At 59.7% G+C, this 57,671-nt stretch carries 47 protein-coding genes, 1 tRNA gene and 1 pseudogene (1 of these 49 running past the window's edge); 24 read left to right on the forward strand and 25 right to left on the reverse strand.

Annotated features, from left to right (window positions below):
• Nucleotides 1-143: 143 nt before the first annotated feature.
• The 7 genes from OU26_RS03960 to purT form a co-directional block, all read right to left on the reverse strand.
• Nucleotides 144-404, reverse strand: coding sequence for a Txe/YoeB family addiction module toxin (locus OU26_RS03960; protein WP_026646364.1), 261 nt, complete (start codon nucleotides 402-404; stop codon nucleotides 144-146).
• Between the two features lie 3 nt (nucleotides 405-407).
• On the reverse strand, nucleotides 408-668 hold the full coding sequence (locus OU26_RS03965; protein WP_026646365.1) for a type II toxin-antitoxin system Phd/YefM family antitoxin: 261 nt from the start codon (nucleotides 666-668) through the stop codon (nucleotides 408-410).
• Between the two features lie 316 nt (nucleotides 669-984).
• On the reverse strand, nucleotides 985-2,406 hold the full coding sequence (locus OU26_RS03970; RefSeq protein WP_026646366.1) for an ATP-binding protein: 1,422 nt from the start codon (nucleotides 2,404-2,406) through the stop codon (nucleotides 985-987).
• A 156-nt stretch (nucleotides 2,407-2,562) separates the two neighbouring features.
• Entirely contained in the window at nucleotides 2,563-4,206 is a 1,644-nt protein-coding gene (locus OU26_RS09650; RefSeq protein ID WP_051916205.1) for an AIPR family protein, read from the reverse strand.
• A gap of 190 nt (nucleotides 4,207-4,396) precedes the next feature.
• A complete protein-coding gene (locus OU26_RS03980) occupies nucleotides 4,397-8,131 on the reverse strand; it encodes a phosphoribosylformylglycinamidine synthase (protein WP_026646367.1) in 3,735 nt (1,244 codons plus the stop codon).
• A 146-nt stretch (nucleotides 8,132-8,277) separates the two neighbouring features.
• A complete protein-coding gene (gene purC / locus OU26_RS03985; protein WP_026646368.1) occupies nucleotides 8,278-9,030 on the reverse strand; it encodes a phosphoribosylaminoimidazolesuccinocarboxamide synthase in 753 nt (250 codons plus the stop codon).
• Nucleotides 9,031-9,165: 135 nt separating this feature from the next.
• Nucleotides 9,166-10,419 carry a formate-dependent phosphoribosylglycinamide formyltransferase gene (gene purT, locus OU26_RS03990; protein ID WP_026646369.1) on the reverse strand — a complete coding sequence of 418 codons (1,254 nt, stop codon included), beginning with the start codon at nucleotides 10,417-10,419 and terminating at the stop codon, nucleotides 9,166-9,168.
• A gap of 26 nt (nucleotides 10,420-10,445) precedes the next feature.
• Between purT and OU26_RS03995 the strand changes: the two genes are divergently transcribed.
• Nucleotides 10,446-11,621: a glycosyltransferase gene (locus OU26_RS03995; protein WP_026646370.1), complete on the forward strand. Its 1,176-nt coding sequence runs from the start codon at nucleotides 10,446-10,448 to the stop codon at nucleotides 11,619-11,621.
• A 78-nt stretch (nucleotides 11,622-11,699) separates the two neighbouring features.
• Here the strand turns inward: OU26_RS03995 and OU26_RS04000 are convergent, their stop codons facing one another.
• Nucleotides 11,700-12,725 (reverse strand): threonine aldolase family protein, encoded by a 1,026-nt coding sequence (locus OU26_RS04000; RefSeq protein ID WP_026646371.1) that lies wholly within the window; start codon nucleotides 12,723-12,725, stop codon nucleotides 11,700-11,702.
• A gap of 102 nt (nucleotides 12,726-12,827) precedes the next feature.
• Nucleotides 12,828-12,900, reverse strand: a tRNA-His gene (locus tag OU26_RS04005).
• A 264-nt stretch (nucleotides 12,901-13,164) separates the two neighbouring features.
• Between OU26_RS04005 and OU26_RS04010 the strand changes: the two genes are divergently transcribed.
• The 12 genes from OU26_RS04010 to gmk all read left to right on the forward strand — a co-directional run bounded on the left by OU26_RS04010 (nucleotide 13,165) and on the right by gmk (nucleotide 28,227).
• The gene (locus OU26_RS04010; RefSeq protein ID WP_026646372.1) at nucleotides 13,165-14,226 is read left to right on the forward strand and encodes a bile acid:sodium symporter family protein; all 1,062 of its coding nucleotides are present in this window, start codon (nucleotides 13,165-13,167) and stop codon (nucleotides 14,224-14,226) included.
• Nucleotides 14,227-14,961: 735 nt separating this feature from the next.
• Complete coding sequence (rpsL, locus tag OU26_RS04015) at nucleotides 14,962-15,333, forward strand: 30S ribosomal protein S12 (protein WP_003808601.1); 372 nt, start codon at nucleotides 14,962-14,964, stop codon at nucleotides 15,331-15,333.
• Between the two features lie 5 nt (nucleotides 15,334-15,338).
• Entirely contained in the window at nucleotides 15,339-15,809 is a 471-nt protein-coding gene (gene rpsG, locus OU26_RS04020) for a 30S ribosomal protein S7 (protein ID WP_003836460.1), read from the forward strand.
• A gap of 30 nt (nucleotides 15,810-15,839) precedes the next feature.
• Nucleotides 15,840-17,969: an elongation factor G gene (fusA, locus tag OU26_RS04025; protein WP_026646373.1), complete on the forward strand. Its 2,130-nt coding sequence runs from the start codon at nucleotides 15,840-15,842 to the stop codon at nucleotides 17,967-17,969.
• A gap of 168 nt (nucleotides 17,970-18,137) precedes the next feature.
• Nucleotides 18,138-19,337, forward strand: coding sequence for an elongation factor Tu (gene tuf, locus OU26_RS04030; protein ID WP_026646374.1), 1,200 nt, complete (start codon nucleotides 18,138-18,140; stop codon nucleotides 19,335-19,337).
• A 362-nt stretch (nucleotides 19,338-19,699) separates the two neighbouring features.
• A complete protein-coding gene (locus OU26_RS04035) occupies nucleotides 19,700-20,767 on the forward strand; it encodes an alpha-hydroxy acid oxidase (RefSeq protein ID WP_051592923.1) in 1,068 nt (355 codons plus the stop codon).
• Between the two features lie 188 nt (nucleotides 20,768-20,955).
• Entirely contained in the window at nucleotides 20,956-21,519 is a 564-nt protein-coding gene (gene efp, locus OU26_RS04040) for an elongation factor P (RefSeq protein WP_026646375.1), read from the forward strand.
• A 21-nt stretch (nucleotides 21,520-21,540) separates the two neighbouring features.
• The gene (nusB, locus tag OU26_RS04045) at nucleotides 21,541-21,984 is read left to right on the forward strand and encodes a transcription antitermination factor NusB (protein ID WP_026646376.1); all 444 of its coding nucleotides are present in this window, start codon (nucleotides 21,541-21,543) and stop codon (nucleotides 21,982-21,984) included.
• Nucleotides 21,985-22,098: 114 nt separating this feature from the next.
• Nucleotides 22,099-23,289: a glutamine-hydrolyzing carbamoyl-phosphate synthase small subunit gene (gene carA / locus OU26_RS04050; RefSeq protein ID WP_033498905.1), complete on the forward strand. Its 1,191-nt coding sequence runs from the start codon at nucleotides 22,099-22,101 to the stop codon at nucleotides 23,287-23,289.
• Entirely contained in the window at nucleotides 23,282-26,662 is a 3,381-nt protein-coding gene (gene carB / locus OU26_RS04055; RefSeq protein WP_026646378.1) for a carbamoyl-phosphate synthase large subunit, read from the forward strand. The genes carA and carB overlap by 8 nt, the downstream gene beginning before the upstream one ends.
• 2 nt (nucleotides 26,663-26,664) lie before the next feature.
• Nucleotides 26,665-27,603: an orotidine-5'-phosphate decarboxylase gene (gene pyrF, locus OU26_RS04060; RefSeq protein WP_026646379.1), complete on the forward strand. Its 939-nt coding sequence runs from the start codon at nucleotides 26,665-26,667 to the stop codon at nucleotides 27,601-27,603.
• 36 nt (nucleotides 27,604-27,639) lie between these two features.
• Nucleotides 27,640-28,227 carry a guanylate kinase gene (gmk, locus tag OU26_RS04065; protein WP_026646380.1) on the forward strand — a complete coding sequence of 196 codons (588 nt, stop codon included), beginning with the start codon at nucleotides 27,640-27,642 and terminating at the stop codon, nucleotides 28,225-28,227.
• Nucleotides 28,228-28,460: 233 nt separating this feature from the next.
• On the opposite strand, the gene ilvD is transcribed toward gmk, so the two are convergent.
• Nucleotides 28,461-30,320, reverse strand: a complete 1,860-nt coding sequence (gene ilvD / locus OU26_RS04070; RefSeq protein ID WP_026646381.1) for a dihydroxy-acid dehydratase — start codon at nucleotides 30,318-30,320, stop codon at nucleotides 28,461-28,463.
• A 216-nt stretch (nucleotides 30,321-30,536) separates the two neighbouring features.
• On the opposite strand from ilvD, the gene rpoZ reads away from it, so the two are divergent.
• From rpoZ to fmt, 6 genes and pseudogenes are all read left to right on the forward strand, one after another.
• Entirely contained in the window at nucleotides 30,537-30,821 is a 285-nt protein-coding gene (gene rpoZ, locus OU26_RS04075) for a DNA-directed RNA polymerase subunit omega (RefSeq protein ID WP_026646382.1), read from the forward strand.
• A 174-nt stretch (nucleotides 30,822-30,995) separates the two neighbouring features.
• Nucleotides 30,996-32,210 (forward strand): methionine adenosyltransferase, encoded by a 1,215-nt coding sequence (gene metK / locus OU26_RS04080; RefSeq protein WP_026646383.1) that lies wholly within the window; start codon nucleotides 30,996-30,998, stop codon nucleotides 32,208-32,210.
• 234 nt (nucleotides 32,211-32,444) lie between these two features.
• Nucleotides 32,445-33,227: pseudogene (locus OU26_RS09430) on the forward strand (class I SAM-dependent methyltransferase); the annotation flags it as partial.
• Between the two features lie 41 nt (nucleotides 33,228-33,268).
• Entirely contained in the window at nucleotides 33,269-35,494 is a 2,226-nt protein-coding gene (locus tag OU26_RS04090) for a primosomal protein N' (RefSeq protein WP_026646385.1), read from the forward strand.
• Nucleotides 35,495-35,559: 65 nt separating this feature from the next.
• Complete coding sequence (locus OU26_RS04095; protein ID WP_026646386.1) at nucleotides 35,560-36,270, forward strand: HAD family hydrolase; 711 nt, start codon at nucleotides 35,560-35,562, stop codon at nucleotides 36,268-36,270.
• A 35-nt stretch (nucleotides 36,271-36,305) separates the two neighbouring features.
• Nucleotides 36,306-37,268 (forward strand): methionyl-tRNA formyltransferase, encoded by a 963-nt coding sequence (fmt, locus tag OU26_RS04100; protein ID WP_026646387.1) that lies wholly within the window; start codon nucleotides 36,306-36,308, stop codon nucleotides 37,266-37,268.
• Nucleotides 37,269-37,337: 69 nt separating this feature from the next.
• Here fmt and serB read toward each other — a convergent pair whose 3' ends face one another.
• Nucleotides 37,338-38,012, reverse strand: coding sequence for a phosphoserine phosphatase SerB (gene serB, locus OU26_RS04105; protein ID WP_026646388.1), 675 nt, complete (start codon nucleotides 38,010-38,012; stop codon nucleotides 37,338-37,340).
• Between the two features lie 73 nt (nucleotides 38,013-38,085).
• Here serB and arc point away from each other — a divergent pair, with 73 nt between their 5' ends.
• The 5 genes from arc (at nucleotide 38,086) to pafA (ending at nucleotide 43,995) form a co-directional block, all read left to right on the forward strand.
• Nucleotides 38,086-39,633 (forward strand): proteasome ATPase, encoded by a 1,548-nt coding sequence (arc, locus tag OU26_RS04110; protein WP_051592926.1) that lies wholly within the window; start codon nucleotides 38,086-38,088, stop codon nucleotides 39,631-39,633.
• 56 nt (nucleotides 39,634-39,689) lie between these two features.
• Entirely contained in the window at nucleotides 39,690-41,273 is a 1,584-nt protein-coding gene (gene dop, locus OU26_RS04115; RefSeq protein WP_026646390.1) for a depupylase/deamidase Dop, read from the forward strand.
• Between the two features lie 138 nt (nucleotides 41,274-41,411).
• Nucleotides 41,412-42,242, forward strand: coding sequence for an inositol monophosphatase family protein (locus OU26_RS04120; protein WP_026646391.1), 831 nt, complete (start codon nucleotides 41,412-41,414; stop codon nucleotides 42,240-42,242).
• A gap of 95 nt (nucleotides 42,243-42,337) precedes the next feature.
• Entirely contained in the window at nucleotides 42,338-42,529 is a 192-nt protein-coding gene (locus OU26_RS04125; protein WP_026646392.1) for a ubiquitin-like protein Pup, read from the forward strand.
• Complete coding sequence (gene pafA, locus OU26_RS04130; protein ID WP_026646393.1) at nucleotides 42,529-43,995, forward strand: Pup--protein ligase; 1,467 nt, start codon at nucleotides 42,529-42,531, stop codon at nucleotides 43,993-43,995. The genes OU26_RS04125 and pafA overlap by 1 nt, the downstream gene beginning before the upstream one ends.
• Before the next feature lie 27 nt (nucleotides 43,996-44,022).
• On the opposite strand, the gene OU26_RS04135 is transcribed toward pafA, so the two are convergent.
• From OU26_RS04135 to OU26_RS04200, 14 genes are all read right to left on the reverse strand, one after another.
• On the reverse strand, nucleotides 44,023-44,823 hold the full coding sequence (locus OU26_RS04135; RefSeq protein ID WP_026646394.1) for a beta/alpha barrel domain-containing protein: 801 nt from the start codon (nucleotides 44,821-44,823) through the stop codon (nucleotides 44,023-44,025).
• Nucleotides 44,820-45,176: a hypothetical protein gene (locus OU26_RS04140; RefSeq protein WP_026646395.1), complete on the reverse strand. Its 357-nt coding sequence runs from the start codon at nucleotides 45,174-45,176 to the stop codon at nucleotides 44,820-44,822. Before OU26_RS04140 ends, OU26_RS04135 begins: the two co-directional genes overlap by 4 nt.
• 147 nt (nucleotides 45,177-45,323) lie before the next feature.
• The gene (locus OU26_RS04145) at nucleotides 45,324-45,605 is read right to left on the reverse strand and encodes an HU family DNA-binding protein (RefSeq protein WP_003808664.1); all 282 of its coding nucleotides are present in this window, start codon (nucleotides 45,603-45,605) and stop codon (nucleotides 45,324-45,326) included.
• A 155-nt stretch (nucleotides 45,606-45,760) separates the two neighbouring features.
• Nucleotides 45,761-48,253, reverse strand: coding sequence for a lysylphosphatidylglycerol synthase transmembrane domain-containing protein (locus tag OU26_RS04150; RefSeq protein WP_152571312.1), 2,493 nt, complete (start codon nucleotides 48,251-48,253; stop codon nucleotides 45,761-45,763).
• 67 nt (nucleotides 48,254-48,320) lie between these two features.
• Nucleotides 48,321-49,763: an adenylosuccinate lyase gene (purB, locus tag OU26_RS04155; RefSeq protein WP_026646397.1), complete on the reverse strand. Its 1,443-nt coding sequence runs from the start codon at nucleotides 49,761-49,763 to the stop codon at nucleotides 48,321-48,323.
• 39 nt (nucleotides 49,764-49,802) lie between these two features.
• Nucleotides 49,803-51,362: an alpha/beta hydrolase gene (locus OU26_RS04160; RefSeq protein ID WP_026646398.1), complete on the reverse strand. Its 1,560-nt coding sequence runs from the start codon at nucleotides 51,360-51,362 to the stop codon at nucleotides 49,803-49,805.
• A complete protein-coding gene (locus OU26_RS04165) occupies nucleotides 51,359-51,574 on the reverse strand; it encodes a hypothetical protein (protein WP_237743786.1) in 216 nt (71 codons plus the stop codon). The genes OU26_RS04160 and OU26_RS04165 overlap by 4 nt, the downstream gene beginning before the upstream one ends.
• Nucleotides 51,575-51,837: 263 nt before the next feature.
• Entirely contained in the window at nucleotides 51,838-52,407 is a 570-nt protein-coding gene (locus OU26_RS04170; RefSeq protein WP_033498902.1) for a DUF6466 family protein, read from the reverse strand.
• On the reverse strand, nucleotides 52,404-53,423 hold the full coding sequence (locus OU26_RS04175) for a VWA domain-containing protein (protein ID WP_026646401.1): 1,020 nt from the start codon (nucleotides 53,421-53,423) through the stop codon (nucleotides 52,404-52,406). The genes OU26_RS04170 and OU26_RS04175 overlap by 4 nt, the downstream gene beginning before the upstream one ends.
• Nucleotides 53,420-54,484 carry a vWA domain-containing protein gene (locus OU26_RS04180; protein WP_026646402.1) on the reverse strand — a complete coding sequence of 355 codons (1,065 nt, stop codon included), beginning with the start codon at nucleotides 54,482-54,484 and terminating at the stop codon, nucleotides 53,420-53,422. Before OU26_RS04180 ends, OU26_RS04175 begins: the two co-directional genes overlap by 4 nt.
• Nucleotides 54,484-55,005: a hypothetical protein gene (locus tag OU26_RS04185; RefSeq protein WP_026646403.1), complete on the reverse strand. Its 522-nt coding sequence runs from the start codon at nucleotides 55,003-55,005 to the stop codon at nucleotides 54,484-54,486. Before OU26_RS04185 ends, OU26_RS04180 begins: the two co-directional genes overlap by 1 nt.
• Entirely contained in the window at nucleotides 55,002-55,955 is a 954-nt protein-coding gene (locus OU26_RS04190; RefSeq protein WP_026646404.1) for a DUF58 domain-containing protein, read from the reverse strand. Before OU26_RS04190 ends, OU26_RS04185 begins: the two co-directional genes overlap by 4 nt.
• The gene (locus OU26_RS04195) at nucleotides 55,952-57,019 is read right to left on the reverse strand and encodes an AAA family ATPase (RefSeq protein ID WP_026646405.1); all 1,068 of its coding nucleotides are present in this window, start codon (nucleotides 57,017-57,019) and stop codon (nucleotides 55,952-55,954) included. Before OU26_RS04195 ends, OU26_RS04190 begins: the two co-directional genes overlap by 4 nt.
• Nucleotides 57,020-57,029: 10 nt before the next feature.
• Nucleotides 57,030-57,671, reverse strand: partial view of a uracil-DNA glycosylase gene (locus OU26_RS04200; protein WP_026646406.1) — the 3' portion only. The gene runs 72 nt beyond the window's last position; 642 of the gene's 714 nt are visible here — the last part of the coding sequence; its start codon lies beyond the right edge, outside the window; it ends in the stop codon at nucleotides 57,030-57,032.

Consider the following 57,671-nt stretch of genomic DNA (forward strand, 5'->3'; position numbering starts at 1 on the left):
TTTGCTTGTTCTCTTGTTTGTGGCACCTTTTCCGCGTTGTCTCGAGTATGAGCGTTGCAATTCCGCGGCTCATACTCGGACTAGCGCGTTCTGCATGCCACAAACAGGCCACTTAGCAATTTTTGGAGGGGTCGACTTCGCGCTCAGCGATCTCCGTAATGGTCTTTGACCGAGAGAATGCACAGATCGTCGCCATCGAGCATATAGATGAGTCTGTTTGCGGAATCGATTCGCCGACTCCATGCGCCCTGCAGCCCCCATTTCAGTGGTTCGGGTTTGCCGATTCCCTCGAATGGGGACCGCAGTGTGTCGCGAATGAGTGTATTGATTCGTTTGAGTGTCCGTCTATCCTGTGATTGCCAGTACAGGTAGTCGTCCCATGCGTCATCCGTCCAACGCAACATGGCTTAGTCCTCCATAAGGGAGTGCGGGGTTGTGCTGCCGCTACGGATCTGGTCCATGCCGCGTTGGACCTTGTCGCGGAGATATGAATTCTGATAGACGCGCAGCGTCTCCATGAGCGAGTCGTAATCCGAGGCGCTCATCACCACCACATTATCCCGCTCGTCCTTGTTGGTGACCAATAGCATATCCGCATCATCATTGACCTGGCGTAAATAGGATTTAAGATCCTTGCGGAAATTCGTATATGCGACGGCAGTGACCATGACAACTCCTTTCTGTACAGAATATTGTACAGCATGATGGCTGTGAGTAGAACGTTTCCATGTTGCATATTGCGGGTAACGCTCATATTGGTTTCCAAAGGGCGGTTGCTAAGGCAAGACGCACGCTATCTCGCTTGTTTGTGGCAGATTTCGGGGGTTGGAATTTGCTTGTTCTCTTGTTTGTGGCACCTTTTTCGCGGTACCTCGAGTATGAGCGTTGTAATTCCGCGGCTCATACTCGGTTCAGTGCGTTTTAGGTGCCACAAACAAGCCACTTAGCAATTTTCGGAGGCTGTCGGCTTACCCAGAGATCCGATTACCGCATGCCCTCGAACATGTCGTTCGCGGAGACGACGGTCAGGTTCGATTCATGGCGCTCTCGTGCGGCGGATGCCAACTCGTCCGTCTTGACGAACAAGGCGTAGTGCCGTTCGGAATATCCGGGTATGAGATCGGCGCGGGAACGCAGCGTGGCGATGGTGTCCGCAATGTTCAGGTCGTTCTTCCACTTGCATTCGCCAAGCAGAATGCGCTTTTCGGATTCGTTCGCCGCGATCACATCGATATCGGTCTGCTGCTTGGTGTTGGGGTTCCCACCCCACCATTTTCCGAACTTCAAAGCGACGAAAGGAAGCCGGTCGCTGCCGTTGGCTCGCCAGAGCCATTGCATGCAGACGCTTTCGAACTGTTGTCCAACGTACGTGTCGAGTGCCGGGCCGAATACCATGTGCCGGGCGGTCAACTCACCTTGGCCGTTTTCCACGTTCACGATATTAGGGCTGACGAAACGGTACCAGAATGCGAAGAACGGGTCGGCGGGTTTCCGCAGTCCTTTTCGTGAACGGGAGGGGTCCTCTCCGAAGGGAACCTCGCGCTCAACCAATCCCAGATCTTCAAGCACGCGAAGGTACTTACTGAGGTTCGTGACAGGTTGTATGCCGGCCTGGTCGGCGATCTTGTTCTGTCTTGTCGTGCCGCTGCCGATCGCATCCATCACCGAGTTGTAGACCGTCGGGTCGCGCAGCTCCTGCCGAAGCAGCATAAGCGGCTCCTCATAGAGCAGGCCATTGGAAGAGAATAGCAGATTGGTCACGTTCTGCTCATAAGACAGGTCTGGCCGTATCTGCTGCAAGTAGTATGGGGTGCCGCCGAACGTGGCGTAATATCTGATGGCATCCTCCACCCCTGCGAAGTCGAGCATTTTTGCGGTGTCGAACACGTCGAAGGGCTTGAGCCGCAGCTGTCCGGTTCTGCGCCCGTACAGGGGACTTTTGTATCCCAGTACTTCGCTTTCCATGAATCCTTCGTTGCTGCCGCACAGCACCATCATGGTGTTCGTATTTGCGAAGCCGTGGTCTATGGCAACTTGCAACACCGATGGAAGAGAGGAATCGGCCATGGCCGCGTAGGGGAATTCGTCGAACACCAGAAGAAAACGTTCCGCCCGATCCCTGGCCTGTTCGATGATGAAATCGAACGCGTCCTGCCATGTGTCAAAGGAGAACATGCCTTCGGGCAGATGGAAGAAGCGTTGAACGGCGTGTGAGAAATCGCGCAGGTTGTTCCGTGTGGTTTGTTGGCGCGCGGTGAAGTACAGCGTGTTCTTGTCTTTGGAGAACTCGTCTAGCAATGCGGTCTTGCCCACGCGCCTGCGGCCGAGCAGCACCATCATCTGAAACGTGGTCTGCTCCCACATGGTGTTGAGTGCTTCAAGTTCCTTGAGTCGTCCGACGAACATGGTCACCTCGTCACTGTTTTATGCTTATGAGTATTATACTCATAAGCATAAAACAGCAGAAATCTGCTCTTGGATCAGTGATTTGTTGGTGCTGGAGCAAACTGTGACTTCGGGAAACCAGCAAGCAACATCTGAGATCGGAAATTTCAAAGCAGATCAGTCTGGTCGTCGGCCAGCCGATTGGTTTTTTTCGCTGAGTTTTGCCATGCAGCCGAGTATCTCAGTATTCATCTGATCGTGCCTCTCAGCCCATTGGAGAATGGTCTGCCATGTCTGGTCGGGTATGTTTTCGAGGAATACGCGATGTTCTTCCGTTTCGGAACTTACGTTGCTTTCCTTAGTTTTTAGCGATGCTTCAGGATCGGCTGATTCAATTTGAAATCCTTTGGATACAGCTCGTTCGAGCAGATAATTCAGCGCATCAATATTGACTTGTTCGTCATCTTTCTGATTGATCAAAACATGCAACGATTCTTGGCTCTCACTGCTGAGTAGTCTGTTTTTAGCGGCAAAGGCTAGTAGGCTGCGGCATACGCTAATCGGGAATGATTGCCATTCCGTTGTGCTGAGATTGCAAGTATCTGCTTGAGCGCTGGCACGCTTGTGGCGTGGTCCGGAGCTATAGGCAGGTTTATGTCCGCCGGTGTTTGGAGGTACCGTTCCATTTGTCGTATGTGATAGAGATGAAACCGTCTCGATGGAGGTTGGCATAACGGTTGTCGTTAAGCTAAAAGAGGTATCGTCAGCATCATCATATGCATCATTGAGTAAGCAAGAAGGTAAATGCTTGAGCTGATTCCAACAGTCCTCTTTTTTGGCCCATTCGCTTACATTTTGCGTTGGGCGTTCTTCCTCATTGAGGATGCTGCTGGCTTGCTTTCCTGCGCGAAGAAGAGACGCGGTCATGCTTTCATTGATACTTTGGTTATGCCATATAGAGGTAAAATCGCATTTTTTGCCAGCTTTTGACAGATCATAGGAATATTTGGCGATGGCATATTCGGTGATATTGGCTTGATATGCTCCGCGATACCAATCAGCTTGTTTTATGCGCTTATATAGCGTATCGAAAATAATGCGTTTGCAAACTAATTGTTCGAAGTATTCCTGATCGAGTTCTTCGTCAATATGCTCATTCTTGGATTGCTCTTTTGCGAAGATTGCGAAGCATTTCTGAGCGCCAAGGCTGGCGACATATGGCTTCTGATCCCAACAAACCAAATATTTCGGGGCGTCTACCATTTTGATACGCAGTTTGCGTGGATTCAGCTTTTCGAACCTTTTTCTCTCCGTTGCAGATGCGAAGCGGTTTTTCTCATTGTCGTATTGCCCTCGGGTTCGCTCATAATACCAATGAGTTCGTTCGGCTCCGTTAATCATAGGCGTGAATATCTGTTGAGAGAGCTGTTGCAGCTTGACCTGGTAATCGCTATTAGAAGAGAAGTCTGCTTCTGCCACCTTGTTCTGACTGTTCGTATACCGAGAAATATCGGGAATTAAATCCTCTTTAGCCTCGTTGCCAACTACGACCAATTTCATCGGAACAAATACTTTGCTCAAGTCGGTCTTATCTTTTTTCCGAGTGTAGAAAAGAGATGCTGTAGTTTGTCCGCCATTGACGATTTGCAAATCATCTAGTCTCGAGATGCAGCCAAAGTTATCTGTGATGACAGAGGAGGCTGTGGCGGTAAGTCCATTGTTGTAGGCAACGAAATATTCAGCCCGCAAACAAATCAATAATAGGTATCCTTTTACGCATGTTCCGCCTTTCCTGGTGTTTTCCAGGATAGCGATGTGCATGGAGAATTTTGTGGATCGACTTAGCTGACTAATCTTGGGAAGGGGTTAGATTCGGCGTATTTGAAGTGGAAAATAGGCGTTTTAAATAAGCGAAGAACGCAAAGAGAAAGAGGGTGTGTCCGGAATCATCAGATTCCGGACACACCCTCTTCGTTTACGAGCGGTCTATATCAAACCCGGTCCTGGAGCATCAGGCGGCGAAATACTCCACGCCAGCTGCGAACAGCGGCTGGTCCTTCTCGCCGGGCACGTTCACGAACGTACCGTTGCTGTAGCGCTCGGAGTGGCCCATCTTGCCGAACACGCGGCCGTCCGGGCTGGTGATGCCTTCGATGGCCAACAGCGAACCGTTCGGGTTCACGTCCAGGTCCATGCCCGGCACGCCGGCCTCGTCCACGTACTGCGTGGCGATCTGGCCGTTGGCCTTGAGCTGGGCGAGCACATCGTCGGAGGCCACGAAGCGGCCCTCGCCGTGGGAGATGGCGATGGTGTGCATGTCGCCCACCTCGGTCTTCGCCAGCCACGGGGAGAGGTTCGAAGCCACGCGGGTGCGCACCAGGCGGCTCTGGTGGCGGCCGATGGTGTTGAACGTCAGCGTTGGGCATTCGGCGGTCATCGGCACGATGTCGCCGTACGGCACCAGGCCGAGCTTGATGAGCGCCTGGAAGCCGTTGCAGATGCCGAGCATCAGGCCGTCGCGGTTGTTCAGCAGGTCGCGCACGGCCTCGGTCACGGCCGGGGCGCGGAAGAACGCGGTGATGAACTTGGCGGAGCCGTCCGGTTCGTCGCCGCCGGAGAAGCCGCCGGGGATCATGATGATCTGGCTCTTCTTGATCTCCTCTACCAACGCGTTGGTGGATTCGGCCACGGCCGCCGGGGTGAGGTTGTTTACGATAAGCGTGCTCACGTCGGCGCCCGCGCGTTCGAAGGCTGCGGCGGAATCGTATTCGCAGTTGTTGCCCGGGAACACGGGGATGATCACATGCGGCTTGGCCACGCCGGTGCCGGTGTACACGGTCTTCTTCGGAGCGTTGAAGGACACGGTCTCGACGGTCTTGCCCTTCTCATCGCCCTTGGAACGGTACGGGAACACGGATTCGATGCCGTCCTCCCATGCATCCTGCAGCTCGGCCAGGTCGAGCGTTTCGCCGGCGGCCACGAACTGGTAGGCCTCGGTGGTCTCGCCGACCTCGCTGACCTCCACCAGGTTGGACACGGCCGGAACCTTCGCAGCGTCGGCAAGTTCGATGATGAAGGAGCCGTAGGCCGGGGCGAACAGGTCGTCCACGCTGATGCCGTCGGCCAGCTTCACGCCGATCTGGTTGCCGACCGTCATCTTGAAGATCGCTTCGGCGGTCGCGCCATAACCCGGCGTGGACACAGCCAGCGCATCGCCGAAATCGGTAAGCTCCTCAACCGCGGAGAACACCTCCAGCAACGCATCCTTGTCTGGCGTGAGGCCATCGGCCTTATAGCGCGGGGTGATGCGGACCACACGGTGGCCGGCGCCCTTGAACTCGGGGGAGGTGGCGCGCTTCATATTGCCCACCGCCACGGCGAAGGAGATTAGGGTCGGTGGAACGTCAAGCTGCTCGAAGGTGCCGGACATGGAGTCCTTGCCGCCGATCGCGCCCGCGCCCAGATCCACCTGGGCCATCAGGGCGCCCAGCACGGCGGCCATCGGCTTGCCCCAGCGTTCCGGCTCGTCGCGCAGCTTCTCGAAGTACTCTTGGAAGCTCAGATATGCATTCTCATGCTCGAAGCCGGCGGCCACCAGCTTGGACAGCGACTCGACCACGGACAGGTACGCGCCCGTGAACTGGTTCTTCTCCATAATGTACGGGTTGAAGCCCCACGCCATCGCGGAAGCGGTGGTGGTCTCGCCGAACACCGGCAGCTTGGCGACCATGGCCATGTTCGGGGTCAGCTGCTTCCTACCGCCGAACGGCATGAGCACGGTGCCTGCACCGATGGTGGAATCGAAGCGTTCGGAAAGGCCCTTGTTGGAGGCCACGTTCAGATCGGTGAGCATGGTGTGCATGCGCTCGGCGAGCGTGCCGGTCTTCCACGGGGTGGCGTAGTCGTGCTGCGTCTCGACGTGCACCACCTGGTGCTTCGGAGCACCATTGGAGGCGAGGAATTCGCGCGACAGATCCACGATCGTGTCGCCGTTCCACACCATTGTCATGCGCGGATCCTCGGTCACGGTCGCGATGACCTCGGCTTCAAGGTTCTCCTCCTTGGCATAGCCCAGGAACTCGTCCACGTCTTCGGCTGCCACGTCCACGGCCATGCGCTCCTGGGATTCGGAGATCGCCAGTTCGGTGCCGTCCAGGCCCTCGTACTTCTTCGACACCTTGTTGAGGTCCACGTACAGGCCGTCGGCCAGCTCGCCGACGGCCACGGACACGCCGCCGGCGCCGAAATCGTTGCAGCGCTTGATCAGACGGCACGCGTCGCCACGGCGGAACAGACGCTGCAGCTTGCGCTCGACGGGGGCGTTGCCCTTCTGCACCTCGGCGCCGTCGAGTTCCAGCGATTCGACGTTATGCGCCTTGGACGCACCGGTGGCGCCGCCGATGCCGTCACGGCCGGTGCGACCGCCGAGCAGGATCACCTTGTCGCCCGGAGCCGGGGTCTCGCGGCGCACATGATCGGCCGGGGTCGCGGCCACAACCGCACCGACCTCCATGCGCTTGGCCACATAACCGGGGTGATAGATCTCATTCACCTGACCGGTGGCCAGACCGATCTGGTTGCCGTAGGAGGAATAGCCGGCCGCGGCGGTGGTGACGAGCTTGCGCTGAGGAAGCTTGCCTTCAAGCGTTTCGGACACCGGCACGGTCGGGTCGGCGGCACCGGTCACGCGCATGGCCTGGTACACGTAGGAGCGACCGGACAGCGGGTCGCGGATGCAGCCGCCGATGCAGGTGGCCGCGCCGCCGAACGGTTCGATCTCGGTGGGGTGGTTGTGGGTCTCGTTCTTGAACAGGAACAGCCAGTCCTCGTCGTGGCCGTTCACATCCACCTTCACCTTGACGGTGCAGGCGTTGATCTCCTCGGATTCGTCGAGGTTCTTCAGAATGCCGTTCTTCTTGAGCCACTTCGCGCCGATCGTGCCCATATCCATCAGGCACACCGGCTTGGCGTCGCGGCCCAGCTCGTGACGCATCTCAAGATACTTGTCGAACGCGGCCTGGACGGCGGCATCATCGATCTTGACATCGTCAAGCTGCGTGCCGAACGTGGTGTGACGGCAGTGATCGGACCAATACGTATCGATCACCTTGATTTCGGTGATCGTCGGGTCGCGCTGCTCCTCGGTGAAATGCTCGCGGCAGAACTGCAGGTCGGCCAGATCCATGGCTAGTCCGCGATCCTCGATGAACTGTTCGAGCTCGGCGTCGCTCATGGTGCGGAAACCGTCGATGACCTCCACCTTGCCGGGCACCGGCACCTGGGTCTTGAGCGTGGTCTTCACGTCCAGCGAGGCCTCACGCGCCTCCACCGGGTTGATCACGTAATGTTTGATGGCCTCGACGTCGGCTTCGGACAGTTCGCCTTCCAGCGCATACACCTTGGCGGAGCGCACGGTCGGGCGCTCGCCCTGGGAGATCAGCTGGATGCACTCGCTGGCGGAATCCGCGCGCTGGTCGAACTGGCCAGGCAGGTATTCCACGGCGAACACGGCCGCGCCGCCGAAATCGGGCAAATCGGCGGACACGTTGTCCACCTGCGGCTCGCTGAACACGGTCGGCGTGGCCTGGGCGAACAGCTCCTCGCTGATGCCTTCCACGTCGTAACGGTTGACGAGACGGACGTTCTTCAGGGCAGTGATGCCGAGGATGGTCTTGAGCTCATTGGCGAGCTGCTGCGCCTCGACGTTGAAGCCCGGCTTCTTTTCCACGTATACGCGAAAAACCATGGGTCAACTCCTTGAAAGGGGCTTAGAAAATTAGCGGATTGATGTGAAAGCGTTTGAAAACGTTGAAACGTTGGAATGCTGAAAACGGATGCGAAACAACGAAGCCCGCATCCGAGCTGATACTGCGGATGCGGGCTGTACGTGCGTCATTCGGCGACTTCGATGCCTTCGGACTTGGCGAGTCCGGCCAGGCGGCTTTCGATCTCCTCATAGGCGGGGATGATGTCGCCCAGATCGCGGCGGAACAGGTCCTTGTCGAGGTGTTCGACCTTGCCGGAGTGATCGCGCTGGTCCCACAGACGGCAGGAATCCGGGGTGATCTCGTCGGCGAGCAGCAGCGTGCCGTCGGAAGTGCGGCCCATTTCGATCTTGAAGTCCACGAGCTTGACGTCGATCTTGGCGAAGATCTCGATCAAGGCCTCGTTGATACGGCGGGCGAGCGGGGCGATCTCGGCCAGATCCTCACGGGTGCACACGCCGAGCGCCACCAGATCGTCGTCGTTCACGAACGGATCGTGCAGATCGTCGTTCTTCAGGAAGTATTCGAGCACCGGCTCCTTGAGCTCGATGCCCTCTTCGACGCCCAGGCGGGAGCAGAAGTGGCCGGCCGCGGTGTTGCGCAGCACGATTTCGAGCGGGAACATGGTGACCTTCTTGACCAGCTGGGAGGTCTCGCCCACGCGGGCGATCAGATGGCTGTCGATGCCGCGCCTCTTCAGCAAATCGAAGATCAGCGTGGTGATGAGGTTGTTCAGCCTGCCCTTGCCGGCGAAATCTTCCTTCTTCTCGCCGTCACCTGCGGTAGCGGAGTTCTTGTATTCGACCCAGAGGACCTCCGGATCGTCAGTTGCGTACAGTTGCTTGGCTTTGCCCTCGTAGAGCTTTTCCAACTTCTCCATTACTCGCCTTTCCTGGTGTTTGGGAGGTAGATAGTTTGGTGAACTTGACGGTTACAAGATACCAACGGGAGGCTACATTGACGCGGTTTCCGGGCGCGTTCCGCCAGGCCTGCGCCGGCATCCGCCGATTGGCTGTCAGGCGATGTCGATTTCGAGCGATTCGGCCACGTTCCCGGCTTTGGCACGCGCGTCGGCCGCGTCGCTTCCGATGGCCAGAGCCACGGCCATGCGGCGGTGTCCATGCACTTCCGGCTTCGCGAAGATGCGCAGGTCGGTGCCGGGCTTAGACAAAGCGGTGGCGACATTGCGGAATTCCACTTCGCCATTGCCCTGGACGACGATCGCATGGCTTGCCGCGACGGTGCCTTCCGGAATCGACAGCGCGACATGCTCCTGCGTGATCGGCAGCCCGAGAATCGCGCGCGCATGCAGTGCGAACTCGCTCAATCGCTGGGACATCATCGTGACCATGCCTGTGTCGTGCGGGCGGGGGGAGACCTCGTTGAACAGCACGGAACCGTTGATCAGCACGAACAGCTCCACGCCGAACACGCCCCAGCCTTTTTCGCCGGATTTCCGGGCCTTCGCAACCAGTCCCTCCACGGCGGTACGGGCGATGTGCTGCGCCTGCGCGAGCACGTCCTGGGTGAAGGAGGCGGGCTGCCATGATTCGCGATAGTCACCGCTTTCCTGACGCTGTCCGATGGGCGAGCATGTCACGATGCCGGCGCTGGAGCTGACCGTCAGCACCGTCAGCTCGTAATCAAGCGGTGCCAACGCCTCCACGATCACGCGGGAAACGTCGCCTTCATCGTGCGCGCGCCGGCCTTCCTGCGCTTCCGTCCAAGCCGCGTCGATAGCGTCCGCGGAACGTACCACGGACTGTCCATGGCCCGAAGAGCTCATGATCGGCTTGACCACGCATGGGTAGCCGACGATCTCGGCGCCCGCGCGCAGTTCCTCCAGGGAACCGGCGAAACGGTACGGGGTGGTCGGCAGGCCAAGTTCCTCATGCGCGAGCACGCGCAGACGTTCACGATCCATGCAGATCGCCGCGATTTCGGCGCTTGGAACCACCTGCGCGCCATGTTCCGCCGCGGCGGCGAGTTCCGAAGTGGCGATCGCCTCGACTTCCGGCACGATGATGTCCGGTTTGATCTCGTCGAACAATGCGCGCAGCTCGGTGGCGTTGGCCATGTCGAGCACGCGGTATTCGTGCGCCACCTGCTGGGCTGGGGCGCCTGTGTAGGAATCGGCCGCGCACACCCAGGCGCCCAGCCTCATGAGTTCGATGATGACTTCCTTGCCCAGTTCGCCGGAACCAAGGAACAGGACGCGGGTCGGATGCTTGCCAAGCGGAGTGCCAAGGGCACGATTCTCTTCAGTCATGGCTCCTATTGTGCCATCGGCGTAGGATGGAACGCATGTCAGAGCAAGAGAAGCAGGAATCACGGCGCCCCCTGACCATTGCCATGGTGGTTGATACGTCAGGCAATCGTGGGAATGGAACCTCGAATTCCGCGTTGCAATGGGCCGAGGAGCTGGAACGCCAAGGGCATCATGTTCGTTTGGTGGGCATCGGCGCCCCCGAATATCCGGCGCGTGTCAATCATGTGCCTCTGGTCAGCTGGGTAGCCAGAAAGCAGCAGATGCAGTTCGCCGAACCAAGCGACACGCTGTTCCGGACCGCGTTCCAAGGGGTGGACGTGGTGCATATCTACACGCCGTTCCGATTCGGCCAGCATGCATGCAGAATCGCCAAGCAGATGGGAATCGCGGTCACCGCCGGCTACCACGTGCAGCCGGAGAACATCACGTATTCCGCCGGGCCGCTGAAGTATGTGCCGGGCATTGATTCGTTCATCTACTGGCTGTTCGATATGTGGCTGTATCGCAAGATCGGGCATGTGCATGTGCCGACGGAGCTGGGGGCGAGCCTGCTGCGATCGCACGGCTACAAGTCGAAGCTGCACGTCATTTCCAACGGCTATGAATCCCGGTTCACCGCGAAACGCCAGCGCAGTGTCGATGAGCCGGCGCCTGTTCCATTCCGTATCGTGGCCTCGGGGCGATTGACCAATGAAAAGAATCATGTCGCGCTGATTCGGGCGATCGCCCGTTGCCGGCATGCGCAGGACATCGAACTGACGATCGCCGGTACAGGTCCGCTGAAAAAGAAGCTGCAGCGGCTCGCGAAGCGCTTGCTGTCCCGTCCGGCTTCGATTGGCTTCCACAAGAATGGGGATATGCCGGCGTTATTGCGCTCCGGCGATTTGCTGGTGCATCCCTCGATTGCCGACCTTGAATCGGTGAGCGTCATCGAAGGCATGGCGGCCGGCTTGGTACCCGTGATTGCGTCATCGTCATTGAGCGCCGCCGGACAGTTTGCGTTGCGGGACGAGTCATTGTTCCCTGTGGGTGATGTGGATGCGCTGTCCAGACGCATCGATTGGTGGATTGACCATCCGGCTGAACTCGCGCAGTGGGGTGCCATCTACGCGGAACACACCAAGACCAATTATTCCGTGGAATCCTCCGTACGAAAGTTCGTGGCTATGGAACGTGAAGCCATTGCCGACAACCGACGGTAGCTCGTAATCGTCGTACAAGGTGGGGGCGAGCGGTTTTCCTTCCGGCTCGGCCCCACCTTGTACGACGAAATTAATCTTTTATAGCAATGAGATGAGCTGCTCCACCTGCTCATCCGTAGTGGCCCAACTGGTGCAGATGCGCATCACGGTATGCGTGTCGTCCGCCTTCTCCATGAAACCGAGGCGTACGTGGCGCTGCAGCCGTTCTGAGGTCTCGTCGTCAAGCGTGATGAAGATCTGGTTGGTCGGAGCGTCGAAGGTCAGCGTATAGCCGCGTTCCGTCAGCACCTCGCGGATACGGTCCGCCGCGTCGTTGGCGTGACGGGCGATGCGGCAGTACAAATCGTCGGTGAACAGTGTGTCGAACTGCAGTCCCAGCAGCCATCCCTTCGCCAACAATGCTCCATGCTGCTTGACGAGCGTCACGAAGTGTTGCGGCATGTTGCCATGCGTGAACACCACGGCCTCGCCGAACATTGCACCCACCTTGGTGCCGCCGATATAGAACACGTCGGCGAGACGCGCCACATCCTCAAGCGTCACGTCATTGCCCGTTGCGGTAAGCGCATAGCCAAGTCGTGCGCCGTCGATGAACAATGGCATATCGTACTTCGTGCAGACCTTGCGGATCGCCTCGAGCTCGGCCAGCGTGTACAGCGTGCCGTATTCGGTGGCCTGCGAAATGTACACGCAGCCGGGGAACACCATATGCGTGTAGTTGCCGTCCGCGTAGAACGTTGCGCAATACTCTTCGAGCTCTTTCGCGTCGATCTTGCCGTTGTGGTGGGGGAGGGTGAGCACCTTGTGCCCGGTGAATTCAATGGCTCCGGCCTCATGCACATTCACATGACCGGTGTTCGCCGCCACCACGCCGGCGTACTGCGGAGTGATGGAATCGATGACGACCTGATTGGTCTGCGTTCCTCCGACCAGGAAGAAGATCTCCGCGTCAGGGCATCCGCAGGCCTGTTGGATTTTGGCCTTCGCACTGGCGCAGATGTCGTCGTTGCCGTAGCCGGGATACTGATCATGCGCGGTTTCGGCGAGACGGGTGATGACTTCCGGGGTCGCGGCGCAGGAATAGTCATTTTCGAAAGACAGCAATGTGCGTATCCCTTCCTGTTTTCATGCGGTTGAAAACGCGTTGGTCGGTGGATGTCATAGATAGCAAAAAACCTCGGAATTACTTCCGAGGTTTCGTAGCTGGGTGGCTAACGCGGCTCGAACGCGCGACCTTCTGAACCACAATCAGATGCTCTACCAACTGAGCTATAGCCACCATGTTCTCACTTCCATGCGGAAGCGCAACAGATGAACACTATACACGGTTTTCGGATTTCGCGCGCATCGGCGTGTTGCGCGTTCCAGCGCTTTGGTATTCCCGCCGCGTTCATTATGTGAACAACGTGTTACGCGTCCGATGAGCCGCTGCGTAGTTTATAGGCGATTTCGACTGAAGGTGTCACAACGGGGTCGGCGGATTGCCGGCCCCGTTTGTTTTCCGGAACGGAAGACGGTGGCATACGAGAGAGGGAGAGGAACAATGCAGAAGATCAAAGCCTTTGGTGATTGGCTCACCAAGTGGTTCACCCTGATCGTGATCGTGTGGGCGGTCTTCAACTACTTCGTGCCGCAGACCAGCCTGTGGGGCAAGTCCTATACCGGTTATTTCCTTGGCATCGTGCTGTTCGGCATGGGCCTGACGTTGACGCTTGACGATTTCAAGCGCATTCTGACCCAGCCGTTGATGGTCATCGTCGGCACGGTGGCGCATTTCGTGATCATGCCGTTGGTGGCTGTGCTGCTGTGCTGGATCTTCCATCTCGATGGCGCGCTTGCGGTCGGCGTGATTCTGGTCGGTTGCTGCCCATCCGGCACCTCGTCCAACGTGATGAGCTACCTGAGCCGTGGCGATGTGGCTCTTGACGTGTCCATCGGCATCCTGTCCACGCTGTGCGCGCCGTTCATGATTCCGCTGCTGATGCAGTGGCTCGCTTCCCAGTATGTGACGGTGCCGGTCCAGTCCCTCTTCCTGAACGCGGTCAAGGTCGTGCTGTTTCCGATCGCGCTTGGCGTGATCTGCCACGCGATTTTCAAGGAGAAGATCGAGAAGGTCACGGTGGCACTGCCCATCGTCTCTCAGGTGGCCATCCTGCTCATCATCGGCGTTGTGGTGGCGGCCAATGGCCCGAAGCTGTTCGTGTCCTCCTCGCTGCTGGCCATCCCGGTGGTCATCCTGCACAACCTGTGCGGGTATGCGCTGGGCTTCGGTTTCTCGAAGCTCATGTACAAGGTATATCCGAAGGGCTTCCGCTATGCCCAGCAGAAGGCCATCACCTTCGAGGTCGGCATGCAGGACTCCGCTTTGGGTGCCACGCTGGCCCTGAGCTCGTTCGCGTCCAATCCGCTGGCGGCCGTGCCGTCCACATTCTTCAGCGTGTGGCACAACATCTCCGGTTCGGTGCTGTCCAGCTGGTGGCGCGAGCATGATGACAAGCATCAGATCCACCCGGATTCCGACAATGGTGAGAAGGGATCCGCAGCCAAGGCTTCGGAAGCCGGGGACGCCGTCAAGGATGAGTCCGAGGAAACGGTCAACGCCTGAATGTGATTCGTGGCATCGGCCAGGCATCCTCTGAACCGTACAGAACGGTTCAGAGGATGTTCTGTTTTGACCTGTTTTTCCATGGCGATGTTAAATTGTGTTGCTTTGCGCTGAAGTTCGGTTAGGTATTGAAAATATTGGGATTTAGGGGTGTTTTGCCCCGTGTCATATGTTCGTTTGCGGTATACTAAAGGTGAAGGCCGGAGTTGCGGATCGGTCGAGAATTCGTCAGGTCGCAATGAAGCGTCGATGGCCGTGAGGCCCATGCGCAACGCCTTCAAGATATAACTGAAGAACAACCGAATATAGCGATTCGAGATGGCGGCATAGGCAGTACGGCGAGGACGCCGGGCCGCATGGGGTTATGAAAAGACTCAGAGGTTTGAAGCGATGCGCGCAAGGTGGCGCGTGGGAGAGTGGCTCCGATGCCAGGATGGCGTCGGAGCCACTCTCCGTATAACGGCCGTTGCTGTCGCGACACGATTATCCAGCATTGTCCGGCAGACCCGTATACTGGTAATTCGTGTGTGCCAACGGCATGCCTTATGTAACAGGCGTGCGGGTTGGGATATCCCGGAACTCGATTGCATCACGCGCAGCAATGCGGCGGTGAGAGAGGGACGGGCCATCGGGCCGGTGGACTGTGGCTATCTCTACGATTCATGTCGTTGGAGTGTGGGCGCAGTGCGGCGGTCACACGAAACCAAGAGAAACCACTGAATCGGAGAATTCAAGTTGCCTACTATTGAACAGCTCGTCCGTAAGGGACGCCAGGCAAAGCCGAAGAAGTCCAAGACTTTGGCACTGAAGGGAAGCCCGCTGCGTCGTGGCGTGTGCACCCGTGTTTACACCACCACCCCGAAGAAGCCGAACTCGGCACTGCGTAAGGTCGCCCGTGTGCGCCTGAGCTCCGGTGTCGAAGTCACCGCTTACATCCCGGGCGAAGGCCATAACCTGCAGGAGCACTCCATCGTGCTCGTTCGCGGCGGCCGTGTCAAGGATCTGCCGGGTGTTCGTTACCACATCGTTCGTGGCGCCCTCGATACCCAGGGTGTGAAGGATCGCAAGCAGGGCCGTTCCCTGTACGGAGCAAAGAAGGCGAAGTAAGAGATATGTCACGTAAAGGACCTTCCAAGAAGCATCAGCTGCTGCCGGATCCGATCTACGGTTCCACCGTTGTGGCACAGCTCATCAACAAGATTCTGCTTGACGGCAAGAAGTCGATCGCCGAGGACATCGTCTACAGCGCTCTCGATATGGTCAAGGAGAAGACCGACCAGGAGCCGGTCGCCGTTCTCAAGCGCGCTCTGGACAACATCCGTCCGTCCCTCGAGGTTCGCTCCCGCCGTGTCGGTGGCGCTACCTACCAGGTCCCGGTCGAGGTGAAGCCGGCTCGCGCCAATACCCTGTCCCTGCGCTGGCTCACCGATTTCTCCCGCGCCCGTCGCGAGAAGACCATGGCCGAGCGTCTGGCCAACGAAATCCTCGATGCCTCCAATGGCCTCGGCGCTTCTGTCAAGCGTCGCGAGGATACTCACAAGATGGCAGAGGCCAACAAGGCCTTCGCTCATTACCGCTGGTAATTAGTCAAGAACGAGAGTTAAGGAACACTCATGGCACTAGACGTGCTTACTAATCTGAACCAGATCCGTAACATCGGCATCATGGCTCACATCGATGCTGGTAAGACCACCACCACCGAACGTATCCTGTACTACACCGGCAAGAACTACAAGATCGGCGAGACCCACGATGGCGCCTCGACGATGGACTTCATGGCTCAGGAGCAGGAGCGCGGCATCACCATTCAGTCCGCCGCCACCACCTGCTTCTGGAATCGTCAGACCCACGACGTGAAGGACAAGTTCCAGATCAACATCATCGATACCCCTGGCCACGTGGACTTCACGGCCGAGGTGGAGCGCTCCCTGCGAGTGCTCGACGGTGCTGTCGCCGTGTTCGATGGCAAGGAAGGCGTGGAGCCGCAGTCCGAAACCGTGTGGCGTCAGGCTGACAAGTACGGCGTTCCGCGCATCTGCTTCATCAACAAGATGGATAAGCTCGGCGCCGACTTCTACTACTCCGTCGACACCATCAAGAAGAAGCTGGGCGCTACCCCGCTTGTTGTGCAGCTGCCTATCGGTGCTGAGAACGACTTCGCAGGCGTTGTCGACCTGATCCGCATGAAGGCCTACGTCTGGAACGACGTCAAGGACGATATGGGTGCCCACTACGACACCACCGACATCCCGGCCGACCTGCAGGACAAGGCTGAGCAGTATCGTTCCGAGCTGCTCGACCAGGTCGCCGAGTCCGACGAGGAGCTGCTCGAGAAGTACCTCGAGTCCGGCGAACTGACCGAGGACGAGATCCGCGCCGGCATCCGCAAGCTCACCATCAACCGTGAGGCCTACCCGGTGCTCTGCGGCTCCGCCTTCAAGGACAAGGGTGTGCAGCCGATGCTGGACGCCGTCGTCGACTACCTGCCGAGCCCGGAGGACGTTCCGTCCATCGTCGGCTTCGACCCGCAGGACGAGTCCATCGAGATCGACCGCAAGCCGACCACCGATGATCCGTTCTCCGCACTGGTCTTCAAGATCTCCACCCACCCGTTCTACGGCAAGCTCGTGTTCGTGCGCGTGTACTCCGGTTCCGTCAAGCCGGGCGACACCGTCCTCGACTCCACCAAGGAGAAGAAGGAACGCGTCGGCAAGATCTTCCAGATGCACGCCGACAAGGAGAACCCGGTGGATGCCGCCGAAGCAGGCAACATCTACACCTTCGTGGGTCTGAAGAACGTCACCACCGGTGATACCCTGTGCGACGAGAAGTCCCCGATCTCCCTCGAATCCATGACCTTCCCGGATCCTGTGATCGAGGTGGCCGTGGAGCCGAAGACCAAGGCCGACCAGGAGAAGATGAGCATCGCTCTGGCGAAGCTCTCCGACGAGGATCCGACCTTCCAGGTGAAGACCGACGAAGAGTCCGGCCAGACCCTGATCTCCGGCATGGGCGAGCTGCAGCTCGACATCATCGTCGATCGTATGCGTCGTGAATTCAAGGTGGAGTGCAACGTCGGTAACCCGCAGGTTGCATACCGCGAGACGATCCGCAAGGCCGTCATGAACCAGGAATACACGCACAAGAAGCAGACCGGTGGTTCCGGCCAGTTCGCAAAGGTCCTGATGAACTTCGAGCCGCTCGACACCGAGAACGGCGAGACTTACGAGTTCGTCAACGAGGTCACCGGCGGCCACATCACCAAGGAATTCATTCCTTCCATCGATGCTGGCGTGCAGGAAGCCATGGAATCCGGCATTCTCGCCGGCTTCCCGGTGGTTGGCGTCAAGGCTACCGTCACTGACGGCCAGGTCCACGACGTCGATTCCTCCGAAATGGCCTTCAAGATCGCAGGTTCCATGTGCTTCAAGGAAGCTGCCCCGAAGGCCAAGCCGGTCATCCTCGAGCCGATCATGGCCGTGGAAGTGCGTACTCCGGAAGAGTACATGGGCGATGTGATGGGCGACATCAACGCACGTCGTGGTTCCATCCAGTCCATGACCGACTCCACCGGTGTCAAGGTCATCGACGCCAAGGTCCCGCTGTCCGAGATGTTCGGCTACATCGGCGATCTTCGCTCCAAGACCCAGGGCCGCGCAATGTTCACCATGCAGATGGACTCCTACGCAGAGGTTCCGAAGAACGTCTCCGAGGAGATCATCAAGGCCCAGCGCGGCGAGTGACACGCGCTGCCACTGAAGTGGAAACTGTCTCCAGTCAGCGCTAGTATTTTGTAGCGCTGACTGGGTTCGGGCTCCAAAGTGGCACAAACCCGTCAAACCCAGTAAAATGTAGCGAGTGCCTTGAAATGAGTTCAAGGCTTACTACGAGACGTCCAGGAGGACAAACACATGGCAAAGGAAAAGTACGAGCGTACTAAGCCGCACGTTAACATTGGTACCATTGGCCACGTCGATCACGGCAAGACCACTCTGACCGCAGCTATCTCCAAGGTGCTGCACGAGGAGTACCCGGATGTCAACCCGGAGTATGACTTCAACCAGATCGATTCCGCTCCGGAAGAGGCTGCCCGCGGTATCACCATCAACATCGCCCACATCGAGTACCAGACCGAGAAGCGTCACTACGCTCACGTCGACTGCCCGGGCCACGCCGACTTCGTGAAGAACATGATCACCGGCGCTGCTCAGATGGATGGCGCTATCCTCGTTGTGGCCGCCACCGACGGCCCGATGGCTCAGACCCGCGAGCACGTGCTGCTCGCTCGTCAGGTTGGCGTTCCGAAGATTCTCGTCGCTCTGAACAAGTGCGATATGGTCGACGACGACGAGCTCATCGAGCTCGTTGAGGAAGAGGTCCGTGACCTCCTCGACGAAAACGGCTTCGATCGTGACTGCCCGGTCATCCACGTGTCCGCTTACGGCGCGCTGCACGATGACGCTCCGGATCACGAGAAGTGGGTTGAGCAGATCAAGAAGCTCATGGACGCCGTCGACGAGTACATCCCGACCCCGGTCCACGATCTGGACAAGCCGTTCCTGATGCCGATCGAAGATGTCTTCACCATCTCCGGCCGTGGCACCGTGGTGACCGGCCGTGTTGAGCGTGGTAAGCTCCCGGTCAACTCCAACGTCGAGATCGTCGGCATCCGCCCGACCCAGACCACCACCGTCACCTCCATCGAGACCTTCCACAAGCAGATGGACGAGTGCGAGGCTGGCGACAACACCGGCCTGCTGCTCCGCGGCATCAACCGTGACCAGGTCGAGCGTGGCCAGGTTCTGGCTGCTCCGGGCTCCGTGACCCCGCACACCAAGTTCGAGGGCGAAGTCTACGTGCTGACCAAGGACGAAGGCGGCCGTCATTCGCCGTTCTTCTCCAACTACCGTCCGCAGTTCTACTTCCGCACCACCGACGTCACCGGCGTCATCACCCTGCCGGAAGGCGTCGAGATGGTTCAGCCGGGCGATCACGCCACCTTCGGCGTTGAGCTGATTCAGCCGATCGCTATGGAAGAGGGCCTGACCTTCGCAGTGCGCGAAGGCGGCCACACCGTCGGCTCGGGCCGTGTCACCAAGATCATCGAGTAGTTTCTGCCCGATATCGGAAGACACGCTTTGAACTAGCGTGAATATGCCCTTGGAGGTTTATGCCTCCAAGGGCATATTTTGTTATCCGCCGATTCTTACACCCCTTGTTTTCTTGAATCTGGAATAAGGCAGAGGCTTTGATCACATGACCCTTTTGGAACGTTCCCCGCGTCAACCCGTCATTCACCCGCGACCGAATACGCGCTATCGGTAAAAACGATAACCATTCGTGCCGAATAACGGACGCAGCCGTCAGAGCTTCATATTGTTTCCGTAGTGTTCGAGAGTGAACGGAGCGGAAGACCTACGGTTGCTTCCACCCCCAATGTTTTGAGAATCCGGATAGCAAAGGAAGGGACATAATGGATTGGCGTACGGTCCATGACAAGGCAGTTGAGAACATGACCACGGCCGGTCTTCTGTATGAGGACGGCAACGCCGACATCGACAGCGGGACGAACGACGTCGATACTTTGGCATGGAGAAGGTACGGCATTCTGCCCCGAACGTTCCACAACGTGGGTGATATCGACACCTCCGTCACCGTGGGCGGTCTTCATATCGATACCCCGATTTTCGGTGCACCCACCGCCTACCATCGTCTTGCCAGCAAACAAGGCGAGATCAGCTCGCAGAACGGCATGCATCGTGCCGGATCGTTCATCGTCTACCCGACGAACGCTTCGGAACCGGTGGAGCATTTCGCCCAGGAAGCCCAGGGCGAATGGTGGCAGCAGGTCTATCTGTTCGACGATCGCAAGGTCTCCGCTGGTTTTATGGAACGATCCGTCGAAGCGGGGGCGAAGGCTCTGATGCTTACCTTGGATTGCCCCGGGTACCGTCGCGATTTCGGATTCCGCAATGGCATTGACGGCACATGGGAAGGTTCGAGCGGCAACTTCCCGAATATGCATATGACCGACTGGACCTTGAATTTGGCGACGTCGATTACGCCCAAGGACATCCAGTGGCTTAAGGATCTTTCCGGTCTGCCGGTCTACGTCAAGGGTGTCATGCGGCCCGAGGACGCCGTGACCGCCATGAACGCTGGCGCCGCGGGAGTCATGGTGTCGAACCATGGACGACGTCAGGTGGACGGTGTGGTTCCGGTCGCCTACGCTCTGCCTCGCATTAGAAAGGCTCTGGGACGCGATGCTGAGATCTTCGCCGATACCGGCATCCGCACCGGCGGCGATGTCTTCCGCGCTCTGGCGTTGGGCGCCAACGCGGTTGGTCTTGGCAGGCCGATCCAGTGGGCCGCGGCGGCCGGCGGCGAAGACGGCATCGTGGACATGATCGGCAAGATCACCGATGAGCTCGCCCATACCATGAATTCGGCTGGAGTGTCGCGCATCGCCGACATCGATGAATCGTTCCTTGTCGAAGGGCAGGGGCCCGCGGCCATCGCATCCTATGGAGTCGGGTTCTGAACCGTACTCGTCCGAGAACAGAATCAAGGACGAAACGTGCCGTGGACTTTTGAGCTTCCCGTATTCCATCGAAAACGGGGGACGTGGTCCACGGCACGTCGCATATGCGTGGTGGTCAACTCGTTATGGCATAATGAGCAAGGCTTTTTGTAAGCTTTCCCGTTAGATGAAGAAATAGGTGAGTTAATTTGGCACAGACTACCAACGACATCAAGAACGGTTCCGTCCTGAACCTTGACGGACAGCTGTGGACCGTCATCAAGTTCCAGCACGTGAAGCCGGGCAAGGGACCCGCCTTCGTGCGCACCACCATCAAGAACGTGCTTTCCGGCAAGATCGTCGACAAGACCTTCAATGCGGGCATGAAGGTGGATTTCGAGACCGTCGACAACCGCAACCTCCAGTACTCCTATGAGGACGGCGACAATTTCGTGTTCATGGATATGACCACCTACGATCAGATTTTCATTCCGAAGACCCTGGTCGGAGACCAGGCCAAGTTCCTGCTCGAAGGCACCGACTGCGTCGTCTCCTTCCATGACGGCACCCCGCTGTCCGTCGAGCTGCCGGCTTCCGTGGTTCTCACCGTCACCCACACCGAACCGGGCCTGCAGGGCAACCGTTCCAACGCCGGCACCAAGCCGGCTACCGTCGAGACCGGCGCCGAGATCCAGGTGCCGCTGTTCATCGGCGAAGGCGAGAAGGTCAAGGTGAACACCACCGACGGCTCCTACCTCGGCCGCGAGAACTGAGAGTAAGGACAGCGAAGTTTCATGGCACGTTCCACCGCTCGTAAGAGGGCTCTGAACACGTTGTATGAAGCGGATGAGAAGGGACAGGACATCCTGTCCCTTCTTGCTGAGCGCATCGAGCAGCCCGGCGCTCAGACACCGCTGCCTGAATACGCCATCGAAATCGTACGTGGCGTGGCGGAGCATATCGCCGCCATCGACGCCATGCTTGACGAGCATTCCACCGGTTGGAAGGTCAAGCGCATGGGCGTCGTGGATCGCAATATATTGCGCATCGCCACGTGGGAGATCATGTTCAATGACGATGTCCCCAACATGGTGGCCATCGATGAGGCTTTGGGCCTTGCCAAGACGCTGTGCGATGATGATTCGCCGGCGTTCATCCATGGTCTGCTCAGCGCTGTGAGCGCGGATGCACAGGCTTCTCCAGTGGATGGGCAACCGACCGAACCTTTGGCTGAATAAAGCTGGAAGTTAAGCGATTCGGCCGGGTCGCGAGTCCTAACCGGCCGCTATCCTTGGTACGAATACCTTGACTATAAGGGGGTTTTGGTGAACCAGTATGATTCCGAAGCCGTGATGTTTGACCCTCAGGATGCCGTTCTCGTTCTTGAAGACGGACAGGTGTATGTGGGTGAGCCATACGGTGCGATCGGCACGACCAGCGGGGAGATCGTTTTTGCGACCGGCATGACCGGTTATCAGGAAACGCTTACCGATCCCAGCTACGATCGGCAGATCGTGGTACAGACGTTCCCGCATATCGGGGACACGGGAATCAACGGGGAGGATCCGGAATCATCCAAGATCTGGGTTGCCGGTTATGTGGTGCGCGATCCCAGCCCGAACGTGAGTAATTGGCGCGCCACCGGCAGCCTTGACGATGACTTGGAATCCAACCACATCGTCGGCATCAGCCATATCGACACCCGTAAGCTGGTTCGTCATCTGCGTTCCGCGGGCGTCATGCGTGCCGCCATTTTCTCCGGCGACGCGTTGCTCGACGACAACGGCAAGCTGCGTTCTATTGAATCCATGCTCGACGAAGTCAAGGCCACTCCGCAGATGAAGGGTCTGAGCCTCTACGACGAGGTCAGCACCAAGGAAGCCTATACCATTGAGCCTTGCGGTGAATTCGAAGGCAAGGATCCATTGTTCACCGTCGCGGCGGTCGATCTGGGCATCAAGGCCATGACCCCGCACCGTATGGCGGAGCGTGGCTGCCGCGTGCACGTTGTTCCGTCCACCATCACTTTTGATGAGCTCAAGGCGCTCAATCCGGATGGCGTCTTCTTCTCCAACGGTCCGGGAGATCCGGAACAGGCCGATCCGGAGGTCAACCTGCTGCGTCAGGTTCTGGATGCTGGATACCCGTTCTTCGGCATCTGCTTCGGCAACCAGCTGCTGGGACGCGCGCTTGGCTTCGGCACCTACAAGCTCAAGTTCGGACATCGTGGCATCAACCAGCCGGTCAAGGACATGACCACCGGCAAAATCGAAATCACCGCCCACAACCATGGCTTCGCCGTGGACGCGCCCATCGGTGAAACCGTGGACGCTCCGTTCGAGAATGGCAAGTACGGCAAGGTGTTCGTCAGCCACGTCGATTTGAACGACAACGTGGTCGAAGGCCTGCAATGCGTTGATATCCCGGCCTTCTCCGTGCAGTATCATCCGGAGGCCGCGGCCGGCCCGCACGACGCCGCCTACCTGTTCGATCGCTTCGTCGATCTTATGCGTTCCACCAAGGAGGGAACCCGCAATGCCTAAGCGCACAGACATCAAGTCCGTGATGGTCATCGGCTCTGGCCCGATTGTGATCGGCCAGGCCGCGGAATTCGATTATTCGGGCACCCAGGCCTGTCGCGTGCTTCGCGAAGAGGGCATCCGGGTCATTCTGGTCAACTCCAACCCGGCCACCATCATGACCGACCCGGAAATGGCCGATGCCACCTATATCGAGCCGATCTCCACTCCGATCCTCGAGCAGATCATCGCCAAGGAGCGTCCTGACGCGCTGCTGCCGACCCTGGGCGGCCAGACCGCTTTGAACGCCGCCATGGCGCTGGGCGAGGCCGGTGTGCTCAAGAAGTACAACGTCGAGCTGATCGGCGCTTCCCTCGACGCCATCGATCGTGGCGAGGACCGTGAGCTCTTCAAGAAGGTCGTGGAGGAGGCCGGCGCTGAATCCGCACGTTCCGACATCGCGCACTCCCTTGAGGAAGTGGACAAGATCGCCGAGAAATTCGGCTATCCGCTGGTCGTCCGCCCGAGCTTCACCATGGGTGGACTCGGCTCCGGCATCGCGCATGACGAGGACGAGCTGCACCGCATCGCAGGCGCGGGAATCCATTATTCCCCGACCGACGAGGTCCTGATCGAGGAAGGCATCGAGGGCTGGAAGGAATATGAGCTCGAGCTGATGCGCGACAAGAAGGACAATGTCGTTGTCGTCTGCCCGATTGAGAACGTCGATCCGGTCGGCGTGCACACCGGCGATTCCATCACTGTGGCGCCTGTCTTCACCCTGACTGACCGCGAATACCAGAAGCTGCGTGACATCGGCATCGCCATCATCCGCGGCGTGGGTGTCGATACCGGTGGCTGCAACATCCAGTTCGCCGTCAATCCGGACACCGGACGCATCATCGTCATCGAAATGAACCCGCGTGTCTCCCGTTCCTCCGCCCTGGCATCCAAGGCCACGGGCTTCCCGATCGCCAAAATCGCCACGAAACTGGCTCTTGGCTATACGCTGGACGAAATCCAGAACGACATCACGCAATCCACTCCGGCCAGCTTCGAGCCGACCATCGACTATGTGGTTACCAAGGTGCCGCGTTTCGCGTTCGAGAAGTTCCCGGGAGCCGATCCGACCCTGACCACTTCCATGAAGTCCGTCGGCGAGGCCATGGCTCTCGCGGGCAACTTCCAGGAGTCGCTTGGTAAGGCTATGCGCTCCATCGACAAGCGTCACATGGGATTCAACTGGGATGGCGACAAGCCTTCCCAGGAAGAAGTCGACCAGCTGCTCGACGCCATCAAGGTGCCGACCGAGCACCGTTATCTGCAGATTCAGCGTGCCCTGTGGGGAGGCGCCACCGAAGAGCAGATCTTCGCGGCCACCAAGATCGACCCGTGGTTCATCCGTCAGTTCGAGCTCATCAACGAGACCGCGTTGGAGGTCAAGAACGCGGAGAAGCTCTCCAGAAAGCTGCTCAAGAAGGCGAAGCTCGCCGGTCTGTCCGACCTGCAGATCGCGCATCTGCGCCGTCTGGGAGACGAAGGCGAGAACACCATCCGCGAGCTGCGCTGGTCGTACGATCTTCGTCCGGTGTACAAGACCGTCGATACCTGCGCCGCCGAATTCGATGCGGCTACGCCGTACTACTACTCCTGCTATGCGGATGAGACCGAGCTGCGTCCACGCGACCGCGAGGCCGTGATCATCCTCGGCTCCGGTCCGAACCGCATCGGCCAGGGCATCGAGTTCGATTACACCTGCGTGCATGCCGTGCAAGAGCTTGGCAAGGACTATGACACGATCATGGTCAACTGCAATCCGGAAACCGTGTCGACCGATTACGATATGTCCGACCGCCTGTATTTCGAACCGCTCACCTTCGAGGACGTGCTCGAGATCTACGAGGCCGAAAAGAAGATGGGGCCGATCAAGGGCGTCATCGTCCAGCTCGGCGGACAGACCCCGCTGTCCCTGGCCGCCCGACTGAAGGCCGCGGGAGTGCCGATTCTCGGTACCACTCCGGAATCCATCGATCTTGCCGAAAACCGTGAGCTCTTCGGCGAGGTGCTGAAGAAGGCCGATATGAACGCGCCGCGTTACGGCACCGCGTTGAGCCTGGACGAGGCTCGCGAGGCCGCCCACGCCATCGGATACCCGGTGCTGGTGCGTCCGAGCTACGTGCTTGGCGGACGTGGCATGGAAATCGTCTATGACGATGCCCAACTGCGCAAGTACGTCGACCGCGCGTTGAAGGAAGCCCAGGCCGACACCGTCGTCTCCGGTCGTCTGCCTTCCCCGCTGCTTATCGACAAGTTCCTGCAGGACGCCGTGGAAATCGACGTCGACGCCTTGTTCGACGGCAAGGAACTGTATATCGGCGGCATCATGGAGCATGTCGAGGAGGCCGGCGTGCATTCCGGCGACGCCGCATGCACCCTGCCTCCGAGCACGCTGTCCGATGACCAGATCCGCCGTCTGCGCGAGGGCACCTACGCCATCGCCAAGGGCTGCGGCGTCCAGGGACTGATCAACGTGCAGTACGCCTTCATGGCCAACACGCTGTACGTCATCGAAGCCAATCCGCGTGCCTCCCGTACCGTGCCGTTCGCGTCCAAGGCCACCGGTGTGGCGTTGGCCAAGGCCGCCGCGCGCATCATGGTCGGCGAGACCATCCAGCAGCAGCGTGACAACGGCCTGCTCCTGCCTCACGGCGATGGTGACGACATCCACCGTGGCCAGCAGGTGGCCGTCAAGGAATCCGTGCTGCCGTTCAAGCGTTTCCGCACGCCGCTCGGCAAGACCGTCGATGTGTTGCTCGGACCGGAGATGCGTTCCACCGGCGAGGTCATGGGCTTCGACCGCGACTTCCCGCACGCGTTCGCCAAGAGCCAGCTCGCAGCCTATGAAGGTGGTCTGCCGACCAGCGGCAACGTGTTCATCTCCGTGAACGACACTGACAAGCGTCAGCTGCCGTTGTTCGCGGCAAGGCTCGTCGAGCTTGGCTTCAAGATCTGGGCCACCGAGGGCACCGCCTCCGTGCTGCGCCGCTACGGCATCGATTCCAAGATCGTCGACAAGATCAGCGTCCGTATGGATTCCGATCCGGAGGAGCCGATCACCACGTACCATGCGGCGGGCAGCGTCGGCAAGAACGTCGTCCAGCTGATCGAGGAGGGCAAGATCGATCTGATCCTCAACACGCCCAATTCCCGCGGCTCGCGCTCCGACGGATATGCCATCCGCTCCGCGGCTATTGCGGCAGATTTGCCGCAATTCACCACAATGACGGAATTCTCCGCCGTGCTGATGGCTATCGAGGCTGTACGCAATAATGATTACCAGATCATGAGCATTCAGGATCATTCCAAGCAGCTATTCGATTTGGAAAGCCGTGAGTAGTGATGAGTAGCCCCAGCAGCAAGGAAGTGAGCGCCCAACGCTCGGATTTCGGTCTGAGATTGAGCAATTCGATGGCGAAGTACGGCCCACTATGCGTGGGCATCGATCCCCATCGAAAACTTCTCACTGATTGGGGCTACAACGTCGACGCATTGGGCGCCGAACTGTATGCCATGCGTATGCTTCAGGCGGCCAATGGCCGTGCCGCTGCCGTTAAATTCCAATCGTCCATGTTCGAGCGTTACGGTTCCAAAGGTTTCGCTGCGCTCGAACGTGTGCTGTACGCGGCACGGCAGATGGGCGTCATCACGATTGTGGATTGCCTCCATGGCGGGCTCCCCACCACGATTTCCGCGATCGCGGACGCGTATTTCAAGCCTGGCTCGCCTTTGCTGGCGGATGCCATCACGTTGCTGCCGTACTACGGCGCGCGATCGCTGGGAGGCGTCATCAACGACGCGCTCAACAACGGCAGAGGCGTGTTCGTGGCGTCGCTGACGTCCAATCAGGAGGGCGCCAGTTTGCAGACCGCCATCCGTCAGGCTGGTGAATACAAAGGCAAGACCGTGGCGTACGGCATCGCCGGTACCGCTCAGAAATTCAACAAAGGCATCGACGGCATGGGGTCGGTAGGACTCATCATCGGTGCCACCATCGGTCAGTGGATCAATGATTCGGGTGTCGATCCGGCCAGATTCACTGGTCCGATTCTTTCTCCCGGCTATGGATGGCAGGGGGCGGAGATGGACGATCTGAAGACCGTATTCAAGGGGACCAAAGGCAATGTGTTGGTCACCGTTTCACGTTCCATCGCCACGCATGGTCCGGACATCGCCAAACTGACCGAAGCGACCGCGTCGGTGGCAAGGGATATCCGCCAGGCGCTGACGGAAGCCCAGAACGAAAGTTCCGATGAAGAGCCCGGCGTCGGCAACGAATAGTTTTTGATGCATGATATTGCGAAAAGGGGATGTGGAATGACTGATGCGCGACATGGACGTCTGATCGTGCTTTGCGGACCCGCCGGCGTGGGCAAGGGCACGGTTTTGGGACGTGTGCGGGAGCGACATCCCGAAATCTGGCTGTCGGTGTCGGCTACGACGCGCAAGCCTCGTCCAGGCGAGGTGGATGGCGTGAACTATTTCTTCATGAGCGAACGGGAGTTTCTGGACAAAGAGGCGGCGGGGGAGTTCCTCGAAACCGCCGACGTGTTCGGTCTCGCCCACTATGGAACACCCGTGAAACCAGTCGTGGAACATTTGGAACGCAATATTCCCGTGGTGCTGGAAATCGACCTGCAGGGTGCGCGGAGCGTCAAACGCCGTGCGAAGGAGCTTGGCCTTGAGGTGCTTACGGTGTTCATCGAACCGCCGTCCTTCGAGGAATTGAAGCGTCGTTTGATCGGACGCGGCACGGAAACTCCACAGCAGCAGGCCAAAAGGCTTGAAACCGCCAAAACCGAGCTAGCGGCGGCGCCTGAATTCGACAGGCGCATCGTCAACAATGTGGTCGATGAGGCGGCTGACGAATTATGGAAGATCATTGCCGAGGAATTCGATCTCTGACTTGCGTTGACGGCTATGCCGGGATATTAAAGGCCGTGTCCGCGTGCGAACGCGCGGACACGGCCTTTCCTTTGGAATCATCTTCGCATGTATTTGATTCATGCATCTGCGACCAGGCACATCCGGTGGCATGATGTGGAATGGTGTCTGACGTAGAAAACAAGAGGACGGCCTCCACGAATGCTCTGTGGAGGCCGTCCTCTTGTTTCCTCACGCTATGCGTGGGATACCGGTCAGGCGAGACCGGAGAGCCTGTCGATCAGCTCCGGGTCGCGGGTGGCGCCCTTGTCGGCGGAACGTGCGAAGGCGGCGTAGGCCTTCAGTGCCTGGGACACCTTGCGGTCGCGGTGGGCCACGTAGCCGTCGCCTGCCTCGAGCTCGGCGCGGCGCTGAGCCAGTTCCTCATCGGAAAGCTCGACGTTCACGGTACGGTTCGGGATGTCGATGTTGATGATGTCGCCGTTCTTGATGAGCGCGATCGGGCCCTTGTTCGCGGCCTCAGGCGCGATATGGCCGATGGCCAGACCGGAGGAACCGCCGGAGTAGCGGCCGTCGGTGAGCATGGCCACCTGCTTGCCGATGCCCTTGCCCTTGACGAAGGAGGTCGGGTACAGCATCTCCTGCATGCCCGGTCCGCCCTTCGGACCCTCGTAGCGGATCACCAGCGCCATGCCAGGCTTCAGCGTGTCGTTGAGGATGACCTCGATGGCCTGCTCCTGGGACTCGACGACCAGCGCCGGGCCACGGAACGTCCAGATTTCCTTCGGCACGCCGGCGGTCTTCACCACGCAGCCGTCAGGCGCGAGGTTGCCGCGCAGCACGGCCAGGCCGCCCTCGGTGACTGCCGGATGGTCGATGTCGTGGATGGCGCCGTTCACACGGTCGCGGTCGAGCGAATCGAACAGGGTGGTGTGCGTCCACGGTTCGGGGGAGACGATGTGGCCCGGGGCTGCCAGGTACATCTGCTTGGCCTGCTCGGTGCAGGTGTCGCGCATGATGTCCCAATCGTTGAGCTTGTCTTCCAGGGACTTGTAGTCGATGGAGTGCACGTCGCGGTGCAGCTTGCCCGCACGGTCGAGCTCGCCAAGGATGCCTGTGATGCCGCCTGCGCGGTGTACGTCGGAGATCTCCCATTCGCCGGACGGCGAGGCCTTGCAGATGCACGGCACGGTGTGGGAGATGCGTTCGATGTCGTCCAGCGTGAAGTCCACGTCGGCGGACTGCGCCATGGCGAGGATGTGCAGCACGGTGTTGGTGGAGCCGCCCATGGCCACATCCATGGTCATGGCGTTCTCGAAGGCCTTCTTGGTGGCGATGGAGCGCGGCAGCACGGAGTCGTCGTCATCGTCGTAGTACTGCTTGGCGATCTTGACGACCTGCTGGGCGGCGCGCTTGAACAGGTCCTTGCGATAGGAGTGGGAGGCCAGGATGGTGCCGTTGCCCGGCAGGGCCAGACCGATGGCCTCGGTCAGGCAGTTCATCGAGTTGGCGGTGAACATGCCGGCGCAGGAACCGCAGGTCGGGCAGACGGTCTTCTCATAGGCGAGCAGATCCTCTTCATCCAGGTTGTCGTCGGCGGAGGCGTACATCACATCGATCAGATCGGTGTTCTTCTTCACGGTGCCGTCGGGCAGCACGGTGGTGCCGGCCTCCATCGGGCCGCCGGAGACGAACACGGTCGGGATGTTGAGGCGCAGCGCGGCCATGAGCATGCCCGGCACGACCTTGTCGCAGTTCGGGATGCAGATCAGGGCGTCGGCGCAGTGCGCGTTCACCTGGTATTCCACGGTATCGGCGATGATGTCGCGGCTCGGCAGCGAGTACAGCATACCGGTGTGGCCCATGGCGATGCCGTCGTCCACGGCCATCGTGTTGAACTCGCGGGGGATGCCGCCAGCTTCCTTGATGGCTTCGGAGATAAGGCGTCCGACTTTGTTCAGATGCACATGGCCCGGCAGGAACTCGTCGAAGGAGTTGGCGATGGCGATGATCGGCTTGCCGAAGTCCTTGCCATCCACGCCGGCGGCGCGGTAGAGGGCGCGAGCGCCCGCGAATACACGTCCATTCATTAGTTTTGCAGATCGCATTTCCATGTCTTCTATTGTGCTGGTTCAACGGGACACGCGATTTGTCAAGAGTCACTATGTGGAATTATCGCGTATACCGTTTCCGAGGGGACACTGGGACGTCCGATGTGGGCACGCACGGAGGTTTCATGGACGGGCGCCGATCCGGTCCAGTGGGCTCCTTATACTTAAGAATTTGGAAAAGAAGCTTTTGGCTTATCTGATGATTTGGAGATAATCACTATGGCATTCGGCACTGAGCCAACCCCTACCGGTCTTGCGGATCCGCCCATCGATGATTTGATGGAACATGCGGACTCCAAGTACGCTCTGGCCATTTTCGCGGCCAAGCGTGCCCGTCAGATCAATTCCTATTTCACCCAGCTCAACGAGGGTCTGTTGCAGAACGTCGGACCGCTGGTGGAATACCAGAACCAGGAGAAGCCGCTGTCCATCGCCTTCCGCGAAATCAACAACGGTCTGCTCGAGGAGACCCTCGGCGAGGACGATCTGACCGAAGGCAATTGATTCGAAGGATTCCCGTAAGGGATTCCGCATGGATTTTCATACGCTCCGATACCTGAGCGGTGCGCTTTGAATAGTTGGATAATAGGCTATTGATTGCGTCTGCGAAGGACGGGGCGTTTTTCGTGGGCGATCATGCGAGACGAACGGTTGGGCGTTCGTGAAAGGAGCAGCCGTATGGCTGAATTGAAGTTGATTTCCGCCGAATCGGTGACGGAAGGCCATCCGGATAAGGTCTGCGACCAGATTTCCGACGCGATTCTCGACGATATGCTCGCGCAGGACCCGCATTCCCACGTGGCGGTGGAGACCTGCGCCACCACTGGGCAGTTCTTCGTGTTCGGCGAGGTGACCAGCGAAGGCTATTGCGATATCCAGAACATCGTGCGTTCCGTGGTTCGCAACATCGGCTACACGAGCTCCCGCGTCGGTCTTGACGCGGATTCCTGCGGCGTGGTGGTGTCGCTGACCGGTCAGAGCGCCGAAATCAATCAGGGCGTGGACCGTCTGAGCCAGGAACAGGAGTCTGAGGCCAGCCGCGAGGAGCGGTACGAGGCGCAGGGTGCCGGCGACCAGGGTGTGATGTTCGGCTACGCGTGCGACGAGACCGATGTACTGATGCCGTTGCCGATTCATCTTGCCCATCGTCTTGCCTACCGTCTTGCCGAGGTGCGCAAGAGCGGCGAGGTCGCTCATCTGCGTCCGGACGGCAAGACTCAGGTCACCATCGAATACGACGAGCATGATAGGCCGGTACGTCTGGATACTGTGCTGATCTCCACCCAGCATGATCCGGAAGTGGATCAGGCATGGCTGAAGGAGCATCTTGTGGAGCATGTGATCAAGCCCGTGCTCGATGACGTGCTTGGCGACAAGGTGGCTCATGACGAATACCGCGTGCTGGTGAATCCGACCGGTTCGTTCATCCTCGGAGGACCGGCCGCCGATGCTGGCCTGACCGGCCGCAAGATCATCGTCGACACCTATGGAGGCGCGGCCCATCATGGCGGCGGCGCGTTCTCCGGCAAGGATCCGAGCAAGGTGGATCGTTCCGCGGCCTACGCCGCACGCTGGGTGTCCAAGAACATCGTGGCCGCTGGTCTGGCCCACAAGGTCGAGGTTCAGGTCGCTTACGCCATCGGCGTAGCTGATCCGGTGTCCATCAACGTGGAGACCTACGGTACTGAAATCGGCGTGACCCGCGAACAGATCCAGCAGGCCGTGCGCAAGGTGTTCGATCTGCGTCCCGCCGCGATCATCGACGAACTCGATCTGCTTCGTCCGATTTATTCCAAGACTGCCGCATACGGTCATTTCGGCCGCAACGACGCCGATTTCACTTGGGAGCGCACCGACAAGGTCGATGAGCTCAAGGCCGCTATCGCCGGCTGAGCACGTCATCGGAAAAACGTTGCCGGATGATGACGCGATCGGCAGCCGGTCATCGCATATCGTCCATCATGGGAACCATCGCTCACACAGGGGTGGTTCCCTTTTTGTTTGTGCGATGGACGAATATCCGTTCCATATGGATTTTGTGTGATTTCGTCGCGCGTGCAATACCAGTTGATTAGGCGCATTGTGACCGTTAAGGAGGCAATATGCGAATGAAAGTCGCCGATATGGTGCGGCTGTTCATCAAGCCCGGAGACCACGTTGGAGGACGCGCAGAAGGCCAAGCTCGGCCTCGTGCTCGACAAGCTCAATCTCAAGCCCGGCGACCGTCTGCTCGACATCGGCTGCGGCTGGGGCTCCATGGAGATCGAGGCCGCCAAGCGCGGCATCCATGTGCTGGGCGTCACCCTGGCCGAGGAATAGGTCAAGTGGGGACAGGAGTGGATCAGACGCGAGGGACTGGAGGATCTGGCCGAGATCCGTCTGATGGATTACCGCGATGTTCCCGAAGGCGATTTCGACGGCATCTGCTCGCTCGGCATGATGGAGCACGTCGGCGTCAAGCATTACCCGGCCTACTTCAAGGAGATCTACGACAAGCTCAAGCCGGGCGCCATGCTGCTCAACCACCAGATCACCCGCACCTGCTCGTATGCTGGCAAGTCCGCCGGTCCGTTCATCGACCGGTACATCTTCCCTGACGGCCAGCTCGCCTCCCCCGGGTGAGATCGAACTGAAGGTGCATGACGCCGGTTTCGAGGTCATCCATGAGGAGAACCTGCGCCAGCATTACGCGCTCACCCTGCACCATTGGAATGAGAACCTGGTGGCACACTGGACGAGGCCGTGAAGATGGTCGGCGAGCCCAAGGCACGCCTGTGGGGCCTGTATATGGCCGGATGCGCCTACAACTTCGAGATGAACAACATCCAGATCCACCAGTATCTGTGCATCAAGCCGAATCGCGACGGCACCGACAACTATCCGCTGCGCCCGTGGTGGCCTCTGCACTGATGCCGGCGCGACGAATGGCGTGATGCGTTAATCTTGGAATCATGACATATGAGGATGCTGAGCAGCTGGCGTTGGACGGACTTGCTCCGCGCAAACGGCGCAAGCGCAAGCCCGTTGCCAAAAAGCCGGCGTCCGAGCATCCCATCGCCCAAGTGGTTCTGGATATCCAGGCCACGCATCTGGGACAGACCTTCGACTATTTCGTCGAGGAGAAACACTCCGAGGGCGCGCGGCCCGGAGCGATGGTGCGTGTGCGTTTCGGCGGACAACGCGTTAACGGCATCGTCTGGAATCGCGTCGATGCCAGCGCGACGCCGGAATCATCGATGCGATACATCGAGCGCGTGCTGTCCGACCGCGTGATCGTCCCCCGGTCGATGCGCGACGACATAACGCGCATCGCGGACGCGTTCGGAGGTACTCGGGCCAACATTCTGCGTTTGGCTGTGCCTCCGCGCATAGCGAAGGTCGAAGCGGAGGTGCGCATAGGCAAGCGCGGGAAATCCGCTGCGGAAACGGAACGTCTCGCCGCCGTGGAAGAGGAGGCGTACGGCCAGCTGCAACGGCAGTACGGCAACATCAACATGCTGCGCGATGCGTTGCAGGGCAGACGCTTCCAGTCATTCGTCTTCGATCCTCTGCCCGGCGCCGACCATTGGCGTCGTTGCGCGGCATGGATGGTGGTCGCGGCGCTCGCCCAGGACAGGCCGGCGGTGCTGGTTCTGCCGACCATGCGTGAAATCGCCGATATGGTGGAGACGTTGCGGTCGGTCGGTTTGCGTCCATTCACTCCGACACAGGCGTCGAACGGCCGCTACGATGGCGATTTCGCCATACTCAACGCACAGATGGCGCCCGCGGAACGATACCGGGCGTATCTCGCGGTAGGAGGAGGACAGGTGCGTTGCGTGCTCGGCACGCGTGCCGCCATGTACGCGCCAGTGGAAGGTAACGCGTTGTTCCTCATCTTGGACGACGTGTGCTATCAGGACGCAGACGGCATGATGCCGTACGCCAACGCGCGCGGAGTGCTTCGTCTGCGTGCGCAATCGCATGACGGCGTGTTTGTGGCCATGGCCAATGCCCGCAGTGCGCAAAGCCAGTGGGAAACTGATTCGACGCACGTCGGTGACACGCAGGTGAGCGGCTTCAGCACGCCCATACACGCGTTGCCGGCCGCGACCAAGGAGATGTCTCCGTGGATCCGCTGGCTCAACCGTGAGGAGTTGGCGAGGATCGCCGACCCGACCATCGGCGCCCGCGTGCCGCATACCGCGGTCCGGATACTGTCCAAGGCCTTGCAGACCGGTCCGGTGCTGCTGTCCATACCGCAGGATGGTATTTCGGAGGCGTTGAGCTGTTCAAAATGCCATCGGCAGGCGCGATGTGCGCGCTGCACGGGGCCCTTGGAACGATTGAACGACGGGACGATTCGCTGCCGTTGGTGTGGCGCGGCCACCGTGCGCTGGTCATGCCCCGCATGCCATAACGAGCGCATGCGCGTGGTCAGAGTCGGGGCCGCGGGCACGGCGGCGGAGCTGGCCGGGCTGTTCCGCGGCGTTCCCATGGTGCTGTCCACGCCGAACCAGCCAAGAGGCATCGTGCCCGATGTAGGATTCGTCCCGCAATTGGTCATCGCCACGCCCGGCGCGGAGCCACGTGTACGCGGAGTCACGCCCGCGCAATGCGAATACCGCGCGGTGGCCATTCTCGACGCGTGGACGAGCCTGTATGCGTCCGGCATCGACGCCGACGTGGATACGTTGACCGGCTGGATGCGCGCGGTGTCGCTGTGCGCGCCGCGGACCCGTGGAGGGCAGGCTTTGCTGATCGGCGAGAGCGATCCGGTACTCGCGCAATCGCTGATGCTGTGGAATTCGCCGATGCTGGCCCAAGCCGAATTGGAGGACCGTACCCAGACCGGCTTGCCTCCGATATTCGCCGCCGCATGCGTATGGGGGCGGCGCGATGCGGTCACAACGACATTGCGACGTATTGGTGCCTTGGCGGACGGCGACATGGCCTCCATCGACACCGTCGCCGGCACGATGCCATCCGTATTGGGGCCCGTGCCGATTCCCCAGCCGCGCACCATCGACATGCGCGAGCTGGAGGTGACCGCGGACAGGGTCAAGGCCATCGTGCGCGTGCCGCAGGGCAGGCGTGGGGAACTCGCTTCGAGACTGCGCTCCGCAAGCGCCCGGCATATGGCGTCGCGCGAACCGGGGGAGCTCCGTTTCCAGATGGATCCGAAGGAACGCATCTGACACGTCCCCTCGGCATGGAACACTGGAACGGTCTGATACGGACGACGGCAGGAATGGAGGAACGCATGAAAGGCTGGCCCGGCGAACCGGAAATGGAATACGATGTGCTGGTGGCTGACGGCGACGCCGCGCGGAATGCGGGCAGGCCGATCACCGATGTGATTTTCGATTTCGGCAATGTGCTTGTCTACTGGGATCCGAGGGCGGTGATGACTCCTCGGTATTCGGACGAGCTGATCGATCGGTTCCTCGATAACGACATCTCCGGTTTCTACGACATCAACGACGAGTTGGACGCAGGCATGTCCAATGATGAGGGCGTTGCATTGATGCGGGAACGCTACGGGGACAAGTGGGCCGATATGATGCAGTACTATCTCGACAATTTCGTCGATTCGCTGACAGGCGTGGTGCCGGGCGCCCGCGTGCTCATCAACGATCTGAAGGCTGCGGGCATCCACGTGTGGGGTCTGAGCAACTGGCAGAAGGACCTGTTCCCGGTGGCGCTGGAGCGTTACGATATCCTGCGCAGTCTCGAGGATCGTGTGGTGTCGGGATACGTGGGACTGCGCAAACCGCACCGGGATATCTACGATTACGCGCTGAGACAGTTCGGCATCGACGCTTCGGGCGCGTTGTTCGTGGACGACAAGGCGATGAACATCGTCGGCGCGAACAAGGCCGGGATACGAGGAGTGCGATTCAAGAATTCGCGTGCGTTGCGCGCGCTGTTGATTGATGCCGGAGTGGACATCCCCGCGGTACGGGAGGTCTGAGAACTCGGGAATATGAGGATTAGGAGGTTCGTTTCATGCTGAAAGTGCTGTTTGCCGGCACGCCGGATGTGGCGGTGCCATCGTTGAGGCTGCTGGCCCAAGATACCGAGCATTTCGAGGTGGTCGCCGTGCTCACCCGGCCGGACGCTCCGACGGGGCGCGGCCGCAGACTGGTGGCCAATCCGGTCAAGCGCGCCGCCATCGAACTCGGCCTGCCGGTCATCGAATCCGATCCGGGCGAGGAAACGTTCGTCGCCGAACTCGCGGCCACAGGCGCGCAGGCCGCGGCCGTGGTGGCCTATGGCAGGATTCTGAAACAGGATGTGCTCGACGCCTTGCCGATGGGATGGTACAACCTGCATTTCTCCCTGCTGCCGCAATGGCGTGGCGCGGCGCCGGTGCAACGCTCCATATGGGCGGGGGAGAAGGTGACCGGGGCCACGGTGTTCCGCATCGTCCGGGCCATGGACGCAGGTCCTATTCTGTCTCAATCCACCGTGGAAATCGGCGCGCACGAGACCGCGGGCGAACTTCTGGGACGTCTGGCCGAGGATGGCTCGCATTTGCTGGCCGCCTCGTTGCAGGCGCTGGCCGACGATCAGATCGTGCCGGTGGAGCAGCCTGCCGGTGCGTATGAGATCGCAAGGAAGATCACCGTGGACGACGCGCATATCAGATTCGACACGCCGGCCTTCGCGGCCGATCGCCAGATCAGGGCATGCACGCCGAATCCGGGGGCGTGGTGCGAGCTTCACGCCAACGCGGACGCCGAACCATCCACGCTGCATGTGTTGCGCGCCCGCATAGCCGACACGTCCGACCGGAATGTGCCGGAATCGCTTGAGCCCGGGCATGTGGTGGCGGGCAAGAGGAACGTGTGGGTCGGCACATCGACCGAACCGCTCGAACTCCTGGAGGTCAAAGCGCAGGGCAAGAAGGCCATGCGCGCCGCAGATTGGGCGCGTGGAGCGCATCTCGACAACGCTTTCTGCAAGTGATGCCGGCAGCGTCGGATGGTGTCAAGACAAGCCAACCGACGTGCGGCGTCCCATCCGTGGAATGCGCCGTTATCTGAGGAAATCGAGGATCTTCGTCAGGTCACGTTCGTCGAGCCGGTTAGGTGCCTCTGCCCGGACCTTCGGCTTCGCACAGAACGCCACGCCAAGACCGGCCGCATGGATCATCGGAAGATCGTTCGCGCCATCGCCCACGGCGACGGTCTGCGCCATGTCGATGCCCATCTGTGCGGCCCATGTGCGCAACGATTCCAGCTTCGCGTCCTTCGTGACGATGTCGCCTCGCACCCTTCCGGTGAGCTTGCCGTCGACGGCCTCCAGACGGTTCGCGATCCAATAATCCAGCTTCGCGTCGGCGGCGAGACGATCCACCACCTCATGGAATCCGCCTGAGACCACGCCGACCTTCCAGCCGTGTCCGTGCAACGCGTCGATCAGGTCGAGCGCGCCATGCGTGAAATGCACGCGACGGTACACCTCGTCGAAAATCGAGGTCGGAAGTCCCTCCAGAAGCTCAACCCGCGCGCGCAACGCCTCGCGGAAATCAAGTTCGCCGTTCATGGCACGCGCGGTGACGGACGCGATCTGCTCTCCGACACCCGCGGCCGCGCCGAGTTCGTCGATGACCTCCTCGTCGATCAGAGTGGAATCCACGTCCATCACCAGCAGTCCCGGAGATGACAGTGTGGGCATGGACGCGATGTTCGGCGTTTCTTGTTCAAGCATGGTTCCGATTGTCGGAAATCATTAGGACAATGGGTATTCTTGAGGGGTGAACGTGTTGGAAAGCGAGGTCGACATGAACGATCATGACGAGGAGACGCTCGCGTCTTTGGGACGGGACAACGACCAGCTCATGGCCAAGAACCATGCCCTGGCCAAGGCGCTGAGCCGGGCCACGCAGGAGCTGGCGAAGGCCAAGGCCCAGTTGAACCAGTTGGCCGGGCCTCCCATGACCTTCGCGACCATGGTTCGGGTGCGTTCGGCCAAAACCGACGAGCAGGGCGTGCAGCATGCCAGCGCCGAAATAGCCGCCGGCACACGTCGTCTGATCGTGCCGGTAGCGGCGAACCTGCAGGCTTCCAGACTTGAGCCGGGACGTACGGTGCTGCTCAACGAGAACATGGTCGTGGTGTCCCAGCTCGACACCGATACGTTGGGGGCGGTGCGAACGGTGCGGCAGACGTTCGACGACGGCCGTCTGCTGGTCGCGGACGGCGGCGGTAACGCGACGCTGGTCCGCGTCGTCGGAACGCTTGTCGGGGAAACCGTGAATGTGGGCGATCGGGTGAACGTCGATCCCTCCATGCGGTTTGCGCTTTCGCTAGTGCCTCCCGAAAACGACGGCGATCTGGTGCTGGAAGAGGTGCCGGACGTCACCTTCGCCGACATCGGCGGATTGGACGAGCAGATCGAACGCATCCGCGACGCGGTGCAGATGCCTTTCCAGCATAGGGAGCTGTTCGAACGCTACGATCTGAAACCGCCGAAAGGCGTGCTGCTGTACGGTCCTCCGGGAAACGGCAAGACGCTGATCGCCAAAGCCGTGGCGAACGCGCTCGCCGAAGGCACCGAAGCCGGACGTGGAGTGTTCCTGTCGGTCAAGGGGCCGGAGCTGCTCAACAAATTCGTGGGCGAATCAGAACGACTCATCCGCATGATCTTCAAACGCGCGCGCGAACGCGCCGCGGACGGCAGACCGGTCATCGTGTTCATCGACGAGATGGATTCGCTGCTGCGCACCAGGGGGACGGGTGTCTCATCCGACGTGGAGACCACCATAGTTCCGCAGTTCCTGACCGAACTGGACGGTGTGGAGTCGTTGGACAACGTCATGGTGATCGGCGCCTCCAACCGCATCGACATGATTGATCCGGCGGTGCTGCGTCCGGGACGGCTCGATGTGAAGATTCGTGTGGACCGTCCGGGCGCCCAGCAGGCGACCCAGATTATCCGCCACTATCTGACCGACAAGCTGCCGTTGTCCGCGAATGTGGACGCGAAGGCGCTGATTGGCGTGCTGGTCAATGACATCTACGCGCAGGACGAGCATCGTCACCTGTGCGACATCTGCGACGACCATGGGCAGTGGCGTCCCGTGTACCTTGCTGATGTGGTGTCCGGAGCGGTGCTCAAGAACATCGTGGATCGTGCCAAGACCTATGCGGTGAAGCTGTCCATCACCACCGGCCAGGCTGCGGCCATCGGCATCAATCTGCTGGCCAAGGCCGTGGATGAGGAATACTGCGAGACCCGGGACGCGCTTCTGGACGCCGATCCGGAACAGTGGAGCCGCATCAATGGACTGGACGCTGGACGGGTGACCGGCATCAGGCCGGTGGCATGAGCGCGGATGATGTCGAAACGGAACGAGGATCCGAACAGGGAAAGGAACGACACGCGATGAGCGTTCGCAGAGTCATGGGCACGGAGACGGAGTACGCGGTCTCCGCACCGGGGCTGGGACATTACAATCCGGTACGGCTCTCATTCGATGTGGTCGGCGCCGCCGCTGATGAGAAGCGCAGCCATATCCGTTGGGATTACCGGCAGGAGGATCCCGTTAACGATGCTCGCGGCACTAGGCTGAGCCGCGCCGCGGCCCATCCCGATCTGCTTACCGACGCCCCGCAGCTCAACATCACCAATGTGATCGCGCCCAATGGCGGTCGTGTTTACGTCGACCACGCGCATCCCGAATACTCCGCGCCGGAAACCACGGATCCTTTTGAGGCGGTGCGGTACGACCATGCGGGAGACATCATCATGCGAGCCGCCGCCGATAAGGCGAGCGAGGTGACGGGACAAAGAATCGTGCTGCATCGCAACAACGTCGATGGGAAAGGCGCCAGCTGGGGCACGCACGAAAACTACATGATGTTGCGTTCCGTGCCGTTCGATCTGGTGGCTCGGCTCATGACGGCCCATTTCGTCTCCCGGCAGATTTTCACCGGCTCAGGGCGTGTTGGCATCGGCGAACGCAGCGAGGACGCGGGATACCAGCTGAGCCAGCGCGCCGACTATTTCCATATGAAAATCGGCCTGCAGACCACGTTCGACCGACCGATCATCAACACGAGGGACGAATCGCACAGCACCGAAAAATACCGCAGACTGCATGTGATCGTCGGCGACGCCAATCGCATGGATGTGCCGCAGGCGCTTAAACTCGGCACCACCAGCATGCTGCTGTGGCTGCTCGAACATGCCGACACGGCGGGAATCGACCTGGACGAGGTCTTGCGGCCGCTCACGCTCTCCGATCCGGTGGAGGCCATGCATACGGTCTCCCATGATCTGACGCTGTCCGCCGGACTGCCTCTGCAGGATGGCGGAGACACCACGGCATGGCAGATGCAGGTCACCTTGCGCGGGCTGGTATACGCGGCCGCATCGGTGGTGTATGGCACCGACGTCTCCGGCGAGCCCGCATGGCCCGACCGTTCCACCCGCAACATCATGGCGATGTGGGGTCAGGCGCTCGCCGACGTCGCGGCGGTCCGTCACGCGGATGACGACGAACGGCTTACGATGCGCGGACAGGCGTCGCGTCTCGAGTGGCTGCTCAAGTGGCAACTGCTGGAGAAGATGCGTCGTAAAACCGGTGCGGATTGGTCGGACAGGCGTTTGACGGCCATCGACCTGAAATGGGCCGCGCTTGACCCGTCGGATTCTGTTTTCTCCAGACTTGCCGGACAGACGGAACGGTTGATGACGGATGATCAGGTCGCGTCGGCCGCCGTCGAATCGCCGAAGGACACCCGGGCATGGCTGCGTGCGGAAATGGTGCGTCGTTTCCCGGAGCAGGTCGTGGCCGCGTCATGGTCCCATATCACGGTGCGCGGCGTGTCCTCCGGTGATGAAACCGTGGAGAATTCGATGGCCTCGTTGGACATGTCCGATCCGTTGAAATACACGGAAGCCCAATGTTCCGGGATATGTGAGCGTGTCCACGACGCGAACGGGATCGTGGAATCGTTGCGTTGAATCTCATGTTGTGCGGGTACCATTGCCGACAAGGACAGCGGTTACGGCTCTGTCCACGTATGAATGAAGCAAAACGGCGGGGCGTGTGAGGGAGAGGTGCGTCGGCGCCGGTTATGAGGAAACGAAAAGGCATAGTACATGGAATTGAGGCAAGTGGCCCTCGAAGTGGCCCGTATCCTGCAGGATGCAGGCAAGCATGCGTTGAATGACCAGATGAATCCGCGTGATCTGAAAAGCTTTGAAATGACGGGCGACCATCTGCATTTCACATCCGACATCGACAAGCGGCTGTCGCAGTTCATCAGCAACCGCATCACCTACGTGGATGTGTTCGATGGATTCTGGCAGTTCCGTCCCGATGAGTGCCATCCGGGCGAACGCTACTGGTGCGTAGGCGGCATCGACGGTGCGATCAATTTCGTGCGCAGCATGCCGGAATGGACGATCACCGTTTCGCTGTTCGAATTCAATGACCAGTGCTCCGCCCAGCCCATTCTTTCGGTGGTGCATGCGCCGGCTCTGGGCCTGACGTATCTGGCGGTTCGCGGGGCGGGTGCCATCCGTATCCGCAGGACGCAGCTCGGCGACAAGCGTGAGAAGATCATGCCGTCCACCACTAAATCGCTCGACTACGCGGTGGTGAGCTTCGGTATGTCCCATGTGCCTGAGGAATCCAAACGCGCGCTCGATGTGGTGGCGCGCATAGCCGGGCGTCCGGCTGATATCAAGCGCGTCGGTCCGGCCTCGCTGGATCTGTGCAAGGTGGCGGATGGCACGTATGATGCGTATTTCGAGCCGCATCTGCACAAATGGGATGTGCCCGCGGTCTCCGCTGGCGCCGTCGTGGTCTGGGAGGCGCAGGGGCATTTGAGTCGGTGGAATGGCGATTTGGTCCATTGGCGTCAGGAAAACGATGTGCTTGCCACCAACGGTCTGATCACGGAGGATCTTCGCCGATATTTGGCATAGGAACGGTTGTTCGCCCCGCATCTGGGATAAGGTGTGGGGCGGTATCATATCCGCTACGGGATCCCATGGGGATTCCCTCGGAGGAAGGAAGGGTCATGCCTCAGGAGTTCAAGCAGCAGCAATCCGTCGAACAAGACAGGAACGAGGACGAGGCCGCAGTGCGGACCGGCGCCCAGATCGATGGAACGGTCGATGCGTTGGACGCGGTGCTGGACGACATCGAATCAGTGCTTGAATCCAATGCTGAGGAGTACGTGGGCAGCTTCGTGCAGAAAGGCGGCGAGTGATGCCGCAACTGCGGGACAGCGGTAATCATTCCACGACCCCGTTAGGCGGACGGACTCTGAACGAGGTTCGTTCCTTCGCCCGTATCTTCGGCGTTGAAACCGAATACGGCGTCAGTGTGACCGGTGCGGATCGGGCATGCGATGCCAGCCAGACGGCGATGATGATGTTCCAGCCCATCGTTGCCAAGGCGAGATCGACCAACACGTATATCGAGAACGGTTCACGGCTGTATCTCGATGTCGGCTCGCATCCCGAATACGCGACCGCGGAAGCCTGTGACCCCATGGACGCCTTGGCACTGGACGTTGCCGGAGAACAGGTGATGCACGACCTTGCCTTGGGCGCGCAGCGCAGGCTCCGTGCCACACATGGCGCCGGATCCACGATTCACGTGTTCAAGAACAACGTGGATTCTGCCGGACATTCCTTCGGATGCCACGAGAACTATCTGGTACGCAGGTTTGTGCCATTGCAGACGATAGAGCATGAGCTTCTGCCGTTTCTGATCACCCGTCAGCTGTTCACCGGCGCCGGGCGCATGGGGGAGAGCGGATTCCAGATCACGCAGCGAGCTGATTTTCTTGACGAGGCCGTCTCCTCCGCCACCACCCGTTCGCGTCCGATGGTCAACACGCGTGACGAGCCGCACGCCGATCCGGACGCGTTCCGGCGACTGCATGTGATTATCGGTGATTCGAATCGCTCCCAGTGGGCCACGATGATGAAGCTCGCCACCACGCATCTGGTGCTGTGCGTCATCGAACAGGCCGGTAGGGAGGATCGTGAATCCGGGTTCGGGCGTTTCGCCTTCGCCGACGCCAGCGCGGCCAACCATGCGGTCAGCCGTGACCTGTCGGGTGTGAATGCCTCCTTTGATATGGCTGATGGCACCGTATTGCATGGTGGCGCAGTGGCGGTTCAGGAGCGTTATCTCGAAGCGGTGGAACGCTTCGTCGAGAAACATCCGCAGGTGGTGGCCTCGTTGCCCCGTACGGATGTGCGCGAAGTGATTAGGCAATGGAGGGATGTTGTGCAGGCATTCCGTTCCGGGACGAGCGCGATGTTTGCCGACCGGATTGATTGGATGTGCAAGCGGCGTCTGTTCGAGGCGCTTCGCAGACGCGGCGCCGACGGGATTTCCCGAGACAAGCTGGAGCAGCTGGACATGGATTACCATGATGTCGCCAACGGAACGCTGTATGTCTCGTTGTGCCGTCGTGGCGCCATGCGACAGCTGGTGGATGAGGAGCGTGCGCGGGAAGCTCGCTCGATGCCTCCCGCCGATACCCGGGCCGCGTTGCGTGGACGGTTCATCCAGCTGGCCGAATCGCGGGACGCGCGGTATTCCTGCGATTGGACTCGGTTGTCGCTGACCGCGCCGGAACGGATGGAGATGACGCTGATTGACCCGTTCGACGCTAGTCCATCCGATCAGTTCCGCGCGATGCTGGAGGCCATGGAGTAGGGGTCTGCGTCGTGCCTGGCTTGGATGTCAGGCTTCACCCCTGTACTTGGCCATCATTTGCGATTGCAGTTGCTGTGCACTTGGCGGCGTCCAGGTGATGGCGTCGGCACCTGCCTCGATGGTGGCGAGGATGCTGTCCTCGCGTCCGCCGCCGGATGCCAGAATCGGAATTTCGGGATGATGTGCGCGGATGCTGGCCACGACTTGCGCGGTTCTTGCGCCCGCTGCCACGTTGATGATGGCCGCGCCGGCAAGGATCTTGCATTCGGTGATTTCATCATCCTCGGTAACGGTGGCGATGACGGGAATATCCACCATCGACATGGTTGTCTCGATGGTTTCCGACGGAGCCGGGGCGTTGATGACCACGCCGGCCGCGCCCTGCATCTCGGCCACCATGGCCAGTTCCGCCACGCGCGGACCGGTTGTCGTGCCGCCGCCCACGCCAACGAACAACGGCATCTGCGCCACGGTGAGCAACGCCTGAGTGATCACTGGCTCTCCGGTGAACGGATACACCGCGAGTATGGCATTGGCATTGGTATTGCGGATGATGACCGCATCGGTGGTGTAAGCGAACGATTTGAGCGTATGCCCTTTGACGGTGATGCCGCCGCAACGCTGGGTTATGATCTCCGGAACTCTGGCGTTGGGGGATGTGAGTCTTCCCTCGACCCTGGCGGTGCCGTAGGTGCTACGTGACACGTGCGGCACAGACGAATGCTGCTCCACCGCGATCGACGAGCTCGGAGTGAACAGCGAACGCTTGTTGAGGCGGATGAGATCCGGATCGTCCGCATTGGCATCGGTTTTCTGTTCGGCACTCATTCCCGCACCTCCGTGTCCGTATGGTTCAGCATGAGGAATTCATGAATGGCTTTGCGGCGTTCGGTGATTTCCTCATCCAGAACTTTGGTATCGGTGTTGTCGATGATACGCTGCAACAGTTCGCTGAGGGTGGAAAGCTCTTTCTCATCCAGGCAGTCGAGCATATGGATGTTTGCGTCATGCACCTTCGGCATCTGCTGGAGCGGTGCTCCACGTCGGGCTGCCTCGACGTTCCTCACGCGTGTGGTCGCCCTTGAGACGGTTTGGGCACGCGTGGCCTTGAGTTTGGTATGAAGGAGCAGGATATTGAGTTTGTGGATTTCGTCTATGATGCGCTTCCGTTGGTCGACCATGGCAATCCCCCGTCTATCTAGTCATGCTGTCCAATATCATAGCGCACGGTATGAAAAGGGATTGGATTGCGGAAGCTCCAGTGGGCAATGGAAAACCCCAACCATCCGTGGCTGGGGTTTCCCATTGGATCTGTGTGGGTTCGGCGACTACTTGGTGACAGCCTTCTTCAGCAGGGAGCCGGCGGAAATACGGACACCGTAGGTTGCCGGAATCTCGATGGTCTCGCCGGTGCGCGGGTTGCGGCCGGTACGAGCCGCACGCTTAACGCGCTCAGCGGAGAACAGACCGGTCAGCTTCAGGCCTTCGCCGGACTGCATTGCCTCGACGAACACGTCCTGGAAAGCGTTCACTGCCGCTTCAGCCTGAGCCTTGGTCAGGTTGGACTTCTGAGCAATCTTCGAGACGAGATCAGACTTGTTGTATGCCATAAAGCATCCTTCTTGAGTCAGGGGATATTCCGCTTATGAACATCCACGTTCACTGTAATGATAGCGCACGGTTGCGCCAAAAATGCCATTTTCCAAGGGTTTGGGGCACATTGATCCTGTTCTAGGGGTAGAAATCGTGTTGACGGGGGTATTGGTCAGATCAAATTGTGCCTGTCAAGCCATTTCATGGCCAGCGCGCCCATCGGAATTCGCAGCCAGTAGAAGGCGATTCGATAGACGAGAGTAGCGGAGACGGCGATGGTGGAGGGGATGCCTACGGCGGTGAAGGCCACCGAAAGCGCCGCCTCGACCGCGCCAAGGCCGCCCGGCGTCGGCACTGCCGATCCAAGTGTGTTGGCCAGCAGGAAGATGAACGTGGTCTCCACCGGATTGGTATGGCATCCGAAGGCCATCAGTGCCATCCAGAAGCCCAATCCCGTGGCGATATTGAGCACCAGCGCACCCGCTATGCCGAAGGCCAGTTCCTTCGGACGGGACAGTATGTTGATGAGGCTGCGCGCATACGACTTGGCAAGGGGCAGGTATTTCTCCGTGACCATATGCCGTATTGGAGGAATGGCCATGGCTGCGGAAAGCGCCAATGCGACGATGGCGATCGCCAGAACCAACGTATTGGTGGGAATCATGCCGGACAACGTGTTGCGTCCGGTGAAGATGCCGATCGTCAGTAGCAATATGACGGTAGTGCCGCCCTGCACCGCCCACACGGCGCTCATAATGGCGGTGGCGGTGGTGCTGCGGTAGCCGCTTTTACGCAGGAACTGTAGATTGACAAACGCGGGACCCACACCAGCCGGCATGGAGACCGCGGTGAAACCTGAAGCCATTTGGGAACAGTACAGACCGACCAGATTGCGTTTGTCGGGATCCATGAAACCGCCCAATGTCATGGCGGAGCCAAGCCAGGCCACAAGTCCGAAAAGCACGCATATCACGGCCATAGGAATATTGGCCTCCCTGACCGCCTTGATCATCTCGGCCGGCTGGATTTGCGTGAACACCACATAGACGGCGATGACCAGCAACGCGATCGCGCCGAAAGATCGGAGACTGAAGCGGGACAGCGAGACCTTTTCCATGGAATCGGCGACTTCCTGCGGAGCGAGAGCTGCGATCCGCGAGCGGAGGCTGTTGAGCATGCGCTTGTCGCAGGTGGGCAAAGCCCGTGTTGCCGCGGGAACCGCGGCCTTCTGTATGAACGGAGCCAAGTCAATCAATTGATCGTCTCCCCAAGTCCTGCGTGCGCAGGCAATCGCACGGTCGATGCCGTTCAATGCGCTGAGCAGAACCAGCAACTGCACCTTGTCCAGCGCGTAATTCGGGGGTGCGCTGCCGTAATCGCCATTCTGCCAACCGGCGATCACTGGTTGGCCGTCATCCAAGCGGGACAGCGTCTCGGGAGTGATGCGCCTGTGGGTGAAGCCGTGACGATGGGCTTTGGAAAGATATGTCATGAACATTTCCATGTCATGGTCGGACATGGTGTTCGGATTGCATTCCAATGGCATGTTTTCACGCTGGAACACAAGGATGGACGATTCCGCGGTGTCGCTGACGCCATAGACGGTCGGCGTGGGCAGCCCGGCGTTCGCCAAACCGAGAATCATGGCGTAATGGTGGTGGATGGTGTCGAACGAGGAACGATCGCGGCGCATGGAGACCCCGGTGAGCCTGACCCATTGCCAGAGCTGGTTGAGATAACCGGGCGTGTGCGCCTGATTGTCGAGCACGGAGACGGTGTACTGGATGCCGTTGGAGTCGCTTGCGTCGTAGATGCGTGAATTCTCGGTCAGATCGTCGTCGAGCGTTGTCTTCAGTACGCCCGATTCGACGCCGTTGCTATAGCGACGGGACAGAGAGACGACATCGATTCCGATGGCACGCAGCGCCTGAACCACTTGGTTGCCCCATGCGCCGTTGGTCTGGGTGCCGAGCATGAAACGAATCAGCATTCCCAGCGTGCGTCCCACGGCGAAGGACACCAATACGCCGGACAGCGAATTCCATGACAACACCACGAACAGCACTGTGACCGTGTACAGGATGTTCCATCCCCATTTGGCGCCTGAGCGGGTGCGGCGGGGTCCCGCGACCGTCAGGAACGCGGCCATTGCCGCATAGAAGTCGGGCAGCAGTCCGATGCCTACATCCGTGCCGTTGGACAACAACGCCCAGATTAGTGTGACGTTCCCTGAGCCGCTGATGAGCGCCGATACGCCCCATATCGTGGCGAAGCCAAGAATCAGTGCGAGTATGGAGATCACGCTCTGCAGCCATTCCCTAGCCACGAGCAGTTGGATGAGCACGCTGACGGTGATGAAGACGATGGCGAGCTGCTGCAGCAGCGACGTCGGCACGTCCATAAGCCAGCTGACGGCGTGTCCGGCGGAACGCACGTCGGACTGCACGCCTGAGGCGGTGCCATGCAGATAGATGGAGAACAGAATCACTGCCACGCCGATGACCAACGCGAGAAGCGCGTGGAGCAGATCGGCGAAATCGCGGTTTCGTTTCGGCGGAGCGTCATCGATACGGGGGGCGTGTTTGCTGTTCAGGGAGACGTTGGACACTGTTGACCTGGCTTCGTAGAGGCGTGGACGAAATGCATTTGAGGGGTGCCATCCCATCGTCGCTTTCGATGATACGCCATCGGCGTCATGCGTCAATGGCGTATCATGCGACGACTTTCGTCGTTCAGCGATCGAAATCGACCAACCTGCTGGCCTCTCCCGTGTACGTGGCCGGAGTCAGCGCCTTGAGACGGGCCGCGGTTGTCTCGTCGAAGGACTGCTGATCGATGAACCGCTCGACGTCCTCCTTGGAGATCTCATGGCCGCGCATAAGCTCCTTGACCTTCTCGTACGGCTTGTCCATGCCTGGCAGGCCGGCCAGCTCACAGGCGCGCATGGCGGTCTGAATCGGCTCGCCAAGCACCTCCCAATTGGAATCGAGTTCGGCTTGGATAGCGATGTCGTTCGGATGGATGGAGTTCAGGCCACCCATCAGGTTATTCAGCGCCAGCAGCGAATAGCCCAGCGCGGAGCCGATGTTGCGCTGCGTGGTGGAGTCGGTCAGATCGCGCTGCCAACGGGATTCCACCAATGTCGCCGACAGGGTATCCAGCAGCGAGCAGGAGATTTCGAAGTTGGCCTCGGCGTTCTCGAAACGGATCGGGTTGACCTTGTGAGGCATGGTGGAGGAGCCGGTCGCGCCCTTGACGGGCACCTGCGCGAACACGCCGCGGGAGATATACATCCACACATCCACGCACAGGTTGTGCAGAATACGGTTGGTGTGGCTGATGGTGCCGTACAGTTCGGCCTGCCAGTCATGCGATTCGATCTGCGTGGTCAGCGGATTCCAGGTCAATCCCATGCGATTGGTGACGAACTCGCGGGAAACGGCCACCCAATCGACGTCGGGGCAAGCGGCCAGATGCGCGCCGAACGTGCCGGTGGCGCCATTGATCTTGCCGAGATACTCCTGCGCCTTGATTTTGTTGAGCTGACGGTTCAGACGGTACACATAGACCGCGAGTTCCTTGCCCAACGTGGTCGGCGTGGCGGGCTGGCCATGGGTCAGTGACAGCATGGCCTTGTCGCGGTACGCGTCAGCCTTCTCAGCCAGATGATCGACGATGGCCTGCGCCGCGGGCAGCCACACGTTCTCCACGCCGTTTTTCACGCAGCGAGCGATGGACAGGTTGTTGATATCCTCCGACGTGCAGGCGAAATGCACAAGGGTCTTCAGACCGGTCAACTGGGTGTCGTGCCCCAACACATCGGCGGCCTTCTCCAGCTGCTCATCGATGTAGTATTCCACGGCCTTCACATCATGGTGGGTCGTGGCCTCGAACTCGGCATGACGTGCGATGCCTTCCGCCCCGAAATCTTCCGGAATGGAACGCAGATAAGCCTGCTCCTCATCGGTAAGCGGCTTGACGCCCGGAACGATGGTCTGGTTGCCGTTCCCATCGAAGCCATTGGCGAGCAGAATCATCCACTCGACTTCGACGCGCATGCGCTCGCGGTTCAACGCCGGTTCGCTCATGTATTCGACAAGGGGAGCGGTCTGCTTGTGGTAGCGGCCGTCAAGAGGGGTCAGTGCGATTGCGGGGGAAATGTCAGTAAGCTTCATAGACAACAGCATACGTTTAGCCGTGAACCACTGGAATCGTCATTTGCCGATCCGTCCCTGATAATACTGGACTTCCTGAAGATCACCGTCCACGACGTCCTGGAAATGCCTGTCATGATTCAGAACGGCCTTGTTCCCCGTGCCATAGGCGTATCGATATCCCGATTCATGATATTTCAGATAATGTGTCGATTTCCTTTCCCCGGAGGAATCCTCGACCTCGGCTCCGGAAAGAACACCCTGTGACGTTCCGTCTTCCTTGTGAACCGAGCCCCTTATGGTGAGCCAGTTCTCGCGGCTGGGATTGGATGCCCCGTCGAGTGCCGCGACGCCTTCGTTGTCCATTTCGATGGCGGTGACCATGGTCTTTTCGGGAATGTCGAATTTTGCGATGGGGGATCCAAACGTGGCGATGTGCTGGATATCGTATTCGTTCTGCAGATCGGCAGCGGCCGCGGCCGCGATGATGCCTCCCTGCGAATGGCCTACAAGCTCCACGGGTTCATTCGGCTGGATTCCGGCTTGATCCATGGCCTCCCGAAGGAAGCGAAGACTCTCCGCGGCTCCGCGTTGCTGCTCGTCCGCACTCATCAGCTCGAAATTGGTGTACCAGTCCATGGGGGAGTCATGGTTGCCATCCGTACCTGGAATGTTGATTCTCCAAGCGTATGCCCCATCGGCTTTGCGGTATTTGCAGAATGCGATGGTTCCGTACTCCAATCCGCTTTCACGGTCGCCGTTCAACGGTCCTTCCGACAGCCGGCGTTGGTCGGCTATGGCATCCTTTGTGCTTTTGCCGCCTTTGACCACATCGGTTTTCGGATAGACCCGGGTCACCGTAAGGTTGTCCCCATGAGTCGCGTCATAGTACGGTATGAGCAGCCTGTTGATTTTTTTGAGGCCTCGGTTGACAGGTCCTCCAGTGAGATTGTCCGATGTGAGGGATCCGGTATCGACAATAGGGAACAATCGGCCGGTGATCAGTTCCAGCGTGGATTTGAAATCCTTGGGCTGTTCGAGGAGGTTGAGCCTGGTCGCATGGCGCCCGATGAAGTCCACGAACGGTTCCTGCATCCATGCGGTGGATTCCACGAGATAGCACCAGTTGAGTTTCCCTTCTTTGACGAAACTGGTTTTCACCCCATTCAGCGCGCTGAGACCCAAGGCGATGCCGGCGGCTTGGGGAGCGGACACGAAGATCGTGCGCAGCACATTGTTCATGCCTCGTCTGCTGAGCTCCTCGGCACGTTCGTAGAGTGATTGGGCCTGGATGATGGCTTCCGATAATTCGGTGAGCTGAGAAGCCATGGTTTGCAGCGCTCTTGCATGGTCCTCGCATCGTTCGAGCAGATGCCGGTATGGCAGATTGACATGATCCGACGCCATGCACAGCATCCCTCCTCCGTATAGCGTTCCCAGAATCGGTGCTATATAAGGATGCGCCTTGAGCTCCATGCCCATGGCGGCGAACTCTTTTTGGGCGGAGCCGAGTTTGCGCGCTCCGTCACTTAGGCTCCGCGACGTGTTGAGATATTCCCTGTAATCGGCAGTGGAAAGTTTCTTTCCACCGATGATTCTTGCTGTCACTCGCTGGTTCATGCCGCACCCTCCGACCATAGGAGACGCGAGGTGGCAAGTATGCCGTCGCGCAACAGCGCTGATTGCCTGGCGATGCGGTTGAGCCGGTCTCGATATTCCTCGGCTGCCTCTCCCGTCCAGTCGGGAAGCTGGCCGGACGCAGTCGAGGCGTCGATGTCATCAAGACGGCGCAGTGCTGCGGTGAGCCTGGCATTGATCAACGTCTGGCTCACCTTGACTCCGAGTCTGCAGCGGCATGGGTCTCCTGGCTGCGATGCGGAGGTGCTCGGTATTCCGTTTTCCGGAATTGTGTTCGATAAGAATGCGTTTGGAATGTTCATGACGCCATTGGAACATGTCCCGCGTCATTGTCGCCGCGTGTGCGTGGCCTGTGGTCGGAGAACGTCAAAAAAACATGCTGTCGGCGTGTCGTCGTTGAAAAATCAACGACGACACGCCGACAGCATGGTGGATAACTTTGGCTGCGGAACCCCTCTTACCAGGGTTTGGTCTGCGATGACGACTTGTCCGTGTTCTGGTTCGCGGCGGAGCCGTTCGTGCTCGAATCGGATTGCGTGGATTGGGTGTTTTGCTTCAGCAATTCCTCCACTTTTTCACGTTGCGCGTCGGTGAGCCTGGTGTCTTTCTTCGATTCCGATCCGTTTGTCTGCCGTGCGTCGGCATTCGCGTTCGTATCGGAATCGGATTGATCATCCTTGCCCGATTTGGCTTTTTCGATGATGGTTTTGGTGAGCTGGTCGGAGACACGGCTGTTATGGTCGATCGATTCTCGTAGCTGGGGTAGCAGTAGTGCCCGCATCTCGCCGGCATCGTCGAATTGGGCGTCCGTCTGTTGTTGCCGAACGCGCAGTTTGTCCCAATCGACATTGTTCTGTTTGCTGGTTTTGATGTTCTCCTGTAAGGAACGCGTGGCATGGTTGTAATTGCCGTTGGCGGCGAGGTTTACCACGGCCAGCAGCGCAACCATGCCCAGCAGCACGGCCAGAACGATCAATGCGACGCGCGTGGGCAATGAAGCGCGTGTTCTTTTCAGTTTCCCGCTCACAACAGCCTCCTTGACTGCGCCAGCCATGCTCCCAGTTCGCAGGCGAGCAGCAGGCCGGCCGCAATGGCCAAAGGCCACACGACAGCCACCGTTCTGGTGCGATGCTTGTTCGTGCGTGTGACGCGCCACTTGTCGGACGTCTCTTTGGAAACGCCGTCCCGCATGGTGTGGGAGCCGTCCAGTACCAGCGCGGTGCCGCTCAGCTCGTCGGCGATGGTTTTCATCGTCTCTGTATTCATGCGCGATATGCCAGGCTGTCCGGTATCCGGGTCGGTCACCCATTGGCCTTCCGCGTCGTCGACGCCATCCACGGACAATGGGACATTGCCGCCTTGCTCGCTGCCTACAGCCACGGTGAACGCGTCGGACAGGTATCGGCGCAGCGACGAGAACGTGCGTCGCGTCTTCGTCGCGGTCTGCTCGCCGTCGGAAACCAGGTACAGCACGATCGCATCATCCGGATGCTGCTCGTGAATGGACTTGCATGTCAGCAACAAACGGTCGATCGGGACATCCAGCGTCGAACCCGCGGATACGGAGGTCGCCTCTGGGGCGAGTGTATCCGCCCAGTTGCCGATTGCGTTCGAATCCGGGGTCAGCGGCACATCCAATGTGCTGGAGGCTCCGAACCGCACGGCGGCGAAACTGGAATTCGGGTAAAGGCCGGTGATGTCCTTCACGGCCTGTTTGGCCGCGTCGAGACGGCTGATCTGCTCGTCGGAGCCGTACTGCGCATCCTTGACCGCCATGGATCCAGTCACGTCGACGGCCACCACCACATCGGTGGCATTCACCGCCCGGCTGTTCGTTTCGGCCACCATGCTGGGTGTCAGCGCCATGACGGCGACCAGCGCGCATAGCAGCACCCGGCGGACGCATGCCCAGATGGTTTCGTCGCTATCCGTACACCGCCTGACGTGCAGCACGATCTGCGTGACGGCGCATGCCAGCATGACCAAGGCGATGGCGGCGCCGGCCGGCCATCCCAAAGCAGGGGAGAGCGTCAGATGGTTCATCGTCTCAACCTCCAAGTCAATGCCAGCCAGACCACCAGAACGATGGCCAATGCAAGCGTCCACCATCCCGGAGCGTCCGTTATCGCGGCCTTGTTCCTCGCCTGGCTTTCATGGTTTCTGCGCGATTCGATCTCCTTGACCAGAGAGGAGACGGAAGCGCCGTCAGATTGGGTGAGGAACACTCCGTGGCGTGTCTCGATGGCGGATTTGAAATCCTTGGTGGTCTGGTCGGATTCGCTTTGCTTCGGTCCAGAGAACAGTCCGTCCACGGAGATTTTCGCCTGACTGGTTAGATCCAGCGCCTCGGTGAGTGTGTACGTCGGCTTTCCGGAAACGACGTTGTCGGTGGCGAGCACGATTGATGCCGCACGTTGACGGTCGGTGTTTGTCGCATCGGCGTTCCCGTAGGCGAATCCAGGAAGCATGGCCGCGCAGCTCACCACGCCGTCGCCGATCAGCGAAGTGGATTCCTTGCGGTTCTGCGTGCCTTCCAGCCAATCGGAGAGCGCCTGATAGTCGCTTTCCTTCATTTTGTCGATGTCATCTTGCGATTCGACGCCTTTGAGGATGTCGCTTGCTTTGTCAAGCTGCTTGGACACCAGATCGTAATCGTCGGTCAGCGGAAAGACAGTGCGCGATGTCGAATTGAAGATGCTCAGCCCGATTCGTTCGCCTTTGAAATTGTCCACAAGCCTGCGATAGGTGTCGATGACCTCGCGGTCGTAGGGAAGCGTCGAGCCGGAAACATCCAGACACAGCACGATGTCGCGGCTCGAGGCCTTCTCCTCGCTTTCGTCGACGGTGCCGGGGCGTGCCGTCAGCGCGATGGTGAGCATCAGCGCGATCGCCAGCATGACCGCCGCCAGCCGGGATAGAATCCGCCATTGTCGGAAAAGCCTCGACGCCGATTCAGTATTGAGATCGTCGTCCAGGCTGAAGGTGCGGGCATGATTGTCATCGTCCGTACGGCGCGACGCGCACGCCACTATGATCGCGACGATGATGATTGCCGCGATCATAGTGGCCAAAGCGGCCCAAGGCCATTGCCATGTCAGTTGCATTACCGCCACCTTTCCACAAGATGGACCACCCATTCGCCGGCCTGCTCGACGGTGGCGTCCTTGGCGATGCGGTTATGCTCGGCGTCCGCGAATTCCGGAGGATAGAACGCCTCGATGGTCTGCCTAAGCAACGTGAGATTCTGTTGGTTGCCGGTGGTCCGCGGCATCGCCTCGATGTCGGTAAGCGTCTGGTTGCTCATGTCAGTTCCGGTCGCGGAGGACACGAAATCCCTGACCGTCGCAGCCAGCAGCGCGAAGGCCTCCTCGCGTTCCAGCTCTCCGGCGGCGTGACGCGAGACGATATCCTCGATGCGCTGATGCCACACGGATTTCTCGGCAGGCGCGTGGCGTCCGCGATCGTCGTTCCTAGATGGTCTTGAGCTTGGTCTGGACAGCCACACTGTAAGTGCGATCAGGATGACGATGCCCAGCAGACAGGCCACGATGGTGGCGACCAGACCGTTTTCGAAATGAATCTGCCCTCTGACGGTGAGATCTTCTTCGGCAAGGAGGAACGTCATGCCTTGACTCCCGGATTCGAAGTGGATGGGATACCCGGCTGGTAACGCGTGGACCGTGCCACGGAGACAGAAACCATGTGCACGAATTCATGGAACATGCGCTCGCTGGAATCGGAACGGATGACCGTCGATCCGCAACGGTTCAACTCATGTCTGATGGCCGCAGCCAGATATTCGCGGTGCGTGCGTACCTGGCCCGCCGTCCGCGCGTTGCGCAGGAAAGCGGGGACGTGTCGTCCATTTCGTCCATCGACCACCACGTCGGCGTGACCGGTGTCGAAGGGATTGATGGTGGCCACGTCGATAAGCACCATCGGATGTGTTCTCGCGATGGCCCTGATATCGCGCAGATGGCGTTCCTCCAGCGCATGCTCCTCGGTGGCGAGCACGATCAGCGCGTCCCTGTCTCGGATGCTTCGCGCGTATTCCAACAGCGCGTCGATGTTGCGCGGCCTGTTCCAGTCGCGTCGCAGTGCGGTGTCCAGAGTCCGTTCGAATTGAGCCAATCCGCCATTGAACGGCACGCGGGTTATGGCCGAGCTGTCGCCGAATACGATGGACACCTCGTCGCTGCGGCGCAGGCTGAGAGCGGCGAACATGCACAACGCGTTCGCCGCTACTTGGTACGCCTGCTCCCCGGACGGACATGTCGCGGTCATTTCCTGGCCGATGTCGAGCAGAAGCCATGCCTTCGACGTCGATGGACGCTCGCGCAGCACCACCATCGGACGACCCACGCGGGCGCTGGTCTTCCAATCGATGCGCTTGGCCTCGTCACCGGGCTCATAAGCGTGGATGTCCATGACGTCATCCGAGCCGAAACGTCTGTTCGACGCATGCGCGCCCTCGAGGACACCAAGTGCCTTGCGTACCGTGGGCAGGCTCATCATGGTTCCAAGCGTTTCGATTTTCCTGCGGATCGGATCGTCGGAACGGGTCTGGCCGATCATGGAACGGGGACCGCCTGAACGATTGAATCCACGACCTGGTCGCTGGTGACGCCATCGGCGAGCGCCTCGAACGTCAGCAGAACACGATGTCGCAGCACCTCGTGGATGAAGGCTTTCACGTCTTCCGGGATGACGTAATCGCGTCCCTGCAACAGAGCATTGGCCTGTCCGATGCGGATCAGTGCGATGGACGCGCGTGGCGAGGCTCCGAGACGGACCAGGGAGGACAGCCCCTGCACTGGCTTGGTGCCGGCTCCTCGGGACGTGGCCGCGATATCGACGGCATATTGCATGATCGCGTCGGACACGTGTACACGGCGTGCCGCGGAGCGCAGGAACTCGACGTCATTGATGGAGACGGGGGTGCCGGTCAGGGCGTTCTGATCCACGGTGTCGTAGCCGCGGTGGGTGAGCATGGCGAGCATGCGCTGTTCCTCTTGGGGCGTCGGATAGGTAAGCACGGCCTTCATCATGAAACGGTCCATCTGCGCTTCGGGAAGATTGAAGATGCCTTCCTCCTCGATTGGATTCTGCGTGGCGATGACCATGAACGGCTTCGGCAGCGCGATTCGTTGTCCTCCGATGGTGGTGGCACCTTCCGCCATGGCTTCGAGCATGGCGGACTGGGTTTTCGCGTTGGATCGGTTGATTTCGTCCAGCAGCACGAAATTGGCGTGGATCGGTCCGATCTGCGTGGAGAACTTCTGTGTGGCGAAGTCGAAGACCTGCGTGCCGATCAGGTCGGAAGGCATCAGGTCGGGCGTGCACTGCACTCGTTTAAACGAGCCTGACACGGAGGTGGCCAGCGTCTGTGCGGCGGTGGTCTTGGCTAGACCGGGAACCGATTCGATGAGAATATGGCCTCCCGCCACCAAAGTGATGATCAGGGATTCGCGAAGATTGTCCTGTCCGACCAAGGTTTGCGCGAAACGACCGCGGATCTGCGATCCTATGTTCCTTGCGCGCGCGATGTCTTCGGATGACAAGGTGCTTGGTTTCGCGGTCGCTGGCATCGGGATGGGTGCTGGGACCGGAGTCGGTTTTTTAGGAGGGAATAAAGCCATGAGTGTTACTTTACCGGGTCAAGCTGACGGGAAGGGCCCAGTCCACCGGCGTCGCTCCGGCTTCGACGAGCGCTTGGTTGGCGCGGGAGAAGGGTTTGGAGCCGAAGAAGCCGTATCGTGCGGACATTGGACTGGGATGCGGTGATTTGATGATGAACGCGTTGGTCAGCAGTGGCTCTAGCGTCTGGGCCTTGCGCCCCCACAGGATGGCGACCAAAGGTTTGATGCTGCCGTCGGGATCGCGGCGGTTGTTCAACGCGGTGATGGCCGCGTCGGTGACCTCTTCCCATCCTTTGCCCTGATGGCTGCCCGGTTTGCCTGGCTCGACTGTCAGGCATCTGTTGAGCAGCATAACGCCCTGCCTTGTCCACGGCGTCAGATCACCGTTGGCGGGCATGGGAACGCCCAGATCGTCGGTCAGCTCCGTATAGATGTTTGCCAGACTGCGCGGAATGGGTCTGACGTCTGGAGCCACGCAGAAGCTCAACCCCACCGGATGTCCAGGCGTTGGGTAGGGATCCTGTCCCACGATCAGCACCTTGATGCTGTCGAACGGGATGGTGAATGCCCGCAGAATGTTCTTGCTTGCCGGAAGATACCGTCGTCCCGCTGCGATTTCCGATCTCAGGAAATCGCCCATGTGATGCACTTG

Origin of the sequence: Bifidobacterium ruminantium DSM 6489 (assembly GCF_000770925.1) — a bacterium.
Taxonomy (GTDB): domain Bacteria; phylum Actinomycetota; class Actinomycetes; order Actinomycetales; family Bifidobacteriaceae; genus Bifidobacterium; species Bifidobacterium ruminantium.

Coding starts and splice junctions, on each gene's coding strand:
- OU26_RS03960 (WP_026646364.1), bottom strand. CDS start 404: ATGTTGCGTTGGACGGATGACGCATGGGACGACTACCTGTACTGGCAA.
- OU26_RS03965 (WP_026646365.1), bottom strand. CDS start 668: ATGGTCACTGCCGTCGCATATACGAATTTCCGCAAGGATCTTAAATCC.
- OU26_RS03970 (WP_026646366.1), bottom strand. CDS start 2,406: ATGTTCGTCGGACGACTCAAGGAACTTGAAGCACTCAACACCATGTGG.
- OU26_RS09650 (WP_051916205.1), bottom strand. CDS start 4,206: ATGCACATCGCTATCCTGGAAAACACCAGGAAAGGCGGAACATGCGTA.
- OU26_RS03980 (WP_026646367.1), bottom strand. CDS start 8,131: ATGGTTTTTCGCGTATACGTGGAAAAGAAGCCGGGCTTCAACGTCGAG.
- purC (WP_026646368.1), bottom strand. CDS start 9,030: ATGGAGAAGTTGGAAAAGCTCTACGAGGGCAAAGCCAAGCAACTGTAC.
- purT (WP_026646369.1), bottom strand. CDS start 10,419: ATGACTGAAGAGAATCGTGCCCTTGGCACTCCGCTTGGCAAGCATCCG.
- OU26_RS03995 (WP_026646370.1), top strand. CDS start 10,446: ATGGAACGCATGTCAGAGCAAGAGAAGCAGGAATCACGGCGCCCCCTG.
- OU26_RS04010 (WP_026646372.1), top strand. CDS start 13,165: ATGCAGAAGATCAAAGCCTTTGGTGATTGGCTCACCAAGTGGTTCACC.
- rpsG (WP_003836460.1), top strand. CDS start 15,339: ATGTCACGTAAAGGACCTTCCAAGAAGCATCAGCTGCTGCCGGATCCG.
- fusA (WP_026646373.1), top strand. CDS start 15,840: ATGGCACTAGACGTGCTTACTAATCTGAACCAGATCCGTAACATCGGC.
- tuf (WP_026646374.1), top strand. CDS start 18,138: ATGGCAAAGGAAAAGTACGAGCGTACTAAGCCGCACGTTAACATTGGT.
- OU26_RS04035 (WP_051592923.1), top strand. CDS start 19,700: ATGGATTGGCGTACGGTCCATGACAAGGCAGTTGAGAACATGACCACG.
- nusB (WP_026646376.1), top strand. CDS start 21,541: ATGGCACGTTCCACCGCTCGTAAGAGGGCTCTGAACACGTTGTATGAA.
- carA (WP_033498905.1), top strand. CDS start 22,099: ATGTTTGACCCTCAGGATGCCGTTCTCGTTCTTGAAGACGGACAGGTG.
- carB (WP_026646378.1), top strand. CDS start 23,282: ATGCCTAAGCGCACAGACATCAAGTCCGTGATGGTCATCGGCTCTGGC.
- pyrF (WP_026646379.1), top strand. CDS start 26,665: ATGAGTAGCCCCAGCAGCAAGGAAGTGAGCGCCCAACGCTCGGATTTC.
- gmk (WP_026646380.1), top strand. CDS start 27,640: ATGACTGATGCGCGACATGGACGTCTGATCGTGCTTTGCGGACCCGCC.
- ilvD (WP_026646381.1), bottom strand. CDS start 30,320: ATGGAAATGCGATCTGCAAAACTAATGAATGGACGTGTATTCGCGGGC.
- rpoZ (WP_026646382.1), top strand. CDS start 30,537: ATGGCATTCGGCACTGAGCCAACCCCTACCGGTCTTGCGGATCCGCCC.
- metK (WP_026646383.1), top strand. CDS start 30,996: ATGGCTGAATTGAAGTTGATTTCCGCCGAATCGGTGACGGAAGGCCAT.
- OU26_RS04090 (WP_026646385.1), top strand. CDS start 33,269: ATGACATATGAGGATGCTGAGCAGCTGGCGTTGGACGGACTTGCTCCG.
- OU26_RS04095 (WP_026646386.1), top strand. CDS start 35,560: ATGAAAGGCTGGCCCGGCGAACCGGAAATGGAATACGATGTGCTGGTG.
- fmt (WP_026646387.1), top strand. CDS start 36,306: ATGCTGAAAGTGCTGTTTGCCGGCACGCCGGATGTGGCGGTGCCATCG.
- serB (WP_026646388.1), bottom strand. CDS start 38,012: ATGCTTGAACAAGAAACGCCGAACATCGCGTCCATGCCCACACTGTCA.
- arc (WP_051592926.1), top strand. CDS start 38,086: ATGAACGATCATGACGAGGAGACGCTCGCGTCTTTGGGACGGGACAAC.
- dop (WP_026646390.1), top strand. CDS start 39,690: ATGAGCGTTCGCAGAGTCATGGGCACGGAGACGGAGTACGCGGTCTCC.
- OU26_RS04120 (WP_026646391.1), top strand. CDS start 41,412: ATGGAATTGAGGCAAGTGGCCCTCGAAGTGGCCCGTATCCTGCAGGAT.
- OU26_RS04125 (WP_026646392.1), top strand. CDS start 42,338: ATGCCTCAGGAGTTCAAGCAGCAGCAATCCGTCGAACAAGACAGGAAC.
- pafA (WP_026646393.1), top strand. CDS start 42,529: ATGCCGCAACTGCGGGACAGCGGTAATCATTCCACGACCCCGTTAGGC.
- OU26_RS04135 (WP_026646394.1), bottom strand. CDS start 44,823: ATGAGTGCCGAACAGAAAACCGATGCCAATGCGGACGATCCGGATCTC.
- OU26_RS04140 (WP_026646395.1), bottom strand. CDS start 45,176: ATGGTCGACCAACGGAAGCGCATCATAGACGAAATCCACAAACTCAAT.
- OU26_RS04145 (WP_003808664.1), bottom strand. CDS start 45,605: ATGGCATACAACAAGTCTGATCTCGTCTCGAAGATTGCTCAGAAGTCC.
- OU26_RS04150 (WP_152571312.1), bottom strand. CDS start 48,253: ATGGGATGGCACCCCTCAAATGCATTTCGTCCACGCCTCTACGAAGCC.
- purB (WP_026646397.1), bottom strand. CDS start 49,763: ATGAAGCTTACTGACATTTCCCCCGCAATCGCACTGACCCCTCTTGAC.
- OU26_RS04160 (WP_026646398.1), bottom strand. CDS start 51,362: ATGAACCAGCGAGTGACAGCAAGAATCATCGGTGGAAAGAAACTTTCC.
- OU26_RS04175 (WP_026646401.1), bottom strand. CDS start 53,423: ATGAACCATCTGACGCTCTCCCCTGCTTTGGGATGGCCGGCCGGCGCC.
- OU26_RS04180 (WP_026646402.1), bottom strand. CDS start 54,484: ATGCAACTGACATGGCAATGGCCTTGGGCCGCTTTGGCCACTATGATC.
- OU26_RS04185 (WP_026646403.1), bottom strand. CDS start 55,005: ATGACGTTCCTCCTTGCCGAAGAAGATCTCACCGTCAGAGGGCAGATT.
- OU26_RS04190 (WP_026646404.1), bottom strand. CDS start 55,955: ATGATCGGCCAGACCCGTTCCGACGATCCGATCCGCAGGAAAATCGAA.
- OU26_RS04195 (WP_026646405.1), bottom strand. CDS start 57,019: ATGGCTTTATTCCCTCCTAAAAAACCGACTCCGGTCCCAGCACCCATC.